This is a genomic window from Verrucomicrobiia bacterium (assembly GCA_019634625.1).
Lineage (GTDB): Bacteria > Verrucomicrobiota > Verrucomicrobiia > Limisphaerales > CAIMTB01 > CAIMTB01.
Genome location: JAHCBA010000003.1, coordinates 229,128 through 286,798, shown reverse-complemented (window position 1 = coordinate 286,798; position 57,671 = coordinate 229,128). Strand labels below are relative to the sequence as shown.

Genomic DNA, 57,671 nt, shown 5'->3' with positions numbered 1-57,671 from the left:
TCGCCGCCAAACCCCCCGGTCAATGGCAGTCCGTGGACATCCTCTTCGAAGCCCCCAGGACCGACCAGGGCCGCGTCCGCGAACCCGCCCACGTCACCGTCATCCTCAACGGCATCGTCGTGCAGCATCGCCAGCCCATCCTCGGCCCCGTCCGCCATCGCGAAGTCGCCGCCTACGACGCCAATACCCCCACCCGCGGCCCCATTGGCCTCCAGGACCACGGCGACCCGGTCCGCTTCCGCAATATCTGGATCCGCCCCCTGGGCGAACACGACCAACCCTGATTCCTGATTCCGGCGCCCCCGCCCGCGCGTCCTACGCGTCCTCCTTCCTCCGCCAACCGGCAACGTACATCCCGTTGCCCCCCCAGCGTTCCGAAGGAAACCACGCCTCGTTCGGCCGGCCCGGTCCGGGTTCCGCCCCCGCGGCAACCGGCCATTCCAGCGGCTCGAACGCCGCATTCCCCGCCTCAAACGCCCGCGCCACCCCGGTCGTCTCCGCCCGGGTCAGGGTGCAGACGGAATACACCAGGCGCCCGCCCGGCTTCACCCCGCGCGACGCCCCCTGCAGCAGCGCCAACTGGCGCCCGGCCAGTTCAGCCACGTCCCGCGGCGTCGTGGTCCAGCGGGCCTGCGGGTTCCGGCGCCACGTCCCCACCCCGCTGCACGGCGCGTCCACCAGCACCCCGTCCATCCGCGGCGTCATCGGGCGTTTCGCCCCCCCCTCCCACACCGCCCAGCGCACATTGAACAGCCCGGCCCGGCCCACCCGCATCCGGAGCCGCTTCAGCCGCCACTCCGCCCGGTCCGTCGCCCACACCACCCCGCGGTTGTCCATCAGATCGGCCATGTGCAATGCCTTGCCTCCCTCGCCGGCACACGCATCCCACCAACTCTCCCCCGCCTTCGGCCCCGCCAGCAGCGTCACCCACTGCGAGGCCACGTCCTGCACCTCGATCCGCCCCCCCTGGAACATCGCACTCCGAAACAAATCCTGCCCCCCGTCATAACGCACCGCCTCGGGCACCAGCGGGCATGGACACGACGCCTCGCCCAGTTCCAGGGCCACGATGGGCCCCTGACCCGGCCGTCCCCGCAGCCACAGCACCGGCTCCTCCTGGAGCAACCGCAGCCAGGCCGGCGTCACCTCCATGTGCTCGTGAATCCAGTCCGGAACGGCCTTCCGCAAGGCCCCTTCACTGAATCGTGCAGGTTCGCGCGCAAACCGTTCCGCCAGCGCATCCGCGGCTTCCATTCGCTCCCGCCAGTCGCTCCGCTCCTCCAGCCATCCCCACCACCGGTACACCCGGAACACCAGCTGCGCCGTCCGCGCCGCCATCTCCCGCGTCAACCCCGGAACCCCCCGCAGCACCTCGCGCAGCACGGCGTCCGCCGGACGCTTCGCCCCCGCCTGCGAAAAAACCCGGATCGCCAGCCCCTCAGGCTGCGGACCCGCCCTGGAAGCCCGTCCCGTCTGCGCGCCCCCAGCCCGGGGTTCCCCCGATTCTCCACCCCGGGAACTCCACCCCCGCGCCCGCGCACCCGTTCCCCGATCTTCCCTCCCCCCTGAACTCCGCCAACGGGGAGCCCTCTCCCGATCCGCGTTCGCCCGTTCCACCCGCCCGCCCCGTTCCCCGTCCCCATCCCAACCCCGTGGCATCCGCGGCTTCCAAGCCGACGAGTCCCGCTCCCCGGATTCCCGCGCGCGGACCGGCCGCCCCCCCGGCCTGCTGCTCCCCTCGCCCGTCGCCCGTACCTTCCAAGCCCCCGCGGGTCGATTCCCGGCAACCCTCGGCTCTCCCTTCCCCTCCACCCCCCGCCAGGGCTTGCGCCCCGCAGAACCCCGACGATCCACGGCACCCCGACGATCCACCGGTCCCCCACGGTCCACGGGTCCCTCACGATCCACGGGTCCCTCACGATCCACGGGTCCCCGCCGATCCACAGGTCCCTGACGACGCATAGGTCCCTTACCACGCACGGGTCCCACGCGACCGAATCCTCCCGCCCCCCCCGCCCCCCCAGTACCGCCCCCGCCACCCGGTCGCCGGGCGGGGGGACGTTTCGACGATCGGGAAGACACCGGACGGCGCGCGTTCATTTCGCCAACCCTGCGAGACACCCGCCTCATCAGGCAAGCTGCCCGGTCCCGCTTATCGGAGATGGGCGGCGAGGTCGCTGATCTGACGGTTGACCCGCCGGTGGGCGGCAAGGCATTCCCCGGAAAGGCCGGCCAGCACCTCTCCCGCAAACGTCACGTACTCGGACCAGACACGACGGATCACCTCGATGCCCGAAGGCGTGATCCGTGCCTGCGTCCTCCGCCCCCCGTCCTTCACCTCCCCAAACTCGACCCACCCCCGGCCCGCCGGTTTGGCTCCGCTGGCATCCCGCCCCCCCATGTCGTCCAACCACCGCGAAAGCAGCGCCGAAGAGGCGGCCATCGAATGCACCAGCGAATCTCGGAGATGCGCCGTGGACATGAACCCGGATGCCGTCAGTCCCTCCCGATGCCTCAGATGGTGTTCGTACAGAAGGACGAGAATGTCCGCCTTCTCCACGGTGAGTTCGGTGCCCCGAAGCGTCATCCGCCCGAGCGGACCCAGCAATCCGCGCGCCGACTTCAGGATGCCATGGAGGATCTCCGCTCGCGACCCCGCACCCTGGGGATGTCCGGAATCGTGATACTCGAGGGCTAGGGTGTTGCGACAGATCTGGTCACAGACCCGCGCATGGTCAGCCAGGTCGGCGTCGCTCGCGCGAACCATGACCCGGCCGGCCAGCCATGCGTACTCGGTCCACAGATCCTCCATCAACCGCTCGCCCTTCTCCGTGTACTCGAACGTCCGAGGCGCCGCGTAGCGCCCGCGCGACGTGGGGCCCAGATGGAGGAGACCCCTCTCTGCAAAGGCCTGGAGAAGTCCGCGCATCCGGGTGGCGCTCACGGCGGTCACCCGGGTGAGGTCCTGACCCGCTTCGGAAGCCGCTCGGGCGCGGGTACGGGCAAAGGGCCCAACCGCCTTCAAATGCGCGAGCTGGAGGTACACGTCTGCGTCGTCGAGCTTCAGATCGTGGCGGCGGACCAGGGATTCCAAGGGCGTCCAGAGATCGCGACGGGCGACGTACAGGGAGCCGAGCGTGGCAACGGCAGGATCGTGGTAGAGCAACGCCAACTCACTCATGCAACGGGGGAGGATGGGCCTGGGCCCACCGTTGACGCAAGCTTCAATCGCCTTATAGAAACCGCATAGATTATGAACTGCAACTTTGTTGCATTTTAACAGTTGACTGTTGGCGTTTGAGGCGGCAGGTTGCCGGCCATGGCAACGCTGCATCAAGCCTCCACAGACCCTCTCCTGGAAGCCGGTCCCGACGCCTCCGATCTCCTGTCGGGTAGAGAACTCCTCCTCGACCTGTTGGACAGCCCGGAATTCAGAAGACGGCAGATCGCCGCCTCACCGCGCCCCGTCCCATTGAACCACCCCCTGCTCCGCAGGTCGCCGGGGCGCCTGCGCCCGCGATCCGTCCTCTATTACCCTTCCTGCGGTCACGACTGGGCACCCCTTCTGCGCCCGGAGTTCCAAGGCAACCCGAAGGGACCGCCTGCGATCGACACGTTCGTCTACTGCGATCACTACATGGACCAGGAAACCATCCTCGCTCACCTGATCAGCGAACAAAAGCCACTCCGGCGCGGCGGCCTCTGGATCGAGTCCTTCAGCGCCATCCCGCCTGAACAGGTCGCATCGCTGAACCGCGTCGAGGATTCCCCGGTCGCGTTGCCAATCGGGTCGGGTTCGCATCGCCCGGTCCCGTGGGGATGGCACGTCCGGTTGATGCGCCATGTCGGGGAGAAGTCCCGCTTCATCGAACTCCTGTACCTCAGCGCCGAAGGCGTTGCCACCTACTGGAACTTGTTCGCCCGGTATCGCCGCGCCCCCACCGTGCTCTGCCGCAAGCGCCCCGCGACGCACGCGTACCACTGGACTGGACCCGTGGGCCTCCTCCAGCAAACCAGTGGATCAACCGCGCCGTTCCTGATCACAACCGATTCGTCCCGGGAGGAAGGCGCACCGTGGACCGCGCCTTGGGGCGAATTCCACGACTGGGATTCGGTCAATGAGTCGGGTGGCTACAAGGACCAGGTGTGGGGGTTCCGCCTGCCCGAGGTGCCTCCTGCGAGAGGGGCGGTCCACGCCAAGGCGACCTGAGCATGGATCCCTCCGGATCGGCCTTTTATGGGAACTACCCACGATGACTTCCTCTCGGTCGAAATTGACCGCCTGGAGCGCGAACACGGCATCTTTCGCGCCCCCGTGATCGAGTACTTCCGGCACCGCTCGTTCCACACCCGCGCCGTATTTGCCGAATGGGACGAGGAACGGATGCTTCGCGAGCTGAAGGCCCAAGTCTATCGGTCCGAGGTGGTTCTCGAAGGTCTCGGGGAGACCTCCATCCCGAGATCGACCCGCGTCGTCCTCTTTCGATTCGAACCGGATGTCTTCGGGGTCCTGGAAAGATCCAGCCTCTTCGTCTACGCCGGTGACGCGGAACGGGCGGAAGATCTGGCGACGAGGCTGCGCGACGAGTTCACCCGCCCGACGCCGCCGACGGTGCCGGGGTTCCACCTCCTGAGCACGCAGCATGGCCACGTCAGCACGCAACACGTGCCGGTCGGGGTCACCGAACCGATGGAACCCGCGTCCCTCGCACTCCACTACGGCGAGGACATGATCGAGTTCGAGAAATCGTTCACCAAGGCACTCGAGAAGGGGGTTCGCGGCGTCTCCATCTTCCGGGGTGAGCCGGGTACGGGCAAGACGACCTACATCCGCCACCTGATGGCAAGGTTCCGGGAAAGTCACCGGTTCTACTATCTTCCCATCCATGCCCACCTGTCCCTGGGGGCACCCTCCATGGTGGACTTCTGGACCGGGGAGTTGAAGGCGCACCCCGGTGCCAACCGTGTCGTCGTGCTCGAGGATGCCGAGGAATCGCTGATGAACCGGGGCCCGGGCAACAAGGAGCAAGTCTCAACCCTGCTGAATGTGGCCGATGGCCTGCTGGGTGAAATGCTCCGTGTCCACCTGATCTGCACGGTGAACTGCCCGATGGAGCGGCTCGATCCGGCAATCATCCGCCCCGGCCGCCTGGTGGCCAGTCGCGAGTTTCGGCGAATGAATTCAGCCGACGCCAGACGCCTCGCCGAAACCCGCAGGCTGCACCTCCCCCCACAGGCCGACTACTCCCTGGCCGAGATCTACGCCACCGCGCCACTCGGATCCCCAGTGCCCGCACCCCCCGCGATCCTGGGCTTCGCCCCCCCGGAAACAACCCCCAAAGGACCGCGCGGCCCGGTCACTTCCTAAACTTGTCGGGGCCCCGCGCTCCCCGAGCCGGACGCTCGCCTTTCGCGGCCGCCTCCTTGTCCTTGCCCGCCTTGGCCGGGTCCTCCTCCTGCTTCGGCGGCAGCGGTGTCGAACTTTCCACCAACACCTTCATGGTCACCACGACCTCAGGGTGCAGGCGCAGTTCGACCTCGTGATCGCCCAGCGTCCGGATCGGGTGCTCAATGTGGATCTTCTTCTTGTCCACCACCGCGTCGAACTGGTTCTTCAGCTCGTCCACGATCAGGCCCGAGGTCACCCCGCCAAACATCCGCCCGTCCTCACCCGTCTTGACCTTGAGGTGCAGGATCAGCTTCGACATGCTCCGGCCCAGCTCGCTCATCGCGTTCAGCTCGTTCGCCTCGCGCTCGCCCCGACGCTGCTTCAACACCTCCAGGCGACGCTTGTTCGCCGCCGTCAGCGGGATCGCCAGTCCCCGCGGATAAAGAAAATTGCGCGCGTATCCGGGCGCCACCTTGACGTGGTCCGTTTCGGCCCCGAGTCCGACGACGTTCTGGATGAGGATGACTTCGGTCTTCGACATGGTATGCAGAGGTTGCGCTATCGCGATTCTAGGATTCGAAAGGAACTCAAAAGGGAACATCATCGACCTCGCCCTGAGGCCCGTCCCCACCGTCCGATGGTGCCGGCGCAGAACGCTGTGCCCGGGGGGGAGGGGACGCCGACGAAGCCCCGGATCCCATCGAACCGCCCATCGAACCGCCCATCGGACCGCCCATCGAGCCTCCCGTCGGACCGCCGCCTCCCTCCCCCGACCGCGGCCCGCCGACAAATTGAAACCCCTCCATCACCACCCGCAGCTTCGACACCTTCTGGCCCGTGTTCTTGTCATCCCACTGGTCCAGCTTGAGACGCCCCTCCACAAACAGTGGACTGCCCTTCCGGAGATACTGCCCGATCAACTCCGCCTGCTTGCCCCAGGCATCCACGTCGATGAAGGTGACCTCCTCCCGGCTCTCGCCGCTTTCGGTCTTGTAGGAACGATTAACCGCAAGGCCGATCCGGGCCACCGCCTGCCCCTTCGGCGTGAATCGCAGCTCCGGATCCCGGGTGAGATTCCCCAGCAGGATCACCTTGTTGAAGCTGGCCATGGCCGTGCCGTGGTTCAGGTCTGGGACGCAGTCGGGAATGCCCGTGGCGAGGCCTAGGCCGCGACGCCCGCCACCGCGCCGGCCTCCGTGAACACCACCCGGTACACGTCGTCGTTCAACCGGAACTTCCCCCGCAGCGGCGCCAGGACCCCCGCCTCGGCCTCGAAAATAAAGTTCACGTAAAAGCCCGACTGGTACTTGCGATGCGGAGCCCGGGCGAACTGCCGCTTGTCCATCTTCTGCACCGTCTCAACCTTCCCGCCAGCCCCCGTGATCTCCGCGGTGATCTGGTCGATGATGTCCTTCACACCCTCTTCCTTGCCCGCCGTGTTCAGGATGAACAGACCTTCGTATCGTTTCACAGTGTTGTCCTCTCTCGCTCTCAATCGATCGACCCGTTGTACCGGGCCATCGCCTTCTCAATGCCTTCGTCCAGCCAGCAGGTCATCTGGGCCACCGCCCGCGTGATCACCCGCTCCATTACTTCCCACTCCAGGACCGTGAACCGGCCCAGCACATAGTTCGAAATCTGTCGCTGCTCCGGATCGGCCCGGCCAATCCCCAACCGCAAACGCGCGTACCCGCGCGTCCCCAGATGCGCCTCCACCGAGGCCAGCCCGCGATGCCCCCCGCCGCTCCCATCCGGCCGCATCCGCAGCGACCCCAGCGGCAGATCCGCATCGTCCACCACCACCAGCATCCGGCCCACCGGCACCCGGTAATACCGGGCCACCGCCCCCACCGCCCGGCCGCTCACGTTCATGTACGTCAGCGGCCGCACCAGCCATACCCCGGCATCCCCCCGATCCGCCCGCCCCATCCATGACTCGAACCGTCCCTCCACGCTCCCCGCCACACCCCATGCCCGGGCCAGCGCCTCCACCGCCAGAAACCCCGCGTTGTGCCGCGTCCGCTCATATTCCGTCCCCGGATTCCCGAGGCCCGCGATCAGATGCGGCTCCGTCACCAGGCTCCCTCGTCACGCACCGCAACATTGCCCTACTTCTCGTCGCCCTTCTTCTCCTTGATCATCTCGACCTCGCCCGCCGGCGTCGCTTCTCCCGCCGCAGCCTCCTCAGTCTCCGTCTTCGGCGCCGACACCGCCAGCACCGGCACCTTCTTGTCCCCCAGCAACTCCACGCCCGGCGGCACCGGCAGCTCCCCGAGATGCAACACCTGGCCGACACCCATTTCGCTGACGTCCACCTCGAACACCAACGGCAGATCCGCCGGCAGGGCCCGCACCTTCACCTTGAACAACACGTGCTCCAGCACGCCGCCGTTCTTCACCCCGACGGGGGTGCCCGTGGTCTCCAGGGGCACCGTCACCGTCACCTGCTCGTCCGCAGCCACCTCGTGGAAGTCGATGTGCAACACCTTCCCGGTCAGCGGATCGTGCTGGACGTCATGCACCAGCGCCAGCCGCTGGTCGCCCTGCCCGTCGATCGCCAGATCCACCAGGATGTTCTCGGAGGCGGAATGCGCGATCAGCTTGTCCAGCTCGCGCTGATTCAACTCCAAACTCTGCGCCACCCGCTGGCGCCCGTAGATCACCGTCGGAATGCGACCCGACGCCCGAAGATGTTTCACGGCGTTGCGGCCTGTCACGGCCCGCGGATACGCGGTCAAGGGAACCGATTTCATTGCGTCTGCTGCTCTCTTCGGCTGCTCTCTTCGAGGGGCCCCCAGCGCCTTAGCTGGTCCGCCCACCCTGAAACTCAAATAGTGAGGTCACCGACGAATTACTGTGAATTCGCTTGATGGCCTCCCCCAGCAAGCCCGCCACCGACAAGGTGGTGAGCTTGAAGCCGCTGTAAGCGGGGCGGGGGACCGTATCAGTGGTGATCAGTTCGTCAATATTGGATTTGCGGAGCCGCTCCACCGCCAGCTCCGTCAACAGCGCATGCGACACGCATGCGAAGATCTGCTTCGCCCCCCTCGACTCCAATAGCGCCGCCGCCGCCGCCAGTGTCCCCGCCGTCTCCGTCAGGTCGTCCACCATCAGCACCGTCTTCCCACGGATCTCCCCGATCACTGTCATCGAGTCCACCTCCGTGGCGCTCCGCCTCCGCTTCGCCACAATCGCCAACCCCCCCCCCAGCACCTGCGAATACGCATGCGCCATCTTGATCCCCCCCACGTCCGGACTCACCACCACCAGGTTCTTCAGGCTCTTCTTGCGGATGTACTCGTACATCACCGGCGCCGCGTACAGATGGTCCACCGGGATGTCGAAGAACCCCTGGATCTGCTGCGCGTGCAGATCCATCGTCAATACCCGGTGCGCCCCCGCCGCCACGATCAGATTCGCCACCAGCTTCGCCGTGATCGGCACCCGCGGCTGATCCTTCCGATCCTGCCTCGCATACCCGTAAAACGGTATCACCGCCGTGATCCGCGTCGCGCTCGCCCGCCGCAGCGCGTCGATCATGATGAACATCTCCATCAGGTTGTGGTTCGTCGGCGGACACGTGGACTGCACCACGAACACATCCTCCCCGCGCACGTTCTCCTCGATCTTCACGAACGTCTCCCCGTCGGGAAACTGGTTGCACACCGACCGGCCGAGCTCGACCCCGATCCCGGCACAGATGGCCTCCGCCAATGCCCGATTCGAATTGCCGCTGAAGATCTTCACAAGGAGTTGTTCGGGTGATTCCGCGCCCTCGCCGGTCCACAACCGGAACGCTCACGCGCCCCGCCTGCTCCCGCAGCCTCGGAAACGCCGGACGGTAAGCACCGTCAGCCCCCCGGCCAAGCCGTTTGTCACCGGACCGCCACACAGACCGGCTCCCACGTATGGCCAAACGCCAAGGGCCGGCGGATGTCTCCATCCGCCGGCCCAAAACGAAAACAACGCCCCTTCAACCCTGCCGCCGCTCATCCACCCCCAGAAACAGGGTCCCGCCCTCCCGCCAGATCCGCAGCAGGATCCGCGCGTTCTCCAACCCCTGCACCGCCTCGATGGCCGCTTCCGCGTCCCGCACGGACCGACGGTTGATCTCCCGGATCACATCCCCTTCCCGCAACCCCGCGGCCGCCGCCGCCGACTCCCCATCCACCCCCGTCACCAGGGCGCCGGTCACGTCCCGGGGAATGCGATACTGCTGCCTCAGATTGGCCGTCAGGTCGGCCACCACCACCCCCTGCAACCCCCCGATGTCGGCGGCCGACGCCGGACCTCCCCGCCCGCCAAGCCCCGCCAGTTGCCGGCTTTCCGACCGCTCTTCCAGCACCACGCTGACCTCCCGCGGCTTCCCGTCCCGGTACAACCCCACCGTCACCTCCTTCGCGGGCGGCGTCTGCCCCACCAGCAGGGTCAGATGGCGTCCGTCCCGAACCTCCCTGCCGTCGAAGGTCCGGATCACGTCGCCGGATTGAATGCCACTGCGCTCGGCCGGACTCCGCGGCGTCACTTCGGCCACCAGCGCCCCCGTGGTGCTCCCCTCGGGCAAACCGAACTGCTCCGCCAGCATCGGATTCAATCCCTGGATGTTCACCCCGAGAAATCCCCGCACCACCCGCCCGTGTTCCACCAATCCCTCCAGAACACTTCGCGCCAGATTCGACGGGACTGCAAACCCGACGCCGTTGTTCCCGCCCCCGCTGCTGACAATCGCGGTGTTGATCCCGATCAACCGGCCCGCCACATCCACCAGGGCCCCTCCCGAGTTGCCGGGATTGATGGCCGCATCGGTCTGAATGAAGTCCTGGTACTGCAACCCCACCGGCCGGGCCGTCAACGCCCGCCCCGTCGCCCCGACAATCCCCATGGTCACCGTCTGCCCCACGCCAAACGGGTTGCCGATCGCCAGCACCACATCTCCCACCTCCACCCCGTCGCTGTCCCCCAGGCGGATCGCCGCCAGCCCGTTCGCCTCGATCTTCAGCACCGCCAGGTCCGATTGCGGATCGCGCCCCACCACCTTCGCGACAAACTCCTTCCCGTCCGGATTCAACGTCACCGTGATCGCATCCGCCCCCTCAATCACATGGTTGTTGGTCAGGATGTAGCCGTCCTCCGTCACAATCACCCCGGACCCCAACCCGTGCTGCCGCGGCGTGATCATCGGCCGCCCGGGACCCCCCGGAAACCGGTCCCCGAAAAACTCCCGGAACCACGGATGCATCTCCGGCGCCGGACCCCGTCCCTCGACCCGCCTCGGACGGGTCTCGGTCGAAATGCTCACCACGCTCGGCGTCACCTCCCGCACCACCGGCGCGAAGGTCACCTTCAGGCTCGCCGCCCCTTCCCCGGGCCGCCTCCCTTCGTCCACCACCAGTTTCAAGCCAGCCGGTTTTCCGTCGCTGCCCGCCCCGGACTTCTGCGTGAAGGCGATGCCGCCCGCAGCGGCCAGCAGCAAGCCCGCCAGCAACGCCACCCGGGCGGGCCTGTTCATCCATCGATATCCATTCATCTCGGTTCCTTTCATTAACGATGCGTTCTTGTCCTCCAAACAGGGCCGCATCGTGCGCAACCGGCCCTGAACAACCCCTTTCCCAATCATTACCAATCCGTAAGAACCCCCCCCCTGCCCATCCCGCCCGCGATTCCGACGATCCCGGTCTTGGCAACCGCACCCGCCTTCCGGTTAGCCTCCGCACGCCCTCACACCATGCGCCTCGCCTCCCTCGACTGGCTCGTCATCGGCCTCTTCTTTGCCCTGTACCTCGGAATCGGCTTCGGCGTCGCCCGCCGCGCCGGCAGGAGCTTCGGCTCGTTCTTTCTCGGCGGTCGCACCATGCCCTGGTGGCTCCTCGGCTTCTCCATGGTCGCCACCACCTTCGCCACCGACACCCCCAACCTCGTCACCCAGATCGTCCGGACCAGCGCCGTCTTCGGAAACTGGCAGTGGTGGGCCTTCCTCCTCTCCGGCCTCGTCACCGTCTTCTTCTTCGCCAAACTCTGGCGCCGCTCCGGCGTCCTCACCGACATCGAGTTCAACGAACTCCGCTACTCCGGCCGCCCGGCCGCCGCCCTCCGCGGATTCCGCGCCATCTACCTCGGCGTCATCTTCAACACCATCGTCATGGCCAATGTCACCCTCGCCGCCATCAAGATCGGCGCCGTGATGCTCGGCCTCTCCCCCCTCCAGACCATCCTCATCGCCGCCACCATCACCGCCCTCTACTCCAGTGCCGGCGGCCTCACCGGCGTCGTCATCACCGACCTCATCCAGTTCACCGTCGCCATGGGCGGCGCCCTCGCCGCCGCCTTCTACCTCGTCGGCCTCCCCGAGGTCGGCGGCTGGTCCAGTCTCATCGCCCGCCCCGAGGTCCAGTCCCTCCTCCCCGTCCTCCCCACTTTCTCCACCGTCCCCTGGGATGTCCTTGCCGCCGTCTTCCTCATGCCCCTCGCCATTCAATGGTGGGCCACCTACTACCCGGGCTCCGAACCCGGCGGCGGCGGCTACGTGGTCCAACGCGTCCTCGCCGCACGCAACGAACGCCACGCCGCCGGTGCCGCCCTCCTCTTCAACCTCCTCCACTACGCCGTCCGTCCCTGGCCCTGGATCGTCATCGCCCTCGCCTCCCTCGCCGTGTTCCCCAACCTCGACGCCATCCAGGAGCGGTTCCCCACCCTCAACCCCGCCATCCTCGGCCACGACCTCGCCTACCCGGCCATGCTCACCTTCCTCCCCGCCGGCCTCCTCGGCATCGTGGTCGCCTCCCTCATCGCCGCCTACATGTCCACCATGTCCACCCAGCTCAACTGGGGCTCCTCCATCCTCGTCAATGACCTCTACCGGCGCTTCCTCCGACCCCAGGCCTCCGAACACGACCTCGTCCGGACCGGTCGCGCCGCCACCGCCGCCCTCATGCTCCTCGCCTGCCTCGTCGCCCTCTACCTCGACAGCGCCCTCCAGTCCTTCCAGCTCCTCCTCCAGATCGGCGCCGGCACCGGCCTCCTCTTCGCCCTCCGCTGGTTCTGGTGGCGCATCAATGCCCTCACCGAAATCGTCGCCATGATCGTCTCGTTCCTCGTCGCCGTCGTCCTCCACGTCGGCCATGGCTTCGGCCTCGGCGCCGCTTCCCAGCTCCTCCTCGGCGTCGCCATCACCACCGTCGCCTGGGTCGCCGCCGCCTTCCTCACCCCCCCCACCGACGAATCCCGCCTCCGCGCCTTCTATCGCCAGGTCCAGCCCGGCGGCCCCGGCTGGTCCGCCGTCCTCCACCGCGCCCGTCGCGACGGCACCGCCCTCGAGACCCCGGGACATACCCCCGACTTCGCCCTCGCCCTCATCGGCACCCTCTCCGGCCTCGCCGCCATCTGGGGTCTCCTCTTCACCCTCGGGGCCCTCCTCTACGGCCAGACGGGAGCCCTCATCGGCTGCGGTCTCCTCACCGCCGCCGGCGCCGCCGGCCTGGTCTGGGTCTGGCCCCGGTTGTCCTTCCGCTAGCCCCACTCCCCCAGGCCGCCCCCGTCAGCCGATGGATCCTGGCGCCGCGCCCCGCTCCCCATGCTGACCCTCACGGACAGCGGTCTCTACTGCGCGGCCGGAAACTTCTTCATCGACCCCTGGCGCTCCGTCGAACGCGCCCTCATCACCCACGCCCACAGCGATCACGCCCGCTCCGGTTCCACCTCCTACCTCTGCGCCCGCGAGGGCGTCGGCGTCCTGCGCACCCGTCTCGGTTCCAACGCCTCCATCACCGGACTCCCCTGCGGCGAACGCCTCCGCCTCGGTGATGTCACCGTCAGCTTCCATCCCGCCGGGCACATCCTCGGTTCCGCCCAGATCCGCCTCGAACGGGACGGCGAAATCTGGGTGGCCTCCGGCGATTACAAACTCCATCCCGATCCCACCTGCACCCCCTTCGAACCCGTCCCCTGCCATACCTTCATCACCGAATCCACCTTCGGACTTCCCGTCTATCGCTGGCCCGCCCCCGATGACGTCCTGACCGATCTCCACGCCTGGTGGCGGACCGAAGCCGACCAGGACCGCGTCGCGGTGCTCTTCGCCTACTCCCTCGGCAAGGCCCAGCGCCTCCTCGCCGGACTGCAATCCGCCATCGGCCCGATCTTCGTCCACGACGCCATCCACGCCCTGCTCCCCGCCTACGCCGACGCCGGTGTGCGCCTGCCCCCCGTCCAACGCTTCACCCCCGACGCCGTGCGCGCCTCGGGCGGTCGGGCCCTCGTTCTCGCCCCGCCCTCCGCCGACCCCTCCGCCTGGCTGAACACCCTCGGCGACCTCTCAACGGCGGTGGCTTCCGGCTGGATGACCCTGCGCGGACCCCGCCGCCGCCGCGGTGTCGATCGCGGCTTCGTCCTCTCCGACCATGCCGACTGGCCAAGCCTGCTCGCCGCCATCCGCGCCACCGGCGCCACCCGTATCCTCGTCACCCACGGCACTTCCGCCCCCCTGGTCCGCTGGCTCGCCGAAAACGGCTGGCAGGCCAAGGCCCTGTCAACCCGGTTCCTCGGTGACGCCGCCAGCGAATCCTCCCCCGTGCCCGCGACCTCCAGCCCCACGGCCACCCCAGCCCCATCCCTCCCGGATCCCGCTCCCCAGGCGCCCTCGCCCCACCCGGACTAGCGCATGCGCGCCTTCGCCCAGCTCTTCGTCGGACTCGACCGCACGCCCCGCACCACGGAGAAACTCGCGGCGCTGGAACGCTATTTCCGCGACACCCCGCCCGCCGACGCCGCCTGGGCCCTGTGGTTCCTTTCCGGGCAACGCCTGAAACGCGCCATCCCCATCTCCCTCCTGCGCGAATGGACCGCCGCCACCGCCGGTCTCCCCGCCTGGCTCGTCGAGGAATCCCACGAACACGTCGGCGACCTCGCCGAAACCCTCGCCCTCCTCCTCCCCCCCAACCCCGCCCCAAACCCACCTCCCCTCGCCTCCCTCGTCGAAAACCACCTCCTCCCCCTGGCCGGTGCCACCCCGGCCGCCCAGCGCGCCCTCGTCCTCGAAACCTGGTCCCTCCTCGACACCCCCCAGCGCTTCCTCTGGCATAAACTCATCACCGGCAGCTTCCGCGTCGGCGTCGCCCGCACCCTCCTCGTGCGCGCCCTCGCCCGCCTCGCCGGCGTCGATCCCCCGGTCATGGATCATCGCCTGCTCGGACACTGGCACCCCACCGCCTCGGACTTCGCCCAACTGCTGTCAGACGCACGCCCGGACGATCCGGCCCGGCCGTATCCGTTCTTCCTCGCCTCCCCCCTCGACGCCGATCCCGCCTCCCTCGGCGCCGTCAGCGACTGGCAGATCGAGTGGAAGTGGGATGGCATCCGCGCCCAGTTGATCCGCCGCGCCGGCCAGGCAGTGCTCTGGTCCCGCGGCGGGGAAATCGTCAGCGCCTCCTTCCCCGAAATCCTCGACGCCGCCCGCCAGATCCCGGACGGCACCGTCCTCGACGGTGAACTCCTCGCCTGGCGCGACGCCGGCCCGCTCCCTTTCGCCGCCCTCCAACGCCGCCTCCACCGCCGCCGCCCCTCGCCCGCCCTGCAACGCGAAATCCCGGCCGCCTTCATGGCCTACGATCTCCTCGAACATTCCGGAAGCGACCTGCGCCACCACCCCCTCTCCGAACGCCGCCGCTCCCTCGAATCCATCCTCGCCACCGCCCGCCCGTCCCCAGCCCAAACCCCCGGTTCCCTCCCCCTCAACGACGGCCCGTGGTTCCAACCGGAACTGATCCCCGATCCCAACGCCCCCCCTCCTCCCCCCTTCCCCCTTCGCCTCGCCCCCCCACTGTCCGCCAACTCCTGGAACCACGTCGCCGCCCTCCGCGACGCCGCCCGCCTCGCCTCCGCCGAGGGACTCATGCTCAAACGCCTCGATTCCCCCTACGGCACCGGACGTCCCCGCGGCGCCTGGTGGAAATGGAAGGTCTCCCCCTTCACCTGCGATGCCGTCCTCGTCGCCGCCCAACCCGGACACGGCCGCCGTGCCACCCTCTTCACCGACTACACCTTCGCCGTCTGGCGTGACGACGAACTGGTCCCCGTCGCCAAGGCCTGTTCCGGCCTCACCGACGCCGAAATCGACGCCGTGGACGCCTTCGTCCGCGCCCACACCACCGGACGCTTCGGACCGGTTCGGTCCGTCACCCCCGAACTCGTCTTCGAACTCGCCTTCGAAGGAATCGCCCCCTCCTCCCGCCACAAATCCGGCATCGCCCTCCGCTTTCCCCGCATCGCACGCTGGCGCACCGACAAACGCCCCGCCGACGCCGACACCCTCGAACCCCTGCTCCGCCTCGCCACGCCGCACCAGGCCGCCACGGTTCAAGATTAGTCCTTCCCCCGCCGTAAGACCACGCAGGATGCCGGGCGCCCGCCAACGCGGGAACGCCTGCCTCCGCGCCTGACGACGCCCCATGACCACCAACGCAAAGCTCTACCTCATCAATGGCGCCTACGCGGCCGTCGCCCTCTTCATCGCCATGGTCGCCTTCCTCAACCAGCGGGCCGATCGCGCCCTGGGAGACGCTCTGGCCAACCGCCACCTTTCCTCCGAACTCGCCCGTGAACTGCGCCAAAGCTCCGAGGAACTCACCCGCCTCGCCCGTACCTATGTGGTCACCGCGGACGATCGCCACGAGGCCGCCTACTGGGACATCCTCGCCGTTCGCGATGGCCGCAAACCCCGGCCGGACGGCCGCACGGTACCCCTCCGCAAATTGATGGAGGACGCCGGCTTCACCGCCTCCGAATTCGCCCATCTCAAGGAGGCCGAGGACAATTCCAACGCCCTCGTCCACATCGAGACGATCGCCATGAACGCGGTCAAAGGACGCTTTGCCAACAACCAGGGTGCCTTCGAACAAAGCGGGCCGCCCGACCTCGAACTCGCCCGCCGCCTCATGCACGACGATGCCTACCACCGCGAAAAGGCCCGGATCGCCACCCCCATCGACGCCTTCGAACAGGAACTGAACCACCGTACCCAGAGGGTCGTCGAAGCCCGCCGCGCCCGCCAGGCCGCCCTCTCCCGGATCGTCATGGCCGCCATCCCCGCCCTCCTCATTCTCTCCCTCATCACCTACGCCATCATCCGCGTCCAGATCGCCCGCCCCCTGTCGGGCATGGTCACCCGACTCGCCGGCGCCACCGAACACGTCACCGCCGCCGCCGCACAGTTGTCCACCGCCAGCCACTCCCTCGCCTCCGCCTCCAGCGAACAGGCCGCCTCCCTCGAGGAAACCAGCGCCTCCCTCGAGGAAATGGCCTCCATGACCCGCCGCAACGCCGACAACGCCCAGTCCGGCAAAAACCTCGCCAATCGCGCCCGCCTCGCCGCCGACCGCGGCACCGCCGAAATGCAATCCATGACCAGGGCCATGGAAGGCATCCAGTCGTCCAGCAACGAGATCTCCAAGATCATCAGGACCATCGACGAAATCGCCTTCCAGACCAACATCCTCGCCCTCAATGCCGCCGTCGAAGCCGCCCGCGCCGGCGAGGCCGGCATGGGCTTCGCCGTCGTCGCCGATGAGGTCCGCGCCCTCGCCCAGCGCAGCGCCAATGCCGCCCGCGAAACCACCGGCCGCATCGAACACGCCCTCCAAACCACCAGCGAGGGCGTCCACCTCAGCCGTCGCGTCGCCGAAAACCTCGACGAAATCGTCGCCGCCGTCCGCCAGGTCGATGACCTCATCGGCGAAATCGCCACCGCCTGCCGCGAACAAAGCGAGGGCATCGGCCAGATCAACACCGCCGTCACCCGCATGGATCAGACCACCCAAAGCAATGCCGCAACCGCCGAGGAAAGCGCCAGCGTCGCCGGCGAACTCGATGCCCAGGCCCACGCCCTCAAATCCGCCATCCTCGACCTCATCGCCCTCGTCGGACGCCAAAACGCCCCGGCCAATCCCTCAGCCACCCTCCCCGTCCGCCCCACCCCCTCCACCCCTGCCCAAGGTCGTCCCGGAATGGCCCCACCCCACTCCCCGCTGATTCGCCGCTGACCCACCCGGTCCTTGCCCGCCATCCGTCCGATCCGCCCGATCCGCCCGATCCTGCCTGGTTGTTACCCCCCCCCTCTCTCTCCTTGCCTCGGGGCACGGGGCACCTGCTCCTTCCCCTCCCACCTCCCAACGGCCCGCCTCCTCTCGAACAACGTCCCGGCCCCGCAGCGCAGCCCGCCCTCATGGACGTGCCTGCACCAGCACCCGGTGGGTCTGCCCAAGGTGCCCCGGATGGATCAGCGTTTGCAGCATTCTCGACCGCTCCTCCAACCATCCCGCCCCTTCGCCCCCGGCCTCCAGCACCCGCGCCGCCACCGCTCCCAGCCAGCGCCCCTGGGCCACATGCGCCTCGGTTCGCAATCCCTCCCCCACCCCGATCCGCTCCAAGGCCTCGAAGTCCACCGACGCCGTAAGATCCTGCTCCCCCGGTCGTGCCAGAAGATCGTCCTCGCGGCGGTGACGATAAAACCCCCTCAACGTGCCTGACATCCGTTCCGGGGACGGCCAACCGCCGCCCGGCAGGCCATAGTCGAAAGTCACCAACCAGCCCCGTCGCAGCTGGCCCGCCGCCCGACGCCACCACTCCCCGGCCCGGGGACAACGCTCCATCACGAATCCGTCCGGCAGGTACGGCTCGATTCCCCGGACCTCCGGCCCCAGATCCGGAACCCGCCCCGGAATGCGGACCCACCCCAACGCCCCACCCTCGATCGTCACGCCCCATTCGAACCATTCCCCCAACACCGCATCCCAACCGAACCGGCGCACCGGAAAGGCATCCAGAAGTTCATTGGCCACCAGCACCCCCTCGAACGGCCCGCCCATCGACTCCCACCCGTCGGCCCAACTCACCCGCTCACCCCACCCCTCCAGGCGCCGCCGCTGCGCCTCACGCCGACGCTTACTCGGCTCGACGATCCGATACCCCACCCGCGGCCACAGCCCCGGATGAAACCGCTCGATCGCCCCGAGGATGTCCTCCGCCCACTGACCGTCATGCGCCGCCGCCTCGACCACCTCGACCCGATCCCAGTCCCGACACCACACCGCAATCTGCCAGGCCACCAGGAATCCCAACACCGGCCCCACGCTCACGCTCGTGTAGAAATCCCCGCCGCACCCGATGGCCCGGTCCCCTCGCTCGTAATACCCCGCATCGGGCGCGTACAAGGCCATCTCCATGAACCGGTCAAACCCGATCGGCCCCTCCCGCCCAATCTCTTCCCGAATCCGCCGCTCCACGTCCGTCATCGTCATCCCACCCCACCCTCCTGCCCGGCGTCCGTCGCCTCCAACGCGCGACCCAACAGCGAACGTTCCCGGTCCCCATACGACAGCCCCAAGGCTGCCTCGCGCCCCCGGGACGACATCTTGCCCCACGACTTCCGCAAGGCGTTGACCAGCTTCCCATCCTCAGTCCTCTCCGCCAGCCCGGCCAGTTGGTACTGCAGAAACACCAGGCACAACGCATCCTCGAGGACCTGCACTTCCGGATCCCTTCCCAAATCCTTCTTCAGGTTCAAATCCCGCACCCGGTCCAGCGTCGCCATGTCGTACCCCACCCCGGACAGCACCTCACCCGCCCGCCGGGCATGGAACTGCTGCAGGTCACGCCGCCACTTCAAATACCCGGCCCGATCCGCCGCATACGTGTCCCTCGGGATCTCCCACCGGCACAGGTGCTGACACCGCGCCGCCAATTGAAGCGCTTCCGAAGCCTCCGGCTGCAACGTCAGCACCCACTCCGTCAGGCGCCGCGCATAGACCAGCTCCCTCGGTTGCTCGCCCTCAGGCGTCTTCTCCCGGTTCGGATCCCCCGCATTCAACGCATCGAATCGTGTGATCGCCTCCCGAAACCGCTCGCTCGTCTCGAAGTCCATCATGCTCAAACCCTCGACGGCAGGCTCCCCAACCCCCCGCGCCACGTCAATCGCACGGCTCAATCGCCCGACCCGGCCCTTGCATCCCGGAGTTGTGGGTGAAAAGGCAGCGAATCGGAGGGACGAGCTCTGCGAGTCCTCAACCCAACGCTCCACACCGTTGCGGCCTCGTGGAACTCCGCCATCCGAAGCGCCGCTCAGCGGAGTTCCCTCCTCACCCACAACTCCGGGATGCACCTCGACCCGGACCCTCACCCCGCCCGTCCAGTCGAAGGCCGTCCCCCGCCTCGCAGGCCAGCGCCCGACGCTCCAGAAACCTCCGCTCCGTCGGCACCGGTGCCAGGGCAATGGCACGCCGGAAGTGCCCCGACGCCGCCTCCCGCTCGCCCCGTCGTGCCTCGAATTCCCCCAAGACCGCGTGAAAAAGGTGATACGACTCCAGTCGCGCCCGGTCGCGGATCCGATGGACGGCCTCGATCCCACCCCCGGGTCCCTCCACCTCCCCCACCGCCACCGCCCGGTTCAACGCCACAATCGGGGAATCGTCCAGCACCAGCAGCCGGTCGTAAAGTTCGAGCACCCGCCTCCAGTCGGTCGCTTCATACGTGACGGCCACCGCATGACAGGCCGCGATCCCCGCCTGCAAATGGTATTCCCCCGCCTCCCCACCCGAACCCGACCGCGCCAGATGATACATCCCCCGCGCAATCATGCCCCGGTCCCAGCGGGTCCGATCCTGATCCCGCAGCGCCAGCAGTTCCCCCGCCTCGTCCGTCCGCGTCGCAGACCGCGCCCCGCTCAGCAACATCAGCGCCAGCAGGGCGTGGGTCGTCGGTCGATCCCCCGCACTATGCGCCGCCAGCAGGCCGGTCAGCCGGATCGCCTCCCCGCACAAATCCTCCCGCACCAGCCGGTCGCCCGTCGAAGCCTTGTAACCCTCGCTGTAAAGCAGATACAGGCAGCGCCACACGCCGGTCAGCCGCACCCCCAACGCTTCTCCCTCCGGAATCTCAAACGGGATCCCTGCCTCCCGGATCCACTGCCGCGCCCGCGTCAGCCGCTTCGCCACCGCCACCTCGGTGGTCAGGAACGCCCGCGCAATCTCCGTCACCCCAAAGCCGCACAAGGTCTTCAATGCCAGCGCCGCCTGCGCCTCCAGCGGAATCCGCGGATGACAGCAGACGAACATCAACCGCAGGCGGTCGTCCGCAATCGTCTCCTCCGCAACCGGTTCCTCACCCGCTCCGACACTCCGCTCCAGCACCCGGATGATCTCGGGCTCCTTGTTCCGAAACACCTTCTGCCGGCGTACCGCATCCAACGCCAGATTCCGCGCCGACCGCATGATCCACGCGGCCGGATTCTTCGGGATCCCGTAGTAGGGCCACGTCCGCAATGCCCGCCCCAGCGTCTCCTGAACCACATCCTCCGCCAGTCCCAGATGCTCAACCCCGAAGGCCCGCGTCAGAATCGCCACCATCCTCCCCGCCTCGTGCCGGAACAGATGCTCCACCGTCCCGGTCACCTGACCCGGATCCGCCCCAGGCGCCGTCACGTCCTGCTCACTGGCCTCGCGCGTCTCCATAAATCCTTCTTCCTCGACGAACCGCCCGCCGCCCGCCGGACACCGTCCTGCCTCCATCCCGTCAACCGGTGCATCCCGGAGTTGCGGATGAGGAGGCAGCCAATCGGAGGGACGAGCTCCGCGAGTCCTCATCCCAACGCTCCACACCGCTGCGGCCTCGTGAAACTCGGCCCTCGGAGGCGACCCCTCGCGAAGTTCGCACCTCTCCCCGCGACTCCGGGATGCGCCCCCCCGTCATCCCCCACCCCACCTCCGCCTTCCCGCCCATCCCCGCCCCCGCTACCCTCCCCCGCGTGGAAACTCCCTCCACCCCCACCACCATCCAGGCCAACGGCCAGTCCATCCCCGTCACCTTCCCCTGTACCCTCGAAGCCTTCCTGCAGGCCCGCCACCTCCCCCCACGCAGCGTGGTGGTCGAACATAACGGCCAGGCGGTGGCCCCGTCCGAATTCCACGCCCGCCCCCTCGCCCCCGGCGACCGCCTGGAAATTGTCCGCATCGTCGCCGGAGGCTGATACTTCCCCCAATCCATCCGCCGCTCATCCACCGCTTCCTCGCCCTCCCTCAATAATCGTATAACCCGCTGTCCCGGGAATACCCGCCCCCCCCGCCGTACCCGCCGCCCATCCCGTCGTCCTCGCCCTCCGGCCCCCCCATGAAATCCCCGAGGACATCCCCCATGTCCTCCTCGATCTTCTCGGGATCCTCCCCCTTCTCCAGCCGCTTGATGGCGATGTCCAGCTCCTTCGGCACCGTCCCCGACGGCATGATGTCCTTCATCTTCTTCATCAGGTGCGCCATGTGCCGCGGGTTGTTCTCGTCGAGATGATCCATGTCCCGCTCCAGCTCCGACATCACCCGCTCCATCTTCCCCTCGTCGATGTCCGGCATCGGCTCGCCGTCCGGCCCCACATCGTCCGCCGCCTTCGGCTCCGCCACCCCCTTGATCATCGCAAAGGAACTCATCTGCTTCACCAACTGGTCGAACCCGCACTTCGGACACACCGGCTCCCGCTCGGGCTGCAATCTCTTGGACAGGAAACTGTAGATCCGCCGGCACTTCGGACAGGCATATTCGTAGATCGGCATAGGGCACGTCCTTGAACGTGGCCCCAACGCTACCCGCCCCGCCCCGCCAGTTCAATCCGCGCGGCTTCATCGCCCCCGGTGCATCCCGGAGTGGTGGGTAAGGATCCACCGGATCGGAGGGACGAACTCCGCGAGTCCTCTACCCAGCGATCCAAACCGTTGCGGCCTCATGGAACTCGGCCCTCCAGGGCCATGCTTCGCCAAGTCTGCACCGCTCCCCACAACTCCGGGATGCACGGCATCGCGTCTCCCGTTTCAGTTACGCCGACGCCGTCCGATACAGGTTGCTGTGGATCCGCGACTCCGGAACTCCCGCAGGGGAACCGGGACCAAGGGCGGGTCCCACCCCCAACTCGCCATGAAGCAACTCAAGACCGCCCTCGCCGCCGGTGTCGCCGCTCTCGCCGGCACTTCCGCCAACGCCTGGGAACTCTCCCTCGGCAATCAGACCGTCAACTTCCACGGCTTCGCCAGCCAGGGGTTCCTCTACTCCTCGGACTACAACTACCTCGGCTCCACAGCCAATGGTTCCCTGTCGTTCAACGAGTTCGGCCTCAACGCCTCGATCTCCCCCTTCAAACGCACCCGCATCTCCGCCCAGGCCTTCGCCTTCGACCTCGGCGATGTCGGCGACTACAAGCCGTTCCTCGACTATGCCCAGGTCGAATACTCGTTCCATGACACCTTCGGCGTCCGCGGCGGTCGCGTCCGTCGCCCCGGCGGCATCTACAACCACATCCAGGACGTGGACCTCGCCCGCACTTCCGTGCTGCTGCCGCAGGGCATCTACGACGCACGCTGGCGCGATTTCTCCACCTCCGTCGATGGCGGTGTCCTCTTCGGCCATATCCCTGCCGGCAGGGCCGGCAGCGTCTCCTACGAAGCCTTCGGCGGCGTCGTCAGCCTTTCCGAGGAGGGCGGCCTCGGCCGGCTGATCCAGAACGGCCTCCCCCCCGCCCCCATCGCCTCGTTCGATGGCTTCGACACCTTCGTCATGCTCGGACTCCAGCTCTGGTGGGCCACTCCGGTCCCCGGACTCCGGGCCGGCGGGTTGCTCGGATACGTCCCGGACCTGACCCTGCACACCACCGTCAATCCCCCCTTCGGCCCGGGCTCGATCGCCCAGGAACTCGAGGTCCCCTTCACGCAGCTCTCCCTCGAGTACCTGTGGAAGTCCTGGACCTTCCAGGCTGAATACTACTTCCGCACCGCGAACAGCCAGACGTTCATTGGAGGCACACGCGCCGCCTCCGATCAGTCCCATTCCGACGCCTGGTACGTCAGCGCGGCCTATCGCTTCAATCCCTGGCTCGAGGTCGGCTCCTACTACTCCGAGTACTACGCCGACACCTCCGACCGCAGCGGACGCAACCTCGCCTTCCGTTCCGACGCCTACCAGCGCGACACCGCCCTGTCGGTCCGCTTCGACATCCGCGACTGGTGGCTCATCAAGCTCGAAGGCCATTACCTCCGCGGCACCGGCCTGGTCCAGGACAACGCCCGCAACCCCGTCCGCGACGACAACGGATGGTGGATGTTCGCCGCCAAGACCACCCTCAGTTTCTAACCCACCCCACCCCAAGGAAGTTTATGAAACCCCGGTCGCTCCTCGCCGCGCTCGCCGCCGGCACCCTCCTCCTCCTCGGTACCGCCCGTGCCGCCGCCCTCGACGGATTCGTCGTGGTCGCCCATCCCGGTGCCAATACCGCCAACGTGGACCTCGCCGCCCTCAAGGACATGTTCACCGGCAAGAAGCTCTACTGGGATGGCGGTCAGGCCGTCACCCTCGTCCTCCTCGCCGACCGCGCCGACGATGCGATCAAAGAACTCAGCGGCATGAACGGCGCCCAGCTCCGCACCCACTGGCAGCGCCTCGCCTTCTCCGGTCGAGGCCAGGCTCCCAAACGTGCCGACTCCCCGGCCGCCCTCGTCACCACCGTCGCCGCCACCGCCGGCGCCGTCGGCATCGTCCCCGCCGACACCGACCTCACCGGCGTCAAGAAGATCGATCTCAAGTAGCCCCCCCCCTCGCCCACCCAGTCCGCCCCCGCCTCCCATCCCCAAGCCATGAAATCCGCCCCCTCGACCTCCCTGCGCAGGAGCTTCCGCAACATCCGCGGTGTCGTTCTCCTCCTCCTCGCCTTCGTCGGGGTCCAGGGCTTCGTCCTGTGGCGGATCTGCACCGACGGCACCATCGCCATCGCCTCACTCCGGTCCGAAGGGCTCCCCAGCCTCCAGCACATCGCCAGCCTCGAGGAGAATCTCGCCCTCTACCGCCTGCACGCCTACGAACTCCTCTTCGCTCAGGACGACGACAAACCCGCCCGCCTCCAGCTCGCCGGGCAACGCCGCAACCAGACTCGGGAACCCATCGCCGCCCTCGCCGCCCTCTTCCCGGTGGGCCCGACCGCCGCCCAGGTCGCCGCCGTCGAGTCCGCCTTCACACGGCTCGCCCTCACCTTCGATCGCATCCACAGCCTGGTCGAAACGGATTTCCAGGAGGCCATGGCCGCCCTCGACGGCGATCTGCCCTCCGCCGTGGAAACCCTTCGCGTCGCCACCGCCGCCCTCAAGGAGACCTGCACCGCCGTCGCCAGCGACCGTACCGGCAACGTCATCGACAGCTTCGCCTCCATCCGGCGCGGCGTCCTCGCCTTCGGCACCGCCGCCCTTGCCATCGCCGCCCTCGCCGTCCTCCTCGTCGCCGTCCTCGCCCGCCGCACCCGCCGCACCCTGGACCCGATCGTCAACCGCCTCACCGGGTCCTCCGAACGTATCGGCGCCGCCTCCTCCCAACTCGCACAGTCCAGCGCCACCCTCGCCGAATCCGGTGCCTCGCAGGCCGCTTCCGTCGAGCAAACCTCCGCCTCCGTCGAAGGCATCCGCAAAGCCGTCGAACAAAACTCCGAGCACGCTGCCTCCGCCAATTCCCTCGCCAACGAGGCCCGTGCCGCCGCCGAAGCCGGCGCCGCCGACATGGCCGAACTCGCCCGCGCCATCGACGAGGTCAAGGCGTCCTCCGACAGCATCGCCGCCATCCTCAAGACCATCGACGAAATCGCCTTCCAGACCAACCTCCTCGCCCTCAACGCCGCCATCGAGGCCGCCCGGGCCGGGGAAGCCGGCCTTGGCTTCGCGGTCGTCGCCGACGAGGTGCGCGCCCTCGCCCGCCGGGCCGGCGAAGCCGCCCGCAACACCGCCCAAAGCATTGAGGAATCGCAAAGCCGCAGCACCCGCGGCGTCGAAATCTCCCGCCACGTCCACACCCGCCTCACCGAAATCGTTGACAAGGCGCGCCAGGTCGATGAGCGCGTCCGCCACATCGCCGCCGCCTCCTCCGAACAGGCCCGCGGCATCGCCCAGATCAACGTGGCCATGACCTCCATCGACCGCTCCGCCCAGGCCATTGCCGCCGAGGCCGACCTCAGCGCCAGGTCCTCCACCGATTTCGACCTGCATGCGGACGATCTCCGTGACGCCGTCGCCTCCCTGGTCGCTTTCGTGGACGGCCAGGTCATCGCACCCGACGCTCCCGAAGTCTCCCCCGCTTCCGCGGAATCGGCCCCATCTTCCATTCCCGCCACATCCCCCCAGGCGGCACCCCGTTTCCAGGTCCTTCGGCCCACCACCCCGGCCCCGAGCGCCCCCGAACTGGCCTCGACTCGCTGACGCCACGCCCGGCCCACGATTCCGAGTCTGCCGCCGGGAAGACACCGATTCGGCCCCCCGGATCAATGGCCGCCTGCGTTCTCCCTCCAGCACCCGCCGACCTCCGCCGGCGCCATCCCTCTGCAACGCCTGCCATCGATAAGCAAATGGTCAGGCATTATTTCTATTTACTTACCCATACGTTTAGTTAGCCGGGCAGTTTAATTCTTACTCCCCTCCCTCTTCCTGCCCCCCCGTCCTCCGCCCTCCGGCCTTTGGGGACACTGGGGGACACCATCATTCCGCTTGTCTTCCTGTCCTCCTGTCCTCCAGGTAGTCAACAAATCAAATCAATCGGTCAGGCACTTTGTTTTTGCCCTCTTTGCCCTCCGCTCCCCCTCTCTTTCTCTTTTCCCTTTTGCCCTCCGCCCTTTGGAGACATTAAGGGCCATCCTCATTTTGATTGCCTTCCCGTCCTCCGGACAGTCAACAAATCATATTATTCTGTCAGACAAGTTATGTTTTTTCTCTTCGGCCATATCCCCGCAGGCAAGGCCGGCACCTGGAGATTGGCCACTTCAGGAACGCCTGTGGCGAAACAGGCTCCGGAGGGCCGAGCTCCCGCAAGGCCATGCAACGGTTTCAGGCGTAGACATGGACTCGCGAAGCTCGTCCCTCCGACTTCAGGTCTCAGGTCTCAGGTCTCAGGTCTCAGGTCTCAGGTCTCAGGTCTCAGGTCTCAGGTCTCCTATTTGCCCCCCCTTCCTCCTCCCCCGGGGACAGCCCGTTTCCGCCCCTGTGTGCCCCGCGTTTCACCCCTTCTCGCTTGGGAACCCGTTCCGCGGGCCCGTAGCCTGCCGCCCATGAACGTCTGTCGCTTCCCCATGCCCCCAACGATCCCTCTTCTCACCGCCCGTCCGGGACGCTAAACCGTTCCCATCGCCCATCGGCAGACCCCGAGACTTTACCCACCAAGCACCGCCTCATGATCGCTCCCGCCCCTGTCACACTCGGCCTCATCGTCGGCAATCGCGGCTTCTTTCCCGCCCACCTCTGCGAATCCGGTCGCACCGAGGTCCTGCGCCAGCTCGAAGCCGCAGGCTTCCAGACGATTGCCCTCCCGCCCGACGCCACCCGCTATGGCGCCGTCGAGTCCCTCGAGGAAGCCGACCGCTGCGCCGCCCTCTTCCGTGAACACGCCTCCCGGATCGACGGCCTTCTCGTCACGCTCCCCAACTTCGGCGATGAACGTGCCGTCGCCGAAACCATCCGCCGCTCCGGCCTGCGTGTCCCGGTCCTCATACACGCTTTCAAAGACAATACCGGGTTCATGACCCTCCGGGACCGGCGCGACGCCTTCTGCGGCAAACTCTCCGTCTGCAACAACCTCCGCCAGTACGGCATCCCCTTCACCCTCACCCGTCTGCACACCACCCACCCGGGCGAACCCTCCTTCCGCACCGACCTCGAAGACTTCGCCGTCACCTGCCGCGTCCTCCGCAGCCTCCGCAACCTCCGCCTCGGCGCCCTCGGCGCCCGGCCCGCCGCCTTCAACACCGTCCGCTACAGCGAACGCCTCCTCGAACGCGCCGGTATCACCATCGAAACCCTCGACCTCTTCGAACTGTTCGGCTGGATCGGCAAACTCCGCGATGAGGACCCGGCCGTTCTGGCGAAGCTGGCCGAGATCCGCGGCTACGTGTCCGCCCCCGCCGTTCCGGCCGTCGCCCTCCTCAAAATGGCCAAATTCGGCGTCGCCGTGGACGGCTGGATGCAGCGCGCCCAACTCCAGGCCACCGCCATCCAATGCTGGACCGCCATGGAGGAGTTCTTCGGCGTCGTGCCCTGCACCCTCATGAGCATGATGAGCAACCTCGGCCTCAGCAGCGCCTGCGAGGTCGATGTCGTCGGCGCCCTCGCCATGCACATCCTCTCCCACGCCGGCGCCAAACCCAGCGCCCTCGTCGATTGGAACAACAACTACAACGACGATCCCGACCAGGGCGTCATCTTCCATTGCAGCAATCTCCCCAAGGACCTCTTCGTCCCCGAAGGCGAAGGCGCCCCGGTCATGGACCATCAGGCCATCATCGCCGGCAGCGTCGGCAAGGAGAACACCTACGGCACCGTGGTCGGCCGCCTCCAGGCCTCGCCCTTCACCTACCTCCGCTGCTCCACCGACGACCTCTCCGGCTGCATCCGCGCCTACGTGGGCGAAGGTGAACTCACCCGCGACCCCCTCCAGACCTTCGGCGGCGTCGGCGTGGTCCGCATCCCCGACTTCCAGCGACTCCTCCGCCACCTCTGCGAAAACGGTTTCGAACATCACGTGGCCATCAACCCCACCCGCACCGCCGCCGGCATCCAAGAGGCCTTCACTCGTTACCTCGGCTGGACCACCTATCTCCATCGCTGATCCCGCAACCTACCCTCCCCATCCCCATCCCATCCCAACCCTGCCCCTCATCCATGAAACCACGCACTCGACTCCCCCTCCCCCTCCCCCTCGCTCTCGCCACCCTCATCGCCGCCCTCCCGGCTGCCGTGCCCGGCGAAACGCCCGCCCCCGCCGCCAAGGTGACCATCGACGCCTCCCGCGAACTGGCCCCCATGCCGGTCGAGATCTACAGCCAGTTCATCGAACACCTCGGTCGCTGCATCTACGGCGGCATCTGGGCCGAAATGCTCGAAGACCGCAAGTTTCACCACCCCATCACCCCGGACTACCGTCCCTACCGCGCCCTCACCAACAGCCCGTTCCCCGTCGTCGGCGCCTCCCCCTGGCAGATCCTCACCCCCGATCGCCCCGCGGAAATGCGCCGCGATCAACCTTTCGTCGGACGTCACACCCCACGCCTCCCCCGCGACGGCGCCATCGCCCAGCATGACCTCGGCGTTACCGCCGGCCGCGACTATACCGGCTACGCCTGGCTCCAGGCGGAAGGCGATGGACCCGCCCGCGTCGAAGTCACGCTCCGCTGGGGCGATGAACCCGCCGCCCGACAATCCATCGAACTCGTCGCCGCTCCCGGCGATTACCGCCGCCGCACCTTCCGCTTCCAGGCCGGAGCCACCACCGACCGCGCCTCCCTCGAAATCCGCGTCCGGGACCGCGATGTCCGCCTCGGCACACTCTCCCTCATGCCGGCCGATCACGTCGAAGGCCTCCGTGCCGATACCCTCGCCCTCCTCCGCGAATTGAAGGCCCCGATCTACCGCTGGCCCGGCGGCAACTTCGTAAGCGGCTACGACTGGCGCGACGGCATCGGCGACCGCGACCGCCGCCCGCCCCGCACCAACCCCGCCTGGACCGGCGTCGAGCACAACGACTTCGGCATGCACGAGTTCATCCGCTTCTGCCGGCTCGTGGACGCCGAACCCTGGATCACCGTCAACACCGGCTTCGGCGATGCCCACTCCGCCGCCGCCCAGCTCGAATACTGCAACGGCCCCGCCACCAGCGATTGGGGACGTCGCCGCGCCGCCAACGGCGCCCCCGAACCCTTCGCCGTCCGCTACTGGGGCATCGGCAACGAAATGTGGGGCGACTGGCAGCTCGGCTTCATGTCCCTCAACCACTACGTCCTCAAGCAGAACTGGGTGGTGGACACCATGCGCCAGGTCGATCCCAACATCATCACCATCTCCTCCGGCAACAGCGGCCCCTGGAGCACCGGCCTCCTCAAAGGAAGCTCCGACCACATGGACTTCATCGCCGAACACTTCTACTGCCAGGAACGCCCCTCCCTGCCCGCCCACGTCGCCCAGATCGCCCACAACATCCGCCGCAAGGCCGAGTTCCATCGCCAGGCCCGACGCGACCTGCCCCACCTCCAGAACAAGGACATCCGCATCTCCATGACCGAGTGGAACTACTGGTACGGCCCCCACGTCTTCGGTGAACTCGGCACCCGCTACTTCCTCAAGGACGGCCTCGGCATCGCCTCCGGCCTCCACGAGTTCGCCCGCCAGGGCGACATCATCGCCTCCGCCTTCTACGCCCAGACCGTCAACGTCATCGGCGCCATCAAGACCAGCCGCCGCAACGCCGCCTTCGAATCCACCGGGCTCGTCCTCAAACTCTACCGCCAGCACTTCGGACTCCGCCCTCTCCCCACCACCACCGAAGGACCCCTTGACGCCCAGGCCGCCTGGTCCGACGACGGACGCACCCTCACCCTCGGCCTCGTCAATCCCTCCCTCACCGAACTCCGCGTCGCCCTCGACCTCCGCGGCGCCTCCCTCACCGGCACCGGCACCCGCTGGGAAATCGCCGATCCCGACCCCATGGCCTACAACGATCCGGACCAACCACCCCGCCTCCGCATCGTCGAATCCCCCATTCGCGGTCAGGGCCCCGACCTCCTCCTCGCCCCGTGCAGCGTGACCGTCCTCGCCCTCGACCGCTGATCCACACAACGGGCTGTCATCACTCCAGTCGAAACCGCCTTCCGTCGCCGTGTTCCCACCGGGATGCACGGACCGGGATGGCGTGCCCCAGAATGTGCTGGCGATCCCAACCGCCAGCCCCTATCCCTGCATGAAGTCCGCATGAGCACCCTGATCCACCAGGCTGTCGTCGGGAATCTCCACTCCCGCCCCAAACCCTGCGCCCCACGCCACCCGACACCCGCATCCGCCCCGCTCCCCATCCGCTTCCCAGTCCGGTCTCTCCGGCTTGCCGGATGCCTGTGCCTGACAGCGCTCGCCTGCATCGCCCCCCTGCATGCCGCCGATCCCAGCCCGCCCAAACGTCTCGAAGACCGCTCGGGCCCGGTGGAGTCCAGCGCCCGGCCAGCCGGTTCCAAGCCCGGATCCGCCTCGAACCCCGCGACGCCCGGGACGTCGCCGGAGCCCTGCGACACCGATCGCAAGGAGATCAAGAAGGAAACCACCACGGTCGAGGAGACCACCGTGATCGAGTCCCGGGAAACGATCCTCGTCGAGGTACCCCGCCCGGCCGGCGACGCAGCGCCCTTCCTCGCCATCACGACCGTGGTCCAAAACACGCTGGGACTCCCGAGGGCGTCCACGGTCAACGCCTGCACCGACCCACGGTATCCCCTCCCCGCCTACGCGTTCGTCGGCATCCAGCCCTCGCTGCCCCAAGTTCACCCCCCAAACAATACCCTTCTGCAACGCCTCGATGTGGAAGTGGAAACCCGCGCCGCCTGGCACCCCGCCCACACAACCTGCACGCTGGCGATCGGAGGCACCCTGCTGACCGTCGCCGCCGGCGGGGAGGACCATCCGGCGACGACGTTCGCCCGGGACGCCTTCAGCGACCGCGTCCATGCGGTCACCGTCCAGGTCTCGCGCAGTGCCGCCTCGGCCTGGGGAATCCGGTACGTCCTTTCCTTCGTCTTCCCCGGCGCCGAATCGGGCGCCGCACCGGCCCTTCGTCCCGGCGATGGAATCGCCCTCTCCCTGGAGCGTTCCCCTCTCGCACCGCCCGACCATGAACTGCCGGCCTTCATCCTGGTGCCCCGCGCCCCCGACGCCCCGTCGTCCCTGCTCCTGGTGGGGAAATCCGGGGCGACCTTCAGCGTCCTGCCGGCCGCCAACGACCTCGCCCTCGCCGCCTTCTGCAGCGTCGTTCAACTCATGCGGGTGACTGGAGGGGAATGACCTGCCGGCCGAGGAAAACCAGTTCATCTAATCCAAGATCGCCTCCTGTTTAGTATTGCTCATTAGCTTCTGAGTCCGTAAGGTCCTCTGGCAAAAGCCATGGACCCCTCAAGCGCCCCCCATCCCGAGACCCCCGCCGATCCGGGACGCCGCGAGTTCCTCACCAAAGCCTGCACCGTCGCCGTCGGTGGCGTGGCCACCATTCCGCCACTGCTGGGAGGCATCGCGGTGGCCTTCGATCCCGTCCGGCGTCCCAACCCTTCCGGAACCGGTTTCGTACGGGTCACCCGTCTCGAAGCCCTCCCCGCCGATGGCGTCCCCAGGAAGTTTACCGTCGTGTCCGATCGTGTGGACGCCTGGAACAAGTTCCCCGAAACGCCCGTCGGGGCGATCTACCTCCGGCGCATCAGCGAGACCGAGATCGTGGCCCTGCACAGCACCTGCCCCCATGCCGGCTGCTTCGTCGATTATGTCCCCGGCCGCAACCACTTCTGGTGTCCCTGTCACAACAGCGCCTTCGGCGTGGATGGTTCCATCGAGACCGTGGGCAGCCCCTCCGCCCGGGGGCTCGACGGCCTGGCCGTCGAAATCCGCAATGGCAACGAAGTCTGGGTGAAGTTCCAAAACTTCCGCACCGGCAGCGCCGAACAAATCCCCGTCTGAACCCGCCGCCATGATACGCCCCCTCCTCCGCTGGATCGACGATCGAACCGGCATCCAGGGCCTCATGCGCGAGGTCCTCTTCGAACGCGTCCCCGGCGGCGCCCGCTGGCGCTATGTCTGGGGCAGCACCCTGACCTTCACCTTCCTCATCCAGGTCATCACCGGCATCATCCTCTGGGCCGCCTACAGCCCCAGCTCGCAGACCGCCTGGGAAAGCGTCTTCTACATCCAGCACCAGATGTGGGGTGGCTGGCTCGTCCGCGGCATCCACCACTACACCGCGCAGGCGATGAACATCCTCCTCGTCCTGCACCTCGTTCAGGTGATGATCGACGGCGCCTACCGCGCCCCGCGTGAGTTCAACTTCTGGTTCGGCATCCTCATGCTCCTGGTGGTCCTCGCCCTCTCCCTCACCGGCTATCTCCTCCCCTGGGACCAGAAGGGCTACTGGGCCACCCGCGTCGCCACCAACATCGTCGGCCTCACCCCGGTCGTCGGACCCCAGCTTCAACAGGTCCTCATCGGCGGCGTCGATTACGGACACCACACCCTCACCCGCTTCTTCGCCCTCCATGCCGGGGTCCTCCCCGCCATGCTGGTGATCCTCACCGTCGCGCACATCTGGCTCTTCCGCCGCCACGGCATCAAGGCCAGGACCCCCTACCGCAAACCCGATGCCTACTTCTGGCCCGACCAGTTGCTCAAGGACGCCGTCGCCTGCCTCGGCGTCATGGCCGCGGTACTCCTCCTGGTCCTCACGCTCGGCACCCCGCTCGATGCCCCCGCCGATCCCTCCGAACCCTACAGCGCCGCCCGGCCCGAATGGTACTTCCTCTTCCTCTTCCAGCTCCTGAAGTACTTCCCCGGCGAACTGGAACTGATCGGCGCCCTGGTCATCCCCACCGTCGTCCTTGCCCTCCTCTTCCTCATGCCCCTCCTGGGCCGCTGGCGCGTCGGACACGCCTTCAACCTCCTCGTTCTCGTCGCCATCTTCGGTGGCGCCGGCTACCTCACCGTCGCCGCCGTCCGCCAGGATCGCTCCGACCCCGATCACGTCCGGGCTGTCGCCCAGGCCCGACGCGACGCCGAACGCGCCATCACCCTCGCCTCCGCCCCGGCCGGCATCCCCGTTGACGGCGCCGTCGCCCTCCTCCGAAACGACGCCTTCACCCGTGGCCCGCGCCTCTTCGCCCAGCACTGCGCAAGCTGTCACTACTACGACGGCCACGACGGCATGGGCGGCGTCCCCAAGGACCCTCCAACCGCCCCCGATCTCAAAGGATTCGCCTCCCGCGCCTGGATCGCCGACCTCCTCGATCCCGAACACGTCGATGGCCCCCGCTTCTTCGGCGGCACCGCCTTCAAGGAAGGCCGCATGGTCCGCTTCGTGAAACGTTCCATCCCCCGCTTCAGCGAGGAGGACCAACAGCAACTGGCCCTCGCCATCAAGGCCCTCTCCGCCGAGGCCAACCTCCCCGCCCAGCGCGAACTCGACGCCGCCGAGGCCGAACAGATCGCCGCCGGACGCAAAGCCCTCCTCTCCGAGGCCATGCGCTGCACGGAATGCCATGAGTTCCACCAGCCCATCGCCGACGCCAACGGCCCCACCCTGACCGGATACGGCTCGCGCGACTGGACCATTCGCTTCATCGCCGATCCCGCCCACGCCGACTTCTACGGCTCCCGGAACGATCGCATGCCCGCCTACCGCACCAGCGGCATCCTCACCGACACCGAGATCGAACTCATCACCGACTGGATCCGCGGCGACTGGTACCAGCCCGCCGCCGCTCCCGTCCCATCGACGCCCTGATCCACGGCCGCCCCCTTCTCCTTGTCCCTCCGCCCGGACCCGCCCGAGGATCCGCGGGCATGAGGATCCACCTCGTCCCCCGCGGCCTGCTCCTCGGGCTTGCCCTGCTGGCTTGCGACTCCATCGGCGCCACCGGCCGCACCCTCCCCCGGGAGGTTCTCATCGAGAAGATCTCCGGCTTCTGGATCGGTCAACTCGTCGGCAATTACCTCGGGTTCCCCTTCGAACTGGTCTATGTGGACGAACCCCTCCCGGTGCTCGTGGACCGCTATTACACCCCGTTGGAGGACGCCGGCCTCCGGATGAACCGTGCCGATCACCGCGCCTTCGTCCCCTTCATGCTCACCGCCTTCGATGGCGCCTACTCCGACGACGATACCGACATCGAGTTCGTCACCCTGCACGCCGTGGAACAGCATGGCCTGGACCTCACCTACCCCCAGATCGCCGAAGCCTGGAAGCGCCACATCAACCGCCGCATCTGGGTGGCCAACCGCACCGCCCGGGACCTGATGGACACCGGCTTGCTCCCGCCCGACACCGGGGCCAAGGCCAACAACCCCCACTGGTTCCAAATCGATCCCCAACTGGTCAACGAAATCTGGAGCGCCTTCTACCCCGGCATGCCCGCCCACGCCGCCCGCCGCGCCGAATGGGGCGCCCGCATGACCAGCGATGACTGGGGCGTCCACCCCACCATCGCCTACGCCGTGATGATCAGTGAGGCCTTCTTCGAAAACCGCCCGTCCAGCCTGGTCCATGCCGCCCTCGCAGCCATCCCGCCCGACAGCCCCTTCCATGAAGGTCTCCAGGATGTGATCCGCTGGCATGCCGAATCCCCCGCCGACTGGCGCTCCACCCGTCGAAAAATCCACGACAAGTACTTCCGCTACCAACGCGGAGACTACCAGGCCCCCGTGTCCGTCTTCTCCTCCCTGGTCAACGGCCTCTGCGGTGTCATGGCAGTCCTTCATGGCGACGGCGATTTCATGAAAACCGTCGGCATCGCCGTCAGCGCCGGCTACGACTGCGACAATCAGGCCGCCACCTGCGGTGGCCTGATGGGCGTCATGCTGGGCGCCCGCGCCATTCCCGACGCTCTCACCCGCGAAGCCGCCCCCGGCCTCCGCTGGGAAAAACCCTTCAACGACACCTACATCAATTACAGCCGGGACGGCCTGCCCATCCATAACCGGATCTCGGACCTCGTGGAACGGATCGCCCGGATCGCCGAATCCGCCATCCTCCAGGAAGGCGGTCGCAAAGTGGAACGGAACGGCAGAATCGTGTACCACCTCCCAACCCCGCCCTGACCTCATGCGCCTCGCTCCCCCTGCTGCCCTGCACCGCCTCGTGGCCGTCTTCGCTGCCATCCTGGCAGGAGCGCTCCCCGGAGCCGCCCCTGCCGCCACGAATCCGCCCGCCCGCCCGAACATCCTCTGGATCACCGCCGAGGATCTCAGCCCACACCTGGGCTGCTATGGAGATGCCTCGGCCAGGACCCCACGCCTGGACCGCCTCGCCGCCCGCGCCGTGCGCTACGACCGCGCCTTCGCCACTGCCCCGGTGTGTTCCCCGGCCCGTTCCACCCTGATCACCGGCCTCTACGCCACCTCCCTGGGCACCCAACGCCTCCGTTCCCAGTTCCCGGTGGGACCCGACATCCGCGGCTTCCCCGCCCGCCTCCGCGAGGCGGGCTACTACTGCGCCAATAACGTCAAGACCGACTACAACCTTCGCGACGAGGCCGCCTTCATCGCCGACGCATGGCATGACAGTTCGCCCCGCGCCCACTGGCGCCAGCGCCAACCCGGACAGCCCTTCTTCGCGGTCTTCAACCTCATGACCACCCATCAGTCCCGCACCGGCGTCTGGTCCCATGAGGAGTTCGAACGGGAAATCGGCTCCCAACTCTCCCCCCACGACCGCCATAACCCGGCCACCGCTCAATTGCCGCCCTTCTACCCCGACACCCCCGAGGCGCGCCGCGCCTGGGCCCGATACCACGACTGCATCACCCGGATGGACCAGCAGGTGGGTGAACTGCTCGACCAACTCGAAGCCGATGGCCTCGCTCAAGACACCATCGTCTTCTTCTTCGGCGACCATGGCATGGGCATGCCCCGCGGTAAACGGGTCCTCCACGACTCCGGCATGCGGGTCCCGCTCCTCATCGCCTTCCCGAAACCCTGGAACCCATTCGCCCCCGCCCCGCCCGGAAGCACCACCGACCGGCTGGTGAGCTTCGTGGACTTCGCGCCGTCCGTGCTCAGCCTGTGTGGTGTTCCCGTGCCGCCCGCCATGCAGGGCGTGCCCTTCCTCGGCCCCGTCCCCCACCCCCCTCGCTCCCACGTCTTCGGCGCTCGCGACCGCGTGGACGAGGCCTTCGACCTGGCCCGCTCCGTGCGCGATGACCGCTGGCTGTATATCCGCAACTTCATGCCCCACCTCTCGTGGATGCCGCCCGAACGGTTCTCGGATGGTTCCACCTTCCGCCAGGAACTCCGCCGCCTCGCCGCCGCCGGCCAATTGGGGCCCAAACCCCTGACCTACGCCGCACCCCGCCGACCCCGCGAAGAACTCTACGACACCCACGCCGACCCCTACCAACTCCATAACCTCGCGCACCGCCCCGAACATCAGGACCGCCTGACCTTGTCCCGTGCCGTCCTCCGCCGCTGGATCCTCGAAACCCGCGACGCCGGCTTCCTCACCGAACCCCAGGTCTGGGATCGCCTCACCTCCGATCGCACCCCACGCGACCTGGCCCGCGACCCCACGGACTATCCCCTCGAACAGCTCATCGAGGCAGCGGACCACGTCGGACAGCCGGACGCCCCGCCCCAACAACTCGCCTGGCTGGACCATCCCCACGACGGACTCCGTTACTGGGCGGCCGTCGGGTTGCACGCCACCGCGCTCGACCGCGCCCTCCCTCCCTCCACCCTCGCCACCCTGCGCCAACGATTGGGCGACCCGTCCCCAACGGTGCGCATCGAACTCGCCGCCGCCCTCCTGACCCAGACTCCGATCCCCGAAGCCTTCGAGTCCCTCCGCCAGGCCCTGACCCACCCCATGCCGGAAGTCGTCCTGCATGCCTCCCGCGCCGCCGAACTCCTTGGCGAACGCGCCTTTCCCCTCCTCCCCGACCTGCAAGCCGCCCTGGAACGCGCCCGCGCTCAACCCCCGACCGATGACATCGCCATGTTCATCCGCTTCAGCCTCGAAGCTGCCACCGAAACCGCCCCGGCCCGTTGATCCGGATCCCCACCCGGTTCCCAACCCATTCCCGTCCGGCATTCCCGCCTCCCCATTCCCCTTCCGCCGCCTGCCCCGCTCCTTCTTCGAGCGCAACACCGCCCAGGTCGCCCGTGACCTCCTCGGACACTGGATCGTCCGGCCCATCCATGGCTCCTTCCGAATCGGCCGCATTGTCGAAACCGAGGCCTACCTCGGCCCCCATGACCGCGCTTCCCACTCGTCCCGCGGTCTCACCCCCCGGAACCGCTCGATGTTCGGTCCCCCGGGCCATGCCTACGTGTACCTCATCTACGGCCTCCACCATTGCCTGAACGTGGTGACCGAACCCGAGGGCCACGGCGCAGCCGTTCTCCTTCGTGCCCTCGAACCCGTCCGCGACCTGCCCGGCAATCCCCGCGGCCCCGGCCTGCTCTGCCGGGCCCTCGACGTCGATCGCTCCCTCGATGGAACCGATCTCCTCGGAGATTCCCTCTTCCTCGTAGAACCAGTCAGTCCCACCCCCCTGTCCATCGTTCGCAGCCGCCGCATCGGCGTGGACTACGCCGGCCCTTGGGCCCGCCGCCTGCTCCGTTTCCATCTCCGACGCAATCCCTGGGTGTCCCGCCCCTGACCGGTCAGTCGCCACGAACGGCAGCCACCACGGGGTATGAAACCTGTAGGCTCCAAGCAGGCGTTCAGGGGAGCGATGCCGTCGAACGCACCCCACTGGACGCCTCACACCGGCTCCACCGCCACCGCAACGCGAATCGTGTGTTCCCCCCCGCCCACAATCATTCCGGTCACCGGACTCACATCCGAGAAATCCCGCCCGAATGCCACCGCAATGTGTTCGGCCGCCGGCATCAAGTCGTTGGTCGGGTCAAAATCCACCCACCCATGCCGCGGACAAAACACCGAAAGCCATGCGTGGGAGGCATCCGCCCCCACCAGGTCCGGACCCCCTCCCGTCCGGTAGGTCCGCAAATAGCCGCTCACGTACCGCGCCGCCAGCCCCAGCGACCGCAGTCCCCCCAACGCGAGATGCGTGAAATCCTGGCATACCCCGCGCCGCTCCCTCAGCACCGTCTCCACCGGCGTCGCCACCGTCGTGGCCTCCGGATCAAACGTGAACTCGCGGTGGATCCGCCGGTTGAAATCCACCATCGCCGCCAGCAGCGGCCGGCCCGCCACAAAACTCGCCGCCGCCAGTTCCGCCAGCTCGGGGGACGGCCGGACATGGGGCGATTCAAAGGCGAATTGCTGAGCCTCCAGCACCTCCTTCGACCCCGGTTCCCGAAGGGCCGCCGCCACCTCCTCCCACGGCGGGCTCTTCCCCGGCTCCGGCAACACCGGAGGCGTCAACCGCACCTCGCTCTCCGCCACAATCTCCAATCCCCGGTGCAGCTCCTGAATCGTGAAGAAACAAACCCGGTTCCCAAAATAATCCGTCCGCGTCGTCCGCACCGCCGGCGTCGGAACGATGTCCAGACGCCACCCGTCCGTCCGTTGGGCCGCCGTGGACCGCGGCTGCACCCGGGCGGCATGGTGCGACACCGACACCGGGTGCTCGTATTCGTAAACCGTCTGGTGTGTCACCCGGTAGTTCATCCCGCCGCCCCCCGCGTTCGCGAATACGTCGAGTGCGCGAAGTAGCTCACCGAAATGGCTTCGGATAGCCGCGGCAGATCCGCCAGCACCCTTCGCACCAGTTCCCCCACCTCGCTCCCGGACCAGCCAGCCTTCATCGCCGACAGCGGACGCGGATCCACCAGCCGGACCCGCGTCAGGCACTCGATCAGCAATCGCAAAGCCGGACTCGGCAGCGCGCACTGGCGCTCCCGCGGAAGCCGGTCCAGATGCTTGGCAAGCTGGTTCATCTGGAAGAGCAGCGACCGCGGATTCGTGTCGTCCAGCAGGATCAGATCGAACACCGCCCCAATGTCCGGCAACAGGTTGTACCGCGACCGGTAGGTCAACGTGTTGTCCGCCACCTCCAGCACCGCCTCCAGCACGCTCGGATTGTCCGCCTCCGGCGATCGCAACACCCCTTCCAGAAACGCCGCCAGATAGATGCACCGCTCGATCCGCACCCCCATGTCGAGAAATCGCCATCCCTGCGCCCGCGTCATGTTCTCCCGCGCCAGCCCATGAAACGATGCCAGCCCCACAATGGTCTGGTTCAATACCCCGACCGCGTCCCCCGCCAGGACCACCGGCCCCCCCTCCGGCAGCGTCAATCGGTCGTTCACCGCGCTCAGCACCCGCCACATGTCGTTCGACGTCCGGTCCCGCACCAGCATCGCCAGATGCTGCAACTGGTCCGCCAAACGCCGCAGACTCCCCTTGCGGTCCGGATCAAACATCGCCGCCAGCAGCTCCGCCTCAAGCGCCTCCGGTTGCGTCCGCCACTCCGGACGCTCCGACAGTCCCGCCAATTGTCCCTGGCCCGACAACGCATCCAGCAGCGGCTCCAGCAGGGGCATCGCACTGCCGCTGTTCTCCGGACTGAACCGCACCAGCGTGCCCCGCAACAGCCGGGCCGTCGCATCCGCCCGCTCCGCATACCTCCCCAGCCAGAAAAAATTGTCGGCCAGCCGGCTGGGCAGGTTGTTCCCCACCCGGCGCAGTTCCACCGCCTGCCCGCCCCCGTGCAGCAGGCTCACCTCGTCCACCGGCCCGTCCGCCAGCACCCACGTGTCCTTGCTCGATCCCCCGCGCTGCATCGACACAAACCGCGCCGTCGGATCCGGCGAAACCCGCGTCAACCCCCCAGGCATCGCCAGGTAACTCCCCCCGCTCGCCACCAGATACACCCGCACCGCCACCGGACAGGCCGTCAACCGTTCCCCGTCCCACGACGGCGCCGTCGAAAGGTTCACCCGCTCCTGAGCCACGTACGCATGCGGCTGAAACGCCAGCCGCCGTCGCAGCGCCTCCCGCTCCGCCTCCGTGCCGGACCCCGTCCATTCCAACGCCGCCGGTCCCCCGCGAAATGCCGGCCGCACCGTGAGCCCCTCCAGGTGCTCCAGCACATACCGCCGCTCCGCCTCCTGGCCGCACCACCACGTCGCCACCGAGGGCATCCGCAGGTCCTCATCCAGAAGCTGCCGGCACAATCCCGGCAGAAACGCCATCATCGCCGGGCTCTGCACCAACCCCGACCCCAACGCGTTCGCCACCACCACCGTCCCCGCCCTTACCGCCCCGACCAGGCCGGGAACTCCCAGCGTCGAGTCGCTCCGCAGTTCCAGCGGATCACACCAGTCGTCATCCACCCGGCGCACCACCACATCCACCGGCTCCAGCCCGCTCAACGTCTTCAGCCAGACCCGGTCGTCCCGTACCGTCAGATCCTGCCCTTCCACCAGCGGATAGCCAAGGTACCGGGCCAGCCACGCCTGTTCGAAATACGTCTCGTTGTACGGCCCCGGCGTCAGCATCACCACCCTCGGCTCGTCCGTCCGCCGCGGTGACAATCCCGCCAGCATCGCCAGCATCGCCCGGAAAAACGGAGCCAGCCGGTGCACCCCGCACGCCCGGAACGCCTCCGGCAACACCCGCGCCGTCACCAGCCGGTTCGCCAGCGCATACCCCGCCCCGGTCGGTATCTGGGTCCGGTCCGATACCACCCACCATTGCCCGTCCGGCGATCGTGCCACGTCCGCCGCGTACAACCGCAGAAACACCCCGTCCGTGGGCCGGTAGCCATGACACGGTCGAAGAAACTCCGGCTGGGCAAACAGCATCGCCGGCGGCAATCCCCCCCGTCGCACCAGATCCTGCACCCCGTAGCTGTCGGCCAGGATCCGGTTCAGCAGCGTGGCCCGCTGGATCAATCCCGCCTCGATGATCCCCCACTCCTCCGCCGAGATGATGAAGGGCAGCGGATCCAAGGCCCAGGGACGCTCCATGCCCAAGGCATCCCCGTACACGTTGTAGGCAATCCCCTGCTCGAGAATGATCCGTCGCGCCGTCTCGTACCGCCGCCGCCGCTCCTCCCCCCCCAGCTCGCCCATTTCCCGCACCAGCGTTTCATACGCCGGCCGCACCGCCCCCGAGACGGTCATCAGCTCGTCGTACACCCCCTCGGATGGCCGGTACGCCAGCCCGTCCGGCATCGGAGAACCGCCCCCCGGCTCCCGTTCGATCGCCGGTCTCGCTTCGGCCGCTTGCACAGACACGCCCGTCACCCTACCCGCGCGCCCCGTCGCGGGAAAGCCGGCAGGAAAGCCGGCAGCCCGTCCCGCCGCGCTTTCAATCCTTCTCCACCCCGTTGTTCCAGTAGGCCTCCATCTCCTCCGCGCTCGGCACCTTCAGCGGTCGCACCACCCGGAACCCCAGGAACTGCGCATCGGTGTGGTACCAGATGCTCTTCGGCAATTGCGGATCCTGCATTTTCCACGACCGGTTCGAGGCCCGCCGCGCCGCACTCCGCAGCATCGCCGGATCCTCGTCGTCCCACGATCCGCCCCGCGCCGAGTGCGGATACGGCTTGGTCGACCGGTTCCATGGATCCTCCAGCACCTGCCCCGCATGCCGCTTGAACCAGTCCGCATCGTACTGGTCCAGACACCACTCGATGACGTTCCCGTGCATGTCGTGAAGACCCCACGGATTCGGCTTCTTCTGCCCCACCTGCTGGTACTTCCAGTCGCTGTTGCCTCCCCACCAGGCGTGCTCGTCCAACCCCGCCGGATCGTCCCCGAACGAATACGCCGTCGTCGTGCCCGCCCGGCACGCATACTCCCATTCCGCCTCGGTGGGCAACCGGTAGAAATGTCCCGTCCGCGCGCTCAACCACTGGCAGTACTTGTTCGCCGCATGCTGCGTCATCGAAATCGCCGGATATCCGTCCTTCCCCATCCCAAAGCTCATCTCCACATACGGCTTCGTCGGCCGGCTCACCGCATCCGAAATGGCATCCACCGCCATCTCCACCCCCTGGCGCTCGCGCAGGTCCATCTCGATCTCCCGCCTCATGAACAGCTCGTACTCGTTCCAGGTCACCTCGTGCTGCCCCATCCAGAAGGGCGAGATCCTCACCCGCACCGCCGGCCCCTCGTCGTCCTGCCGCCCCGTCTCCCCCGCCCGGCTGCCCATGGTGAATTCCCCCCCGGGAATCGGCACCATCGTGAACGACACGTCCATTCCCGGTATGGCCTCCGTGTACTTCCTCATCTCCGCCGCCGCGGTTTCCCGTGTCGTCTTCACGATGTGCTCGTGAATGGCCCGAACCGTCGCCGCCTCGTCGCCCCCAGCCTCCTCCGCCTTCTTCGGAGTCAGCACAATGCCATCCGGCCAGGGCGCCCCCTGCTCGATCCACAGCCGCAGTATTTCCGTCTTCTCCCTGGGCAACGGACCGTCCCGGTTGGCCGGCGGCATCAGGTCAATATGATCGGCCGGCAGGATCGTCGTCGTGTACGAGGAACTCTTCTCCGGATGGAACGGCACCAGCGTCGGTCCCGTGTACTCGCCGGTCGTGAACGCATCCTTCTTGTTGTCCAGCCGCAGCCGTCCCTTGGCCTCACCCTCCCGATGACACGCCACACAGTGGAACTCCAGGATCGGCTGGACGTCGCGCACGAAGTCGATCCGCTGCACCTGCCCGATCTTCAACCCCTCCGGCCACTTCGCCCCCTCGGCAATCCACTGCTTGAGCACATCGGTGATCTCCTTCGGCATCGGCCCCCCCTGCGCCGGCGGCGGCATCAAATCCACATGGTCCGCCGCCAGGATCGTGCTCGTGTAGATCGGACTCTCCTCCGGCTTCCCGGGTACCAGCCCCACCCCGTAATCCCCCCCCTCCAGATTCCCCTCCAGCGTGTTCATCCGAAACCGCCCCTTCGGACGCTCGTCCCCATGGCAAATGATGCAGTTGGCCTCGAATATCGGCCTGATCTGCCGGTTGAAATCCACGGGCTCCGCCGCCTGGAGGCCAAGCGACAACCCCATCCAACCAGCCAACCAACCCCGGCGAAAAGAAGCGGATCTTGTCATAACGACACGCATTGCGGCACCAAAACCCCGGCATCCTCCGCGAGAAAAACAGGCAGGTCAACCGTTCGGGGTCCCGTTCGGACCCCGTCTTCGCCGCCCATGAAACCCGGTTGCCTGGGCCTCCGCAGCCCTGAATGCCGCAGGTGGAACCCTCCGATCCGGCAGCACCATGAGACCCTGACCCAGCTCGGGTCCAGTGCCCCCGCGCCCGCAGCTCTCACGCAACCCCCACTCCAACGTCATCCCCTCTCCACCCGAACACCCGCATCTCACTTGGTCATCGCAGGGCGCGGACGCGGCTTGTGCAGGGCCAGAATGTCCGTCTGATGCCGGTTTCCCTGCTTGTGGCCGCCGTTCTTGGAGTGGCTGAAGTACGGGCTGTCGGATCCGGCCGCAGGCTGGCCGGTTCGGACTTCCTCAATCAGCTCGGCGACGCTCTGGAGGATGCGGCTGGGCTGATAGACGTAGTCGCCCACGTCCTCGAGCTGGGTGGACCCCGTCAGCACCAGGTAGCCCAACAAACCGGCCTCCACGGCCCCGCGGATGTCGGTCTCCATGGTATCCCCGATCATCACCACCTCTTCCACCTTGTTCAGCGCACCCTCCCGCAACCGTCGCCGCGCCTGGTGGAACATGTAGCCGTTGGGTTTGCCCAGGTAGTAGGCGCGCCGCCCGGTGCTGGCTTCAAGAAAGGCCCCCAGCGCCCCGGCGCCGGGCCGCGTCTTCTGCCGGGCCACCGGGCACCAGTTGTCCGGGTTGGTCGCGACCAGTCGCGCCCCCTTCTCGATCAGTTCATGCGCCTTGGTCAGCTTCTCCGAGGTCGGTGCCCCTTCCCCGACCACCACGTAGTTGGGATGGATCGCGTCGTTGGCGATCCGTCGCTCATGCAAGGCCGCCGTCAGCCCTCCTTCGCCCACCACGAACGCCGTGCAGTTCGGGTGCGTCTCGCTCAGAAAATCCGCGGTGTTCATCGCCGAGGTGTAGAAGTGCTTCGGCGTCAGTCCGTGGATTCCCAGGTGCCGCAGCCGCACCGTCAGGTCCTCCCCGGTCGGCGCGGAATTGTTGGTGAGAAACAGGAACGGAGTCCCGGTCGCCAGCAGGACGCGCACAAATTCCTCCGCGCCGTCAATGAGCTGGTTCTCCCGGTATATCACCCCGTCCATGTCGATCAGGTAGCCGGTCGTCATCGCTGCACATCTCCTCTCTGGGTTCGCAAGGCGGATCCGGCCGAAAGAAGCGAAAAAAACGGCCGGGCCGGGCAGGCGGGTTGAGCGCCCGACAAAGCGCACCTTGCCCCCGCGCCCGCGAGCCCGCGCAACCCTCAACCGCGGCCCGCACCACGCTTTCACACCCTCGTGACACGCACTCCGCCCGAGTTCCCGGCACCCGGCCGTCCGGCTCCCCACCTCCTGTCAGCCCCCGTTGCCGGCAAAACCCCGATCCCGCATCAGCGCCCCCAACTGCGCGTCCCTGCCCCGGAACCGCCGGTACCCCTCGGCGGGATCCACCGTGTTCCCGGCCGACAACACATGCACGCGCAGCCGTTCCGCCACCGCCCGGTCGAACAACCCTTCCCCCTCCTCGAACGCCTCCGCCGCGTCCGCCGTCAGCATGTCGGCCCAGAGATAGCTGTAGTACGCCGCCGAATACCCGTCGTCCCCGAACAGATGCGCAAACTGCGGCAGCCGGTGCCGCATGACGATCTCGGCCGGCATCCCGAGTTCCAACAGCGCCTCCCGCTCGAAGGCCGCCGGATCAAGGTCCCTGCCCGACCCCGCCACGTGCAGCTTCATGTCGAGCAGCGCGCTGGCCAGAAACTCAACCGTCGCGAATCCCTGGTTGAACGTGGCCGCCTTCCGCACCCGCCCGATGAGCGCCGCCGGCATGGATTCTCCCGTGCGCTCGTGCCGGGCGAACCGTTCGAGCAATTCGGGCGACATCAGCCACCGCTCCAGAAGCTGCGACGGCAGTTCCACATAGTCCCGCGCCACGCGCGTCCCCGACAACGACGGATACACCACCTCCGACGCCAGCCCGTGCACCGCGTGCCCGAACTCGTGGAACAACGTCCGCGCGTCCTCCCAGGAAATCGTCACGCCCTCCCCCGGCCCGCCCGGCACGAAATTCGAGTGGTTGCCCACCAGCGGCGTCACCTCCCCCTCCAACCGTTCCCCCGCCCGGTACAGGCTCATCCAGGCCCCCGACCGCTTCCCCGCCCGCAGGAACGGATCGAAGTAGAACACCCCGACCAGCCCGCCCCCGCGACGCCGCACTTCCCACACCCTCGCGTCGGGATGCATCACCGGCACGTCCGCCGCCGGCAGGAACTCCCAGTCGAAGAGGCGCCCGGCCACCCAGAACATCGCCTCACGCAACGACTCCAGCCGCAGGTACGGCTTCAACTCCGCCTCATCCAGCGCGAACCGCTCCCGCCGCACCTTCTCCGCATAATACCGGTAGTCCCACGGGGCGATCCGCACCCCGCCGCCCTCGGCGTCGGCCAGCGCCTGCATCGCGGCCACTTCCTCCCTCACCCGCGCCACGGCGGGTCCCCACAGGGTCTCCATCAACGCCATCGCGCGGTCGGGCGATCCCGCCATCGAATGTTCCAACCGCCAGTGCGCGTGACTGGCGTAGCCCAGCAGGGACGCCCGCTCGGCCCGCAACCGCACGATCTCCGCGATCACCGGCTTGTTGTCCCGCGGCCCCGCATGATCGCCCCGTGCCACGAAGGCCCTCCATACCCGTTCCCTCAGGTCCCGACGTGTCGCCAGAGTTAGCAGCGGCTCCACGCTCGAACGGCTGTTGGCGATCAACCAGCGCCCCCGGCCACCCCGCGCCTCCGCCTGGGACGCCGCCGCCCGCCGCAGGGTCTCCGGCAATCCATCCAGATCCGATTCCCGGTCCACCCACGTCCCCAACTCCTCCTCATCGCCCAGAAGGTTCTGCCGGAACCGCGTGAACAATTCCGCCAGCCTCCGGTTCACCGCCGCCACCCGCTCCTTGCCCGCGCTCCCCAACCTCGCCCCGGCCCTCACAAATTCCGTGTGGTGCAGCCAGACCAGCCGGCGCTGTTCCGGCGTCCAGGTGTCGCGCTGTCCCAGCCCCTCCACCGCTTCCACCCGCCGAAACAGCCCCGCGTTCTGCATCACTTCGTCCCGCAAGGCCGCAAAGCGTGGCTGCCAGATCGTCTCCACCTCCCGGAACGCCGCGTCGTTCGCCGTCGCACTCCACACCCCGAACAGCACCCGCACCCGGTCATAGGCCCGGCCCGCCCGCTCCAACGCTTCCATGGTGTTGGCGAAGTCCGCCGGCGCCACCGTCCCCGCCACCGCCCGGATGTCCTCCCGGTACCCCTCCATCGCCCGCTCGAGCGCCGGACCGAACAGCTCGACACGCACCCGGTCGAAGGGCGGCACCCCGCCATACGGTCCCGGCCACGGTCCCAACAGGGCCCCCGCGTCCTCCGTTCCCGTTCCCGTTCCCGTTCCCATCCGCACGTCGTCCTTCTGTCCTTCAAGGTCTTCCATGGCACATGCGCCGGACCCGTTCCGGATACACTCCCGGGACCCAGCGCAGCCCGCACGGTAGGTCCCGCCTCCACCCCGGCACAAGCCGCCGAAATCGCTCGCAGCCGCCCCCGCAGCCCGCAGGATCACCCAGACATGGTCCGGTCCGCCCCACCACCGCTTCCCGGTCCCTGTTCCACCGGGGCACGCCCCCTCCATCCCCCCTGAACGCATGCGGTCCGATTCCTCATCCCTCTCCCGCTCCCGCCGTTGGATGCTCCTGACGCTCGGAATCGCTCTCGTCGCCGAAGTCCTCTGGCTCGTCTCCGCCTATCTCGCCCTCAATACAGGCCTCCTCAAACGCGCCCTCAACCGGCATCCCGACCGTTTCTCCATCGACTGGTCCTCCGGCCGCTGCCTCTGGCCCGGCCGCATCCAACTCTCCGGCGTCCAGGTCCGCGGACACGGCCGGCACGATCGATGGTCGGCCACCGCCGACCACGCGGACGTCCATGTCGCCCTGCTCCCCCTCCGCCATCGGCGCGTCCTCGGCCAGTCGGTCACCCTCTCGGGAGTCACCTTCCACCTCGAACCTCACCCCGCCCTGCCCGACGCCAGCAGCCGCCCCGAAAGCCCCACCCCGGGCGAATCCGTCCCCTCCGAACCCACAACCGGCCCAGTCCCGTCCATGCCGCGTTCCCCCGGCACAACCCCGTGGATCCTGGACCTCCCAAGCATTCATCTCCGCAATGTGCGGGACCTCCGCTTCGACCAGTTCCGGATCGCCTGCCCCGATGCCCGGATCGACGCTGCCGTTCACCATACCCTCCGCGGACCGTTCGAGGCGGACGTCCGGCAGCTCGACTTCCCGGACGCCACCTGGACACTCGACGACGCACCCTTCGCCACCCAACTCACGATACGGGGACAAGCGCGACTCGATTCCATCCGCTTCCATGAGGTCCGTGGTGCCGCCCTGCTTGAGCATGTGGAAGCCGACCTCCGTGCCCACGGAAACCTCGCTACCCTCTCCCCTCTCACCCGGCATCTCGGTCGAACCACCGAACTCGCGATCGAAGGCGGAGGACTGATCGACGCCGGAATCCGCATCGAGGCCGGGCGCCTCCTCCCGGGCACTCAACTGCGCGCGCGCGCCCCGCAGTTCACCCTTCGCATGGGACCCGTCCTGGCCGAGGGCATCACCGATCTCCTCATCGATGTCACCGAGTCCGATGGCGCCCCGCGCAGCCTCCTCACCGTCAACCTCGACCAGCTCCGGTTCCATCACCGCGACGACCCGGCCCAACCCGCGCAGTCCGGCTCGATCCGCCTGCGTGCCGAAGCCGCCGATCCCGTCCTGCCACACGGTTTCCGGCACGTCGCCGTTCAACTCGATGTCGGCCCGCTCACCCTCCCCGACGTCCGCGTCCTCAACCCCTTCCTCACTCACGACGACCTCGTCGCCTTCGACCGCGGGGCCTTTCAACTGACGGCCGGATACCACCGCGACATCGCAGGCGCCGGCCGGGGAACCCTGCGCATCGAGGCGCCCCACCTCGCGGTGCGCGTCGGCGACGACACCTACGCCGGCACCCTTGAAATCGCCTCCCGCTTCGCCCGGTCCGAGGCGACGCCCCGGGTGCTCTCCCTCGACCACGCCCACGTCCTGTTGACCAACGCCGTCGTTGTTGGCGAACCCCCGCGCTCGCCCGAAGGCTGGCACCTGCGGCTCGACCTCGACCGAGCCACCCTGGCCCTCGACGATTCCCGCGCCCTCTCCGCCGACGTCGTCCTCAATCTCCTCGATCTCCGCCCCCTCCTCGCCCTCCTCCGCGAAGACCCCAACTCGTCCGCCTGGGCCCGGTTCGTCCCCAACATCCATCGCCTGCACGGCTCCGTTGCCCTCGCCATGGACCGCCACCGCATCCAACTGCACGACCTGCGCCTGCGCGGCGATTCCACCGAGGTCCTCGCCCAACTGATCCTTGCCGGAGGCCGACCTGACGGCATCGCCTACGCCCGCTACGGAATCCTCTCCGCCGGCTTCGACTTCCGCCACGGCGCCCGCGACTGGACCCTCTTCGGCGCCAAGCGCCGTTACCTCCGTCACCTCGCCGAAATGGGCCTCACCAACGTCGCCCAACCCGAGGCCGATACTCCTGATCCTGATCCCGATCACGATCCCAAACCCTGACCGGACTCGCGGCCCAAACCATGGGATGGGGTTGGCGGACCCAAACAATCAAACAATGAGCCCGGCAGTTTGCCATTGACCGTAATTGACCAATGAGCCTGGCATTATCTTGTTTGTTGACCGCGAGCGAACTTTCCCACCACTTCTAAGTGTCAATCTCTTTAATATTGACTCTGACCGGCCAAGGACGCGGTCATCCCCACCCATTCATTCATTCATTCACATTCATTCACAGGACCCTCGTGAACTTTCCCGAAGTACCGGGCTGGAGGGAGTGCGTCATCATCAATTGTTTAATGCCTGACTCACTAAATGGAGTTTGTTGACCCCAGTCGATCCAGTGTCCCCCCGTTTGCTGTCCCGGCTTCAGCCTCAGCCGGCCAAAGAAATGCCCGGCTCAGTCGCCCGCAATCGTGGCAATCCCCGCTCCGATGACCCCGATCCTCACCCACCCTCCGGCGAGACACTGGGCCAGGCGTGCTTCGGATACTTCCTCTGCAGTTCCGACTTCACCCGCGGATAATGTTCCCGCCAGAAGTTCGCCAGGTCCTGTGTCACCTGCACCGGACGCATGTTCGGCGCCAGAATCTGCACGGTCACCAGCACCCGTCCCATGGCCAACCGCGGCACCTGGGTGACCCCCTGCAATTCCTGGATCCGCAGCGCGACGCAAGGCGGCGTCCCGGCGCTGTAAACCACCTTCGGCGTGCGTCCGTTGGAGAGCGTCACCCGCTCGGGAGCATGCTGGTCGATCCATCGCTGCTGCTCCGCATTGAGCCAGCCCCGCACTACGCCCCGAACCTCGCGCTCCTTGAGATCCCGGTAGCCGGCCGCCCCATGGCAGATCTGCGCCACCAACTCCCGTCGCTCGTCCTCACCGATCGGCGGCAACCCCAGTTCCGGACACCACCGCGCCAGGGCGTTCAACCGCAGAATCCACTGGTCCACGCCGTGGTCCCAACGGGTCAAAGTCAGGCGCCCCGCCAGTACCTCGTCCGCCAGCAATCGCGCCGCCGCTTCCGCCGGTGGCGGATCCACCCGCCAGGTGTCGATGGCCAGCCCGCGAAACGTCACCAACCCCTCGGCCACCACCCGCTTGGCCACTCCGTCGTAGGACACCCGGACCTCCGACTTCAAATCCCAGGGAAACATCTCTTCCAGCCAGCCCGCTTCAATCGCCGTGGCCAGGGAAAGAATCGTGTTCACTTCGCCACTGCGTCCCCCCACCTCCCGAGCCTCCGCCACCACCAAAAGCATCGCGTCCTGCACCGCACTTTCCCGCGCCAGCACCCCGCGCCGCCCATGCACCATCTCGCACCGCAACGTCCCCCGGTCGAGCCGCCGCGCGACATGGTCCGAAAACGCCGTCAACACACACCGGCGCAATCGTGTCTCGTCCAGCGCGCCCGGCCGCGTGTCCCATCCCTCCCGTTCCGCCAGCCCGAGAAACGCCCGCAGCAAGGGCGCCACCTGCCGCGCTGCCGCCGCATGGATCCCCACCCGCTGACACGCCTCCAACCGGAACTCCGCCGCCGACGCATACTCCCACGCCCGGATCAGCCGGAAGAAGTCCGACGCCTCCACGTCCCCCAGCCGATCCTCCCGGAACCGCTCGGTCTCCCGATCCACCTTCCGCAACAGGATGTCCCGCCCCTGCGTCAGCGCCGCAATCAGGGCGCCGTGATACACGCACCCCTCGTCCCGCGCCGCCAGCAGCAGCCGCGCATACCGCGGATGCACCGGGAACGTCAGCAGCCGCCGCCCCAGCGCTGTCAACCGGCTGCCCGAACTTCCCGCTTCCGCTTCCGCTCCCGCTTCCGCCTCCGCTCCCGAGCCACCGACTGTCCCCCGCACCGCCTCCACCGCACCCAAGTCCCGCAGAACTTCCTCCGCATGCTCGATCGCCGCCGGCTCCGGTGCATCCAGCCAGCGAAACGTCCCCAGATCCTCCACACCCCCCGCCTTCAACATCAGCACCACTTCCGCCAGATCGAGACGCCGCACCTCGGGCACTTCAGCCGCTGGCCGCGACGCCTGTTCCTCATGCGACCACAACCGACGGCACACCCCCGGAGCCGTTCGTCCCGCCCTCCCTGCCCGCTGGTCCGCCGACGCCCGGCTGATCCGCTCGACCAGCAGCGTGTTGATCCCGCGTCCGGGATCATGACGCGGCACCCGCGCCAGCCCGCTGTCGATCACCCAGCGCACTCCGTCGATCGTGAGCGAGGTCTCCGCCACGTTCGTCGTCACCACAATCTTGCGACGGTCGTACCGCGCCACCGCGGCGTCCTGATCCCGCACCGGCAACTCCCCATGCAGCGGGAGCAGCAGACACCCCCGCGCCTCCGGACGTCCCCGCAACGCCTCCAGTGTCCGCTGGATCTCGAACGCGCCCGGCATGAACACCAGCCCGTCCCCCATCTCCCCCCGGCGCACCAGATCCCCAACCGCCTCTGCCGCCCGTTCCCACACCGGACGCGCATCCGAATACGCCGGCCGCTCCGCATACTCGATCTCGACGGGGTACGTCCGCCCTTCCGCCGACAGCACCTCGCACGGTTCGAGATAGGCCGCCAGCCGGCCGGTCTCCAACGTCGCCGACATCACGATCAGCCGCAGGTCCGGACGTCCCGCCTCCTGCGCCTGCAAGGCCCGCGCCAGGGTGATGTCCCCGTAAAGATGTCGCTCATGAAATTCATCGAAGATCACCGCCGACACCCCCTCCAGCCGCGGGTTCTCCAGCAATTGCCGCAGCAGAATCCCCTCGGTGACAAACAGGATCCGTGTGTCGCGGCCCGAGATGTTCTCGAACCGGATCCGGTACCCGACCTCCCCTCCCAGCGGCACCCCCAACTCCTCCGCCACCCGCTTCGCCAGCAACCGCGTCGCCAGCCGCCGCGGCTGCAACACCACCACCTGCCCGGTCCCGGCCAGTCCGCCACGCACCAGCATCTGCGGCACCTGGGTGGACTTCCCCGAACCCGTCGGGGCCGTCAGCACCACCCGCGACACCCGGCCCAGGGCCACCCTTAGCGGCCCCTCCAACGCTCGAATGGGCAGCGTGTCCACCCCTACTTGCCAACCGGTTTCCCCGCCGCCTCCCACGCCTTCACCCCGCCATCCAGGTGCACCACCGACTTGAAACCCAGCTTCGAAAGCAACGGCAACGCCTTGCCGCTCCGCCCCCCCACCGCGCAGGTGACCAGGTAGGTCTTCTCCCGGTCCAGCTTCGCCAGTTCCCTCGCAAATCCCCGATGGTTGAAATCGAGGTTCGTCGATCCCGCGATTCGTCCCTCCGAAAACTCCCTCGGCGTCCGCACATCCAGCACCACCACCCCCCGCTCCTCCCGCAGTAACCGCTCCGCCCCGTCCACATCCACATGCCGCACCCCGGGCAGGCCGGATCCCCCGATGCCGCTTTCCTCACCCCACACCCCCGTCGCCCCGGCCATCCACACCGCGACGGCCACCACGCCCGCCGCAAGTCTTCGTTGCACTCGCCCGTTCATCGCCGCGATCCTATCCGCCATGTCCCGCCCCGCAATCCCATTGCGGCCCATCCGGCCGTCCGGACCATGCCGTCTCCACGCCGGTTCCGCCCGCGCCACCCCCCTGCGTCCACTCCCGCCATGCGCCATCCCTTCCCCGAACGGATCGCGGTCCACGGGACACCCTCGCCCGACCTCCCGCCTGCTCACCGCGAGCCTCCTCGCAACGGTCGCCCTGGTCCTCCTGACCCATCTCCCCGCCTCCCTCGCCGCCCCACGCCTCCGCCAGGCCGACACCCCCTTCCTCAATGCCCGCCTCATCTTCCCTCCCGAACACTGGCACAACCACGGCTCCACCCTCATCGAAACCCGCCGCGGCGACCTCCTCGTCTGCTGGTTCCACGGCTCCGGCGAACGCCGCGCCGATGACGTCGTGATCCGCGGTGCCCGTCTCCGCCGAGGTGCCGGAACCTGGAGCGAACCCTTCCTCCTCGCCGACACCCCCGGCTACCCCGACACCAACTGCACCCTCTTCCTCGACGGACAAGGCCGCCTCTGGCTCATCTGGCCCACCATCCTCGCCAACCTCTGGGAAAGCGCCCTCCTCAAATACCGGATCAGCGACGATTTCGAACGTCCGGGTCCGCCCCGCTGGAAACAGGACGGCGTCCTCCACGTCACCCCGGGACCCGAGTTCCAGGAGGCCGTCCAGGCGTGGCTCCCCTCGGTCGAACGCCGGCTCGAATCCGATCCCATGCCCGATTCCATGCGCCGCGAAGTCGAACGTTACCTCGATGTCTTCCGACACCAGGTCGAGGACAAACTCTACCTCCGCCTCGGCTGGATGACCCGCGCCCATCCCTACCTCCACGAAGGCCACCGCATCATCCTGCCCCTCTATCACGACGGCTTCTCCTGCTCCCTCATGGCCGTCTCCGACGATCATGGCGCCACTTGGACCACCACCGCCCCCCTGCTTGGCGGTGGCAATATCCAACCCCACATCCTCCAGCGCCGCGACGGTTCCCTCGTCGCCTACATGCGCGACAACGGACCCCCGCCCAAACGCGTCCCCCAAAGCGAATCCCGCGACGGCGGCCTCACCTGGTCCCCGGTCACCAATTCCGACATCCCCAATCCGGGCGCCGGCACCGACGGCGTGGTCCTCCACGACGGACGCTGGCTCTTCATCGGCAACGACACCGAATCCGGACGCCACCGCCTGGTGGTGATGCTCTCCGACGACGACGGTCTCACCTGGTCCCATCGTCGGGCCCTCGAAGACGACCCCCCCGGCCCCCTCGCCGGTCGTTACCATTACCCCAGCATCCTCCAGTCCCGCGACGGCACTCTCCACGTCACCTACAGCCATCACCTCAGTACCGCCCGGACGGATCTGCCCCTTGATGGCCATGGCAAACCCGCCCACTCCTCGATCAAACACGCCCACTTCAACATCGCCTGGGTGCTCGCCGGGGAACGCCTCCCCTGATCCGTTCCCTTTACACTCCCAACCGGCTCTTCAACCAACTCAACGCCAGCCAGTTACACCCAGCCCACAACGCGGTTCAACACCCCACCGTCGGATCTCCTGACAATACCCCGATCGGGGGAGCCCCCGACGGTGCCCGTTCCATTCCTCCCATCGACACCCGCAAGTCACCTGACCGTAACCGGTTAGCCTACCCGACAGCCTCTCCCGCCCCACCGCTCGCCGACGGGTGGCATGAGGAATGCTCAATTCATCTTGGGTTCGTCAGTCAGGCGCCCGGTCCGGTCGATCGGGTCCCTCAGGCGAATCCCCCTACCATGAACTCTCACGTGCCCATCCCGGTCACCGAGTTACCCCCGGCGCCCACGGCCGCTTCCAGTCCGTTCCTTCTGGAAGCCTGCCCGGCTGGCGCATCGGGCGCCCTCGGCCAGCCGCGGTCCTGGGTGTAAGCGAGGTGCGCTGCGGCGTCCGGGTTCCCAGTCCCCGGTTCGCTCCGACCAACGCATCGTGAGAGAAGGGCGACCCCTTCACCGGGGTCGCCCTGTTTGGTCTTCCCAGCCCTGGCCCGGGTTCCTCATCCCGAAATCACAAATGTAACCGATCCGGCCTTGCCTCCGTCCTTCCTTCGTCGTCTCCTACTCCGACCACAAGTGAAGGCTGTCATCGACCTCCCACAGAAGTCCTCCGCACCGCGTGCGGACCGGCGCTTGACCCTCGTGGAACTGGCCAACGGCACCCGCCGCGCCGCCATCTCCCAACCCCCGCTGCTCTCCAGTCGCGCCGCTCCGTGGTCCAGCCTGTTCCTCGAACATCACCCCGCTGGCCGGCGCCAGGACGTCGCCAACGTCACGTCCCTCGAACATGTCCTCATCGCCCAGATCGAGGGACCCTCCATCCTCGAATGGCGCGACAATGGCCATTACCGCTCCATCTGCTTCCTCCCGGGCCAGGTCATCTTCGTCCCCGCCCTTCTCCCATTCTCCTGCCGCACCCTTCACAGCGGTGAGATCGTGGCCGTCGCCCTCGATCCCCAGTTCGTCCGCCTGGCCACTCACGACCTGGCCCGCGGCCCCAATTCTGTCGACCTGATCCCACGGATCCCCATGGACGATCCGTTCGTGCACAGCCTGATCATGTCCCTCCACCGCGAAGTCCAGGATGGCTGTCCGGCCGGTGCCACCTACGGCGAATCGCTCGCCACCGCCCTCGCCGCCCATCTCGTCGCCCGCCATTCCGAATGCGGTGCCCTCCCCGCTCCCTCCAACGGCGGCCTCAGCCGCGCCCAACTCCGCCAGGCCATCGACTTTCTCCAGGCCCGCCTGGCCGACGACATCACCATCGGCCAACTCGCCGCCCACTGCAGCCTCAGCACCTTCCACTTCGCCCGGCTCTTCAAGCGCGCCACCGGCCTCTCCCCCCACCAGTACCTCATTCGGTGCCGCGTCGAACGTGCCCGCGAACTCCTCCTCGCCTCCTCCAAACCCACCGCCGAGGTCGCCCTCGAAGTCGGCTTCTGCGACCAAAGCCACCTCACCACCCACTTCCGCAAGGTCTTCGGCATCACCCCCCGCGAATTCCGACGCCAGCACAGCCCGGGCAGGTTGCTCCCGGAAACGGCCTGATTCTCGGCATATTCCCCTCATTCGCCCCGCCGGACGCCCCCTTCCGTCCGCAGTTCCGCTTCGTCGTCCAAGCCACCCGAACCCCATTCCGCCATCCTTCGCGGAATGGTGTCCCGGCCTCCCCTGCCCGCCCTCGTCTCCAGCTTGCTCCTCGTCCTGCTCTCCCCGCCCGCCCACTCCCAGCCCGCCGCAGCCCCCCACAGCCGAACCTCGGAGCCCCCCGCGGAACTCCCCCTCCCCCAAGCCTTCCGCCAACGCATCCAGGACCGCGCTGCCATCGATGCCTACCAGAACCGCCACCATCGCGTCGCACCCGGTGTCATCCCCACCCCCATCCGGCGCTTTATCCCCCGCGTCCAGGCGGATCGCTATGTGCAGGTGGTCCGGCCCGACGTCCCGCCACACATCGCCAGCGCCCGACAACAACAAACCCGCGGACAACGGCCGTCGCCGGCGTTCATCGCCCCCATCCTTGACCGCACCGACAACCTCGACACACCCGATTCATTCCCAAGCCCCACTTCCGCCCAGGCCTCCGCAACCGAATGGGTCCATCGGTACCTGGCCTCCGACGGCATCCTCCCCACCCTCGTCCATGCGGTTCGCCTCCTCGGACCCGCCACCCTGACCAGCAACCCCGCCACCGCCCTCGATCAACTCCGCATGGCCGGTCTGCCCGTCGATCTCCTCGACCACTTCGATCCCCCCGCCTCGCCTGCCAATACCCCCGCATCCCTCGCCCTCGTCACCCAGATCGCTGATCAACTCACCAAGGGCTCCGATCCCGCCACCCTGGCCCGCCAACTCGCCCGGACGCCGTTCGCCTTCCAACCCACGCACACCAGCTTCCAGGCCGCCCCCGAAACCGGCGAACACCCGGTGGGCCTCCTCCGCATGCAGGCCGGCGGTGGATGGTCCGATGGAGTCGTCCCCGGCGATGCCATCCACGCCATCGCCCAGATGGTGAACGCCTTCCCCGACGCCCGCTTCCTCGTGAGCGTCCCCGCCGAGGTGGCGGAACCCTTCGAATCCCTGGCACGTACCACATGGCGCCTCAGACGCGACACCCAGCTCATCCTCTGTGTCGATGCCACCCATCCCGGCGCCTGGGCCCAGGACAACGCCAAGGCCGGCGCCCTCCTCGACTCATCAGGCAACCCTGCCACCCTCGCCAGCCTGGCGCCCCGCTACGCTTCCCAGGGCGAAGGACACTCGCTCTTTGAGCCCGGCGCCTCCTACGCCATGGACGGCCTCGCCGCCGCCGGTCACCCCGTCCTTCAATCCCCCCTTCTCTTCCAGGGCGGCAACTTCCTCGTCGTCCACGACCCATGCTCCGGGGATCGCCTCCTCGTCGCCGGAGAAGGCGAAATCCTCCGCAATACCGCCCTCGGCCTCACCCCGGCCCAGGTCCGCGAAGCCTTCCGCATCGAATTCGGCGTCGATCGCTGTCTCACCCTCCCCTCCGTCTCCTACCACCTCGACTTCGACGTCAGCTTCCGCGCCCACGCCGATGACCTCGTGGCCCTCGTCAACGACATCCCGGCCGCCGTCCGCATCATCCTCGGCCTCGGCATCGACGCCCTCCAACGACACGGCACTCTCAGCCCGGCCGACGCCGTGATCGCCCACGCCGAACGCCGTCAGGGTCACGATCTCCCCCTCCTCGATTGCCTCACCGCCGCCGTCGATCGCACCCGAAAGGCCGGCCAGCCCTTTTCAGCCTCCCTCTCCCGCCACTTCGTCACCAGCACCACCGACGATGCCGCCGCCAATCTCCAGGCCTTCCTCCTCGCCCTCGACCTCCTCGAAGCCGAACAGGACGCACCCTCCGCAAGGACCACAACCCACTCCGACCGCCCCCCCTACCTCGCCGCCCTGCGTCGCATGATCGCCGCCCATCGAAGCCAGCTTGAAGACCTCCACGACCTCGGCTGCCGCATCGTCCCGATCCCCAGCCTCCCCGACCTCCACCGCGGCATCAACTACCTCAACGGCATCCATCACGCCGATGGCTTCGCCATGCCCGCCTTCGGCGGCTTCTACACCCCGCTCGATCGCGCCGCCCAGGAAGCCATCGAGTCCGCCTTCGGAGCCGAGGTCCCCGTCACCCCCATCCTGACCGCCGCCTGCCAACGCCAGCATGGCGGTGTCCATTGCCTCGCCGCCGCCTATCCCCGTATGGACTCCCGTCCAGACCTCATCGCTCCCTCCGACACCCGTCCCTCCCGCGTCGCTCCGTAACCGCCCCTGCCCAAACCCAAGCCCCACTTTCAAGAACCCTACCGCCCCGCCCCCTCCCCTCGCCCGCGCGGTCGCAGCCACCCGCTCGCCAACGGAAGCAACCCCCGGAACTGCATCGCCACCTTCGCCACCGCCAGCGCCGCCACCCACCCGCGACGCCC

44 protein-coding genes (2 of these 44 cut by a window edge) are annotated in these 57,671 nt (G+C 67.8%); 23 read left to right on the top strand and 21 right to left on the bottom strand.

Going from position 1 to position 57,671, the window contains the following annotated elements; genetic code table 11:
- Positions 1–284 carry the 3' end of a DUF1080 domain-containing protein gene (locus KF833_03310; protein MBX3744313.1) on the top strand. Its footprint begins 517 nt before the window's first position, so the window shows 284 of its 801 coding nt (coding positions 518–801); the start codon falls outside the window, past its left edge; its stop codon occupies positions 282–284.
- A gap of 31 nt (positions 285–315) precedes the next feature.
- On the opposite strand, the gene KF833_03305 is transcribed toward KF833_03310, so the two are convergent.
- Positions 316–1,383 carry an RsmB/NOP family class I SAM-dependent RNA methyltransferase gene (locus KF833_03305; GenBank protein MBX3744312.1) on the bottom strand — a complete coding sequence of 356 codons (1,068 nt, stop codon included), beginning with the start codon at positions 1,381–1,383 and terminating at the stop codon, positions 316–318.
- 769 nt (positions 1,384–2,152) lie between these two features.
- The gene (locus tag KF833_03300) at positions 2,153–3,181 is read right to left on the bottom strand and encodes a hypothetical protein (protein ID MBX3744311.1); all 1,029 of its coding nucleotides are present in this window, start codon (positions 3,179–3,181) and stop codon (positions 2,153–2,155) included.
- A 138-nt stretch (positions 3,182–3,319) separates the two neighbouring features.
- On the opposite strand from KF833_03300, the gene KF833_03295 reads away from it, so the two are divergent.
- Together KF833_03295 and KF833_03290 are read left to right on the top strand one after the other, a co-directional pair.
- Entirely contained in the window at positions 3,320–4,210 is an 891-nt protein-coding gene (locus tag KF833_03295; protein MBX3744310.1) for a hypothetical protein, read from the top strand.
- Positions 4,211–4,237: 27 nt separating this feature from the next.
- Positions 4,238–5,368, top strand: coding sequence for an AAA family ATPase (locus tag KF833_03290; protein MBX3744309.1), 1,131 nt, complete (start codon positions 4,238–4,240; stop codon positions 5,366–5,368).
- On the opposite strand, the gene rplI is transcribed toward KF833_03290, so the two are convergent.
- From rplI to KF833_03255, 7 genes are all read right to left on the bottom strand, one after another.
- Positions 5,358–5,930, bottom strand: a complete 573-nt coding sequence (rplI, locus tag KF833_03285) for a 50S ribosomal protein L9 (GenBank protein MBX3744308.1) — start codon at positions 5,928–5,930, stop codon at positions 5,358–5,360. The two genes, KF833_03290 and rplI, sit on opposite strands and share 11 nt — an antisense overlap.
- A 46-nt stretch (positions 5,931–5,976) precedes the next feature.
- Positions 5,977–6,498, bottom strand: coding sequence for a single-stranded DNA-binding protein (ssb, locus tag KF833_03280; GenBank protein MBX3744307.1), 522 nt, complete (start codon positions 6,496–6,498; stop codon positions 5,977–5,979).
- 53 nt (positions 6,499–6,551) lie between these two features.
- Entirely contained in the window at positions 6,552–6,860 is a 309-nt protein-coding gene (rpsF, locus tag KF833_03275) for a 30S ribosomal protein S6 (protein MBX3744306.1), read from the bottom strand.
- A gap of 20 nt (positions 6,861–6,880) precedes the next feature.
- Complete coding sequence (pth, locus tag KF833_03270) at positions 6,881–7,465, bottom strand: aminoacyl-tRNA hydrolase (protein ID MBX3744305.1); 585 nt, start codon at positions 7,463–7,465, stop codon at positions 6,881–6,883.
- Between the two features lie 32 nt (positions 7,466–7,497).
- On the bottom strand, positions 7,498–8,088 hold the full coding sequence (locus KF833_03265; protein ID MBX3744304.1) for a 50S ribosomal protein L25: 591 nt from the start codon (positions 8,086–8,088) through the stop codon (positions 7,498–7,500).
- Positions 8,089–8,191: 103 nt separating this feature from the next.
- Positions 8,192–9,136, bottom strand: coding sequence for a ribose-phosphate pyrophosphokinase (locus tag KF833_03260; GenBank protein MBX3744303.1), 945 nt, complete (start codon positions 9,134–9,136; stop codon positions 8,192–8,194).
- A gap of 226 nt (positions 9,137–9,362) precedes the next feature.
- Positions 9,363–10,898, bottom strand: coding sequence for a Do family serine endopeptidase (locus KF833_03255; protein ID MBX3744302.1), 1,536 nt, complete (start codon positions 10,896–10,898; stop codon positions 9,363–9,365).
- Positions 10,899–11,114: 216 nt separating this feature from the next.
- Between KF833_03255 and KF833_03250 the strand changes: the two genes are divergently transcribed.
- The 4 genes from KF833_03250 to KF833_03235 all read left to right on the top strand — a co-directional run bounded on the left by KF833_03250 (position 11,115) and on the right by KF833_03235 (position 17,421).
- Complete coding sequence (locus KF833_03250) at positions 11,115–12,899, top strand: Na+:solute symporter (protein ID MBX3744301.1); 1,785 nt, start codon at positions 11,115–11,117, stop codon at positions 12,897–12,899.
- 60 nt (positions 12,900–12,959) lie between these two features.
- Positions 12,960–14,042 carry a ligase-associated DNA damage response exonuclease gene (locus tag KF833_03245; GenBank protein MBX3744300.1) on the top strand — a complete coding sequence of 361 codons (1,083 nt, stop codon included), beginning with the start codon at positions 12,960–12,962 and terminating at the stop codon, positions 14,040–14,042.
- A 3-nt stretch (positions 14,043–14,045) separates the two neighbouring features.
- Entirely contained in the window at positions 14,046–15,749 is a 1,704-nt protein-coding gene (locus tag KF833_03240) for an ATP-dependent DNA ligase (GenBank protein MBX3744299.1), read from the top strand.
- Positions 15,750–15,831: 82 nt separating this feature from the next.
- A complete protein-coding gene (locus KF833_03235) occupies positions 15,832–17,421 on the top strand; it encodes a methyl-accepting chemotaxis protein (GenBank protein ID MBX3744298.1) in 1,590 nt (529 codons plus the stop codon).
- A gap of 180 nt (positions 17,422–17,601) precedes the next feature.
- Here KF833_03235 and KF833_03230 read toward each other — a convergent pair whose 3' ends face one another.
- The 3 genes from KF833_03230 to KF833_03220 all read right to left on the bottom strand — a co-directional run bounded on the left by KF833_03230 (position 17,602) and on the right by KF833_03220 (position 20,886).
- A complete protein-coding gene (locus KF833_03230; protein ID MBX3744297.1) occupies positions 17,602–18,678 on the bottom strand; it encodes an SAM-dependent methyltransferase in 1,077 nt (358 codons plus the stop codon).
- The gene (locus tag KF833_03225) at positions 18,675–19,301 is read right to left on the bottom strand and encodes a DUF4202 domain-containing protein (protein MBX3744296.1); all 627 of its coding nucleotides are present in this window, start codon (positions 19,299–19,301) and stop codon (positions 18,675–18,677) included. Before KF833_03225 ends, KF833_03230 begins: the two co-directional genes overlap by 4 nt.
- A gap of 214 nt (positions 19,302–19,515) precedes the next feature.
- Entirely contained in the window at positions 19,516–20,886 is a 1,371-nt protein-coding gene (locus KF833_03220) for a sigma factor, ECF subfamily protein (GenBank protein ID MBX3744295.1), read from the bottom strand.
- Positions 20,887–21,107: 221 nt separating this feature from the next.
- On the opposite strand from KF833_03220, the gene thiS reads away from it, so the two are divergent.
- A complete protein-coding gene (gene thiS, locus KF833_03215; protein ID MBX3744294.1) occupies positions 21,108–21,401 on the top strand; it encodes a sulfur carrier protein ThiS in 294 nt (97 codons plus the stop codon).
- Positions 21,402–21,450: 49 nt separating this feature from the next.
- Here thiS and KF833_03210 read toward each other — a convergent pair whose 3' ends face one another.
- Positions 21,451–21,975, bottom strand: a complete 525-nt coding sequence (locus KF833_03210; GenBank protein MBX3744293.1) for a zinc ribbon domain-containing protein — start codon at positions 21,973–21,975, stop codon at positions 21,451–21,453.
- 358 nt (positions 21,976–22,333) lie between these two features.
- On the opposite strand from KF833_03210, the gene KF833_03205 reads away from it, so the two are divergent.
- The 11 genes from KF833_03205 to KF833_03155 all read left to right on the top strand — a co-directional run bounded on the left by KF833_03205 (position 22,334) and on the right by KF833_03155 (position 37,598).
- On the top strand, positions 22,334–23,542 hold the full coding sequence (locus KF833_03205) for a hypothetical protein (protein MBX3744292.1): 1,209 nt from the start codon (positions 22,334–22,336) through the stop codon (positions 23,540–23,542).
- 23 nt (positions 23,543–23,565) lie between these two features.
- Entirely contained in the window at positions 23,566–23,994 is a 429-nt protein-coding gene (locus KF833_03200) for a hypothetical protein (GenBank protein ID MBX3744291.1), read from the top strand.
- 597 nt (positions 23,995–24,591) lie between these two features.
- Entirely contained in the window at positions 24,592–25,644 is a 1,053-nt protein-coding gene (locus KF833_03195) for a hypothetical protein (GenBank protein MBX3744290.1), read from the top strand.
- A 964-nt stretch (positions 25,645–26,608) separates the two neighbouring features.
- Complete coding sequence (locus tag KF833_03190; GenBank protein ID MBX3744289.1) at positions 26,609–28,039, top strand: fucose isomerase; 1,431 nt, start codon at positions 26,609–26,611, stop codon at positions 28,037–28,039.
- A gap of 53 nt (positions 28,040–28,092) precedes the next feature.
- On the top strand, positions 28,093–30,033 hold the full coding sequence (locus KF833_03185) for an alpha-N-arabinofuranosidase (protein MBX3744288.1): 1,941 nt from the start codon (positions 28,093–28,095) through the stop codon (positions 30,031–30,033).
- A 141-nt stretch (positions 30,034–30,174) separates the two neighbouring features.
- Positions 30,175–31,251 (top strand): hypothetical protein, encoded by a 1,077-nt coding sequence (locus KF833_03180; GenBank protein ID MBX3744287.1) that lies wholly within the window; start codon positions 30,175–30,177, stop codon positions 31,249–31,251.
- Between the two features lie 99 nt (positions 31,252–31,350).
- On the top strand, positions 31,351–31,914 hold the full coding sequence (locus KF833_03175) for a Rieske 2Fe-2S domain-containing protein (GenBank protein ID MBX3744286.1): 564 nt from the start codon (positions 31,351–31,353) through the stop codon (positions 31,912–31,914).
- Positions 31,915–31,924: 10 nt separating this feature from the next.
- Positions 31,925–33,727, top strand: a complete 1,803-nt coding sequence (locus tag KF833_03170) for a cytochrome b N-terminal domain-containing protein (protein MBX3744285.1) — start codon at positions 31,925–31,927, stop codon at positions 33,725–33,727.
- 59 nt (positions 33,728–33,786) lie between these two features.
- On the top strand, positions 33,787–35,040 hold the full coding sequence (locus tag KF833_03165) for an ADP-ribosylglycohydrolase family protein (protein ID MBX3744284.1): 1,254 nt from the start codon (positions 33,787–33,789) through the stop codon (positions 35,038–35,040).
- A gap of 4 nt (positions 35,041–35,044) precedes the next feature.
- Positions 35,045–36,985: a sulfatase-like hydrolase/transferase gene (locus KF833_03160; GenBank protein ID MBX3744283.1), complete on the top strand. Its 1,941-nt coding sequence runs from the start codon at positions 35,045–35,047 to the stop codon at positions 36,983–36,985.
- Positions 36,921–37,598: a DNA-3-methyladenine glycosylase gene (locus tag KF833_03155; GenBank protein MBX3744282.1), complete on the top strand. Its 678-nt coding sequence runs from the start codon at positions 36,921–36,923 to the stop codon at positions 37,596–37,598. The genes KF833_03160 and KF833_03155 overlap by 65 nt, the downstream gene beginning before the upstream one ends.
- Positions 37,599–37,702: 104 nt before the next feature.
- Here KF833_03155 and KF833_03150 read toward each other — a convergent pair whose 3' ends face one another.
- The 5 genes from KF833_03150 to KF833_03130 all read right to left on the bottom strand — a co-directional run bounded on the left by KF833_03150 (position 37,703) and on the right by KF833_03130 (position 46,494).
- Positions 37,703–38,575, bottom strand: coding sequence for a transglutaminase family protein (locus KF833_03150; GenBank protein MBX3744281.1), 873 nt, complete (start codon positions 38,573–38,575; stop codon positions 37,703–37,705).
- Positions 38,572–41,148: a circularly permuted type 2 ATP-grasp protein gene (locus KF833_03145; protein MBX3744280.1), complete on the bottom strand. Its 2,577-nt coding sequence runs from the start codon at positions 41,146–41,148 to the stop codon at positions 38,572–38,574. The genes KF833_03150 and KF833_03145 overlap by 4 nt, the downstream gene beginning before the upstream one ends.
- 73 nt (positions 41,149–41,221) lie before the next feature.
- Positions 41,222–42,919: an SUMF1/EgtB/PvdO family nonheme iron enzyme gene (locus tag KF833_03140; GenBank protein MBX3744279.1), complete on the bottom strand. Its 1,698-nt coding sequence runs from the start codon at positions 42,917–42,919 to the stop codon at positions 41,222–41,224.
- 314 nt (positions 42,920–43,233) lie between these two features.
- A complete protein-coding gene (locus KF833_03135) occupies positions 43,234–44,151 on the bottom strand; it encodes an HAD-IIA family hydrolase (GenBank protein ID MBX3744278.1) in 918 nt (305 codons plus the stop codon).
- Between the two features lie 225 nt (positions 44,152–44,376).
- A complete protein-coding gene (locus KF833_03130) occupies positions 44,377–46,494 on the bottom strand; it encodes a M3 family metallopeptidase (GenBank protein ID MBX3744277.1) in 2,118 nt (705 codons plus the stop codon).
- A 211-nt stretch (positions 46,495–46,705) separates the two neighbouring features.
- Here KF833_03130 and KF833_03125 point away from each other — a divergent pair, with 211 nt between their 5' ends.
- Positions 46,706–48,667 carry a hypothetical protein gene (locus tag KF833_03125; GenBank protein ID MBX3744276.1) on the top strand — a complete coding sequence of 654 codons (1,962 nt, stop codon included), beginning with the start codon at positions 46,706–46,708 and terminating at the stop codon, positions 48,665–48,667.
- 444 nt (positions 48,668–49,111) lie between these two features.
- Here the strand turns inward: KF833_03125 and hrpB are convergent, their stop codons facing one another.
- Complete coding sequence (gene hrpB, locus KF833_03120; protein ID MBX3744275.1) at positions 49,112–51,772, bottom strand: ATP-dependent helicase HrpB; 2,661 nt, start codon at positions 51,770–51,772, stop codon at positions 49,112–49,114.
- Positions 51,739–52,176: a rhodanese-like domain-containing protein gene (locus KF833_03115; protein MBX3744274.1), complete on the bottom strand. Its 438-nt coding sequence runs from the start codon at positions 52,174–52,176 to the stop codon at positions 51,739–51,741. The genes hrpB and KF833_03115 overlap by 34 nt, the downstream gene beginning before the upstream one ends.
- 19 nt (positions 52,177–52,195) lie before the next feature.
- Here KF833_03115 and KF833_03110 point away from each other — a divergent pair, with 19 nt between their 5' ends.
- From KF833_03110 to KF833_03100, 3 genes are all read left to right on the top strand, one after another.
- Positions 52,196–53,647: an exo-alpha-sialidase gene (locus tag KF833_03110; protein MBX3744273.1), complete on the top strand. Its 1,452-nt coding sequence runs from the start codon at positions 52,196–52,198 to the stop codon at positions 53,645–53,647.
- A 650-nt stretch (positions 53,648–54,297) separates the two neighbouring features.
- Entirely contained in the window at positions 54,298–55,269 is a 972-nt protein-coding gene (locus KF833_03105) for a helix-turn-helix transcriptional regulator (GenBank protein MBX3744272.1), read from the top strand.
- Positions 55,270–55,374: 105 nt separating this feature from the next.
- Positions 55,375–57,510 (top strand): hypothetical protein, encoded by a 2,136-nt coding sequence (locus tag KF833_03100; protein ID MBX3744271.1) that lies wholly within the window; start codon positions 55,375–55,377, stop codon positions 57,508–57,510.
- 38 nt (positions 57,511–57,548) lie between these two features.
- Here KF833_03100 and KF833_03095 read toward each other — a convergent pair whose 3' ends face one another.
- Positions 57,549–57,671: the final stretch of a hypothetical protein gene (locus KF833_03095; protein ID MBX3744270.1), read on the bottom strand. It continues 168 nt past the right edge of the window; only the last 123 of its 291 coding nucleotides appear in the window; its start codon lies beyond the right edge, outside the window; its stop codon occupies positions 57,549–57,551.

What these genes read in the sequence shown, in the direction of transcription:
- KF833_03300 (MBX3744311.1), bottom strand. Translation starts at nt 3,181, where the DNA reads ATGAGTGAGTTGGCGTTGCTCTACCACGATCCTGCCGTTGCCACGCTC.
- KF833_03295 (MBX3744310.1), top strand. Translation starts at nt 3,320, where the DNA reads ATGGCAACGCTGCATCAAGCCTCCACAGACCCTCTCCTGGAAGCCGGT.
- KF833_03290 (MBX3744309.1), top strand. Translation starts at nt 4,238, where the DNA reads ATGGGAACTACCCACGATGACTTCCTCTCGGTCGAAATTGACCGCCTG.
- rplI (MBX3744308.1), bottom strand. Translation starts at nt 5,930, where the DNA reads ATGTCGAAGACCGAAGTCATCCTCATCCAGAACGTCGTCGGACTCGGG.
- ssb (MBX3744307.1), bottom strand. Translation starts at nt 6,498, where the DNA reads ATGGCCAGCTTCAACAAGGTGATCCTGCTGGGGAATCTCACCCGGGAT.
- KF833_03255 (MBX3744302.1), bottom strand. Translation starts at nt 10,898, where the DNA reads ATGAACAGGCCCGCCCGGGTGGCGTTGCTGGCGGGCTTGCTGCTGGCC.
- KF833_03250 (MBX3744301.1), top strand. Translation starts at nt 11,115, where the DNA reads ATGCGCCTCGCCTCCCTCGACTGGCTCGTCATCGGCCTCTTCTTTGCC.
- KF833_03245 (MBX3744300.1), top strand. Translation starts at nt 12,960, where the DNA reads ATGCTGACCCTCACGGACAGCGGTCTCTACTGCGCGGCCGGAAACTTC.
- KF833_03240 (MBX3744299.1), top strand. Translation starts at nt 14,046, where the DNA reads ATGCGCGCCTTCGCCCAGCTCTTCGTCGGACTCGACCGCACGCCCCGC.
- KF833_03235 (MBX3744298.1), top strand. Translation starts at nt 15,832, where the DNA reads ATGACCACCAACGCAAAGCTCTACCTCATCAATGGCGCCTACGCGGCC.
- KF833_03230 (MBX3744297.1), bottom strand. Translation starts at nt 18,678, where the DNA reads ATGACGATGACGGACGTGGAGCGGCGGATTCGGGAAGAGATTGGGCGG.
- KF833_03225 (MBX3744296.1), bottom strand. Translation starts at nt 19,301, where the DNA reads ATGGACTTCGAGACGAGCGAGCGGTTTCGGGAGGCGATCACACGATTC.
- KF833_03220 (MBX3744295.1), bottom strand. Translation starts at nt 20,886, where the DNA reads ATGGAGACGCGCGAGGCCAGTGAGCAGGACGTGACGGCGCCTGGGGCG.
- thiS (MBX3744294.1), top strand. Translation starts at nt 21,108, where the DNA reads ATGCGCCCCCCCGTCATCCCCCACCCCACCTCCGCCTTCCCGCCCATC.
- KF833_03210 (MBX3744293.1), bottom strand. Translation starts at nt 21,975, where the DNA reads ATGCCGATCTACGAATATGCCTGTCCGAAGTGCCGGCGGATCTACAGT.
- KF833_03205 (MBX3744292.1), top strand. Translation starts at nt 22,334, where the DNA reads ATGAAGCAACTCAAGACCGCCCTCGCCGCCGGTGTCGCCGCTCTCGCC.
- KF833_03200 (MBX3744291.1), top strand. Translation starts at nt 23,566, where the DNA reads ATGAAACCCCGGTCGCTCCTCGCCGCGCTCGCCGCCGGCACCCTCCTC.
- KF833_03190 (MBX3744289.1), top strand. Translation starts at nt 26,609, where the DNA reads ATGATCGCTCCCGCCCCTGTCACACTCGGCCTCATCGTCGGCAATCGC.
- KF833_03185 (MBX3744288.1), top strand. Translation starts at nt 28,093, where the DNA reads ATGAAACCACGCACTCGACTCCCCCTCCCCCTCCCCCTCGCTCTCGCC.
- KF833_03180 (MBX3744287.1), top strand. Translation starts at nt 30,175, where the DNA reads ATGAGCACCCTGATCCACCAGGCTGTCGTCGGGAATCTCCACTCCCGC.
- KF833_03175 (MBX3744286.1), top strand. Translation starts at nt 31,351, where the DNA reads ATGGACCCCTCAAGCGCCCCCCATCCCGAGACCCCCGCCGATCCGGGA.
- KF833_03170 (MBX3744285.1), top strand. Translation starts at nt 31,925, where the DNA reads ATGATACGCCCCCTCCTCCGCTGGATCGACGATCGAACCGGCATCCAG.
- KF833_03165 (MBX3744284.1), top strand. Translation starts at nt 33,787, where the DNA reads ATGAGGATCCACCTCGTCCCCCGCGGCCTGCTCCTCGGGCTTGCCCTG.
- KF833_03160 (MBX3744283.1), top strand. Translation starts at nt 35,045, where the DNA reads ATGCGCCTCGCTCCCCCTGCTGCCCTGCACCGCCTCGTGGCCGTCTTC.
- KF833_03155 (MBX3744282.1), top strand. Translation starts at nt 36,921, where the DNA reads ATGACATCGCCATGTTCATCCGCTTCAGCCTCGAAGCTGCCACCGAAA.
- KF833_03150 (MBX3744281.1), bottom strand. Translation starts at nt 38,575, where the DNA reads ATGAACTACCGGGTGACACACCAGACGGTTTACGAATACGAGCACCCG.
- KF833_03140 (MBX3744279.1), bottom strand. Translation starts at nt 42,919, where the DNA reads ATGGGGTTGTCGCTTGGCCTCCAGGCGGCGGAGCCCGTGGATTTCAAC.
- KF833_03135 (MBX3744278.1), bottom strand. Translation starts at nt 44,151, where the DNA reads ATGACGACCGGCTACCTGATCGACATGGACGGGGTGATATACCGGGAG.
- KF833_03130 (MBX3744277.1), bottom strand. Translation starts at nt 46,494, where the DNA reads ATGGAAGACCTTGAAGGACAGAAGGACGACGTGCGGATGGGAACGGGA.
- KF833_03125 (MBX3744276.1), top strand. Translation starts at nt 46,706, where the DNA reads ATGCGGTCCGATTCCTCATCCCTCTCCCGCTCCCGCCGTTGGATGCTC.
- KF833_03115 (MBX3744274.1), bottom strand. Translation starts at nt 52,176, where the DNA reads ATGAACGGGCGAGTGCAACGAAGACTTGCGGCGGGCGTGGTGGCCGTC.
- KF833_03110 (MBX3744273.1), top strand. Translation starts at nt 52,196, where the DNA reads ATGTCCCGCCCCGCAATCCCATTGCGGCCCATCCGGCCGTCCGGACCA.
- KF833_03100 (MBX3744271.1), top strand. Translation starts at nt 55,375, where the DNA reads ATGGTGTCCCGGCCTCCCCTGCCCGCCCTCGTCTCCAGCTTGCTCCTC.